We start from the raw sequence: 57,671 nt of genomic DNA on the forward strand, positions 1-57,671 counted from the left end.
GTGCCCCGCCAGACCATCCAGCGCCGGTCATATGTGATCGCGGGCGGAAGCGTCAGTTCGGCCACGCCGTCGGCGATGCTGATCCCGATGTCGGTTCGGCCCGAGAAGAGCTTGATGAGACCCTTGATCTGCTCTATCGGGTCCTCGACCTTCTCCAGGATCGAGTAGGAGTAGGTCAGGGTCTGGCCAGCAAGCGGATGGTTGAAGTCGACGACCGCGCGCTTTCCGATGACGTCGACGACGACGCCCTCGCGGCCCTCAACCTCGATCCGCGTCCCGCGCTTCGGCTTCTCCTGGAACTGCGAGGTCGGGACGGACTTCATGCCGTCCTCCTCGTGCTCCCCGAACGCCTTCTCGGGCGGGATGTCAACCTGGCCCTCGGCGCCGACTTCCTTCCCGATCAGCTCGTCCTCAAGGCCGATGATGACGTGGTGGCTCCCCAGGCGGACGGTGACAGGACCGTACTCCGCCCGCGGGTTGTAGATCCCCTCTTCCTTTGCGTTCTCCTCATCCGTGGTATCGAAGATATTCTCACCGGCGCGGCCGGTGTATCTGAGCCTGATAAAATCTCCTTCCTGAAGTGCCATTCCATTCACCTTGAATAGCAGCTGCGTTATCGGGCCGATACGGGACGCGTACAGGCCCGCCGCATACCTGCGTCTCGTTGTCCCACTTTATTTGGATGGAATGGTATTTATCTTGCGGGGGTGAGGAAGGGGAATGGGACCGGACAGGATCATAGACGAGGGAGAGCAGCAGGCGGAGAGTGTCTCGTACGCCCCCTCTCCCCCTGGAGAGTTCTGCGGCAGAGAGAAGGAGCGAGAGAGACTCTCGGCCATCCTCTCGCGGGCAACAGAGCACGGGCAGGCGGTGATGATCTCCGGCCCGCCCGGCATCGGGAAGAGTTCGCTCCTGAACCTGCTCGCATACGAGGTGCAGGAGAACCCCGCCGGGGGCGAGGAGCCTGTCCTCAGGGGTGAGGTCTTCGACCTCCCGGGGATGATCTTCTCGGTCTTCCGCGACCTGTTGAAAGACCTGCGAGGGCACGCCGCTTCCGCGAGATTCGGGGAGATCCTCGGTACCGAGGGGATGAAGGAGGCAGTCCGGTATGCCGACGACGTGCTGGAGAAGTATGCCGCCCCGGTGGAGCCGGTGGGCCTGCTCTCCAAGACCGGCGAGGAGATTATCGGCATCTTCGCCCGGTCGCCTGAGGTCGGGTACGACCGGGTGCGCCAGGCGTTCGAGGAGCTGCTCCGGGAACTCGGGGGACTGATGGCCGGGACCGGTCGGGCCGCGGCAGTCCTGCTCGACGACGTTCATCTCGCCTCGAGCCTCGACCGGCGCCTCCTCCTGGACACCGTCCGCGATCTTCCGCCCGGCATCCTCCTTGCCTTCACCTGCCGGACGGGGGATGCGGCCGGCCCGGGGAAGGAGGAGATCCAGGGTCTTGAGATCCCCGAAGTGCCGCTATCAGGGATGCAGCCCCACGAGATCCGGGAACTGGCGGAGAGGCGGTTTGACCTCTCCATCGATGACGCAGCAGCAGCCGCCCTCCTCGAGGAGACCGGGGGCGACCCGTTCAGCCTCATGGCCTGCTTCAACGCCCTGCGCCACCGCGGCATTACACCCTCTAAAGAAACGATCGCAGACGTGCTTGCCGGGGCAGAAGACCCGGCAGGGCTTGCCCTCGCCACGCTCCCCGGGCCAGAGGGGGCATGGGCGGAGGGGCTCTCTGTCTTAAACCCCCCGTTCCCGGTGCCGGTCATGGGCTGCATGCTCGACATCCCGGGGACGAGTGTGACGGACCGGCTGCAGGGGAGCAGCATATTCCGGAGGCTCCCCGGCGGCGAATACGCCTTCGCGCACCCCCTCCTCCAGGAGCACTGCAGGCGCGAACTCATCCCGGGTGCACGGGTAGCGCTCAATGCCCGTGCGGCAGACTGCTTCGAGCGTTCCATGCACCGCCTCTCCGGCAGGCTGCACGTCCTCCTCTCGCTTGCCTGCCACTACTTCCACGCGCGGGAGTACGGAAAGGCGGCGGACCTGAACCTGGAGCTGGGGCTCCGGTTCCATCACCGCGAGGATCACGACACGGCTCTGGTGATGACAGAGCGGGCGATCGTCTCTGCGGAGCATCTCGGGGACGGTGCTCTCCTTGCCGCCGCACGGAACCAGAGAGACCTTGTCCGGCAGGCGACCGCCGGCCCGGTCCGGCCCGTGCAGTGAGGGTTTATCACGCTTCCAAAAGAGACGATCTGACGCGATTGTCATGCTCGAAGTAGAAGCAAAGTTTGCGGTCCCTGACGTCTCCCGCATCAGGGCCCGGCTCAACCGGCAGGGAGTGCGGATGACGAGTAGGCAGCAGGAGCGCGACGTCTACTACAACGCCCCCAACCGCGATTTCGGAGAGACCGATGAGGCGTTACGGGTCAGGTACGACGATACCGGGGTCACCGTGACCTACAAAGCCCCCAAGATCCGGGTAGGGAGCGCAAAGGCCCGCGAGGAGTTCAACCTCGCGGTGGCCTCGGGAGAAACCCTTGAAGAGATCCTCTCCCGCCTCGGTTTCCGGCGGGCCGCCACGGTCTCAAAGACGCGGGAGTTCTACGAGATGGGGGAGGTGACAGTGACGCTCGACGACGTCGAGGGTCTCGGGACGTTCATCGAGATCGAGATCCTGACCGAGGATGATACAAAGGACGCTGCCGAACGGATAGGAGCGGTTGCAAAAGGGTTGGGTGTAGACGGTCCACCGATCTACACCTCGTATCTTGAGATGCTGTTATCTAGACAGCGATAAGGTCGATATGGATATCTTTTGGCTCCGTCCCAAAGTGGATGAGAGCGCCGTAGCCCTCTGATGCGGGCCCGGGGTTGACGACAGTGACGCCGTCGACCTCGGTGATCCCCCGTGCTTCGTGAATGTGAGCACAGCAGACCAGGTCGAACCGGGTCATGTGCTTTCGGATGCTCTGGCAGCCGACATGCTCCTCGCCGATGGAATCCAGGGCTCCGTAGGGCGGGGCGTGGCTGATCAGGACGTTGTGGATGTTCTTGTCCATGTGGTTGACGATCCGGGTGAGTTCACCATCAATCTCTTTCTCGGTAAGTTCAAACGGCGTGCCGAAAGGCGTCTGGTTCGAACCCCCAAGACCTGCGAGCGTTATCTTTCCGAGCGCTATCCAGGAGTTGTGCAGACAGACTGCATCTGAGCGTTCGAGCACGTCGACGATCTCACGGGGGTCACAGTTGCCGGGGATTGCAAAACACGGTACTTCGAAGTTGGAGAGTACCGAATCTACAGGCTCAAGTGGACCAAAGTTGGTGATGTCGCCTGCAATGATGACTGCATCGTAGTCGTAGCTGAGAAAAGCGTCAAGCTTTCCGTAGTTACCGTGCAGATCTGCTAAGAGTAGCACATCCGTCATGCTCTATAGATGAGGAGTGCGTCTAAAAAACCTTATCTCCTGATCCATCCAGGAGCCGGTTATCCTGCCGCCGAGCGCCAGTTTGCCAAGAACTTTCTGGGTTTCCGGAAGGAGCGGGCGAGGACGGCTGTTCCCGAGGGGGGTCCCGGGCAGCGGCATGAAGTAGTGGATGTGTGCCGTCCCCGCCCGGGTGACCTGGCGCACGAGGTCGAGCGTCGCGCGCTGGTCGTCGTCGCTCTCAAACGGCAGCCCCAGGATGAAATCGACGACCGGGACGAGCCCGTGCTCCCGGCAGATCTCGACGGCACGGATGACGTCCTCCACGGTATGCCCCCGGTGCAGGCGGCGGAGCACCCGGTCGCTCCCGGACTGGGCCCCGAAGTGCAGGCGGGTGTTGGCGCAGTGGTCGAGGATGAGTTCGACGGACTGCCGCGAGACGCACTCCGGGCGCACCTCGCCGGGGAAGGTGCCGAAGTAGATCCGCCCATCGAGGCTCTCGAGGAGCCGCTCCACGCGATCGAGCCGGAGGTGAACGCCGTCCGACCCGTAGGCGAACGCGTTCGGGGTGACGAACCGGATATCCCGGTGACGTGACGCATAGCGAGCGATCTCCTCGACGGAACGGTGGCGCATGCACCGCCCGAAGAGGCGGGGGGTCTGGCAGTATCCGCAGGAGAACGGGCACCCCCGGGTGATCTCGACGAACCCCTTGAGGTCCGAGAACGGCGGATAGCCGTCGAGGAGGACGGTATGCCGGGCAGGCGTGTAGCCGGCGGCGGTGGCGACCCCGGGCGGCGGGTCCCTCCCCTCTTCGATGGCAGAGAGAAGCGCCGGGAGGGTGTACTCGCCCTCCCCGACGACGACGTAGTCGGCGTACTCCGCCACCTCCCGGTAGCAGGCGGAGGGATGAGGACCTCCCGCGATCGTTATGCAGTCGGCTCCTGCGATCTCGTCACGATAGAAGCGTTCGTTGATGGAGTTCAGGCTGTAGACGGTGACGTCGCGCTGCGGCGCATCGGTTATCTCGAAGTGGTACCCGGAGCCTTCGCACGCCGCGGATAAGACGGCGAGGGTGTTGTTCGCCTGGGGTATGGCTCGCCAGTTGACGTTCATGGGTGTAGCGGACGACCGTCGAGCGATCGGCGTCGGCAGGAGCTGCCCCTTTCTCGATCGTTCAGCGGAAACGAGAGGGTTTTTCAGTATACCATCTCTTCAAGGATGAAGATTAATGTGACGCCGTTGGCGGTAGAGTCAACTACCCCGCCTTTGCGGAGGGGGCATTCTGCCGCAAAGAGGTGAAACGAACCAGCCTGATGGTTCCTGAGGAGATCCGGAGACACCGGGCGTCTTACGGCCCGGACCTCCCGATCTCGGGTTGCAGACTGCCCCGACAGAATTAAATCTGCCTGAAGTAAGGTTACAGCAAACCACCAACCCTGCTCTACCCATAAACCACAGAGAAACGAGGCATAACGTATGGATGATAGGAAGAAACTGACCACCGCTGCCGGCGCACCCGTGCCGGAGAACCAGAACGCCATGACCGCCGGTCCACGCGGCCCCATGCTGATGCAGGACGTCTGGTACCAGGAGAAACTCGCCCACTTCAACCGGGAGGTGATCCCGGAGCGGCGGATGCACGCCAAGGGGTCCGGGGCGTTCGGAACGTTCACCGTCACCCACGACATCACCCGGTTCACGAAAGCGAAGATCTTCTCGGAAGTGGGCAAGAAGACCGAGGTCTTCGTGCGATTCTCGACCGTCGCCGGCGAACGCGGTGCGGCCGACGCGGAGCGCGACATCCGCGGCTTCGCCATCAAGTTCTACACCGAGGAAGGGAACTGGGACCTGGTCGGGAACAACACGCCCGTCTTCTTCATACGCGACCCCCACAAGTTCCCGGACCTCAACCGCGCCGTCAAGCGCGACCCGAAGACGAACATGCGGTCGGCAAAGAACAACTGGGACTTCTGGACCTCCCTTCCCGAGTCGTTGCACCAGGTGACCATCACCATGAGCGACCGCGGGATCCCCCTCTCCTACCGCCACATGCACGGCTTTGGAAGCCACACGTTCAGCATGATCAACGCGGGAGACGAGCGCGTCTGGGTCAAGTTCCACCTCCGGACCCAGCAGGGCATCAAGAACCTGACCGACGAGGAGGCCGAGGCGATCGTCGCGAAAGACCGCGAGAGCCACCAGCGCGACCTCTTCGAGAGCATCGAGCGGGGCGACTTCCCCCGCTGGACGATGTACATCCAGGTGATGACCGAGGAGCAGGCGAAGAAGATGCCCTACAACCCCTTCGACCTCACCAAGGTCTGGTACCACGGGGAGTACCCGCTGATCGAGGTGGGCGTGCTCGAACTGAACCGGAACCCCGAGAACTACTTCCAGGACGTGGAGCAGGCCGCGTTCAACCCCGCCGCCGTGGTGCCGGGGATCGGGATCTCGCCGGACAAGATGCTGCAGGGGCGCCTCTTTGCCTACGGCGACGCGCAGCGCTACCGCCTGGGGGTCAACCACCACCAGATCCCGGTCAACCGGCCGAGATGTTACGCGAACCCCTCTCACCGTGACGGCCAGATGCGGGTGGACGGCAACGCCGGCTCCGCCGTCGGCTACGAGCCGAACAGTTTCGGCGAGTGGCAGGAGCAGCCCGAGTACCGGGAGCCGTATCTCGAGATATCCGGCGCCGCGGGTGCCTGGAACTTCCGCGAGGACGACGACGACTACTACACCCAGCCGGGCAAACTCTTCCGCCTGATGAGCCCGGGCGAGCAGCAGGTCCTCTTCGAGAACACCGCTCGCGCCATGGGGGATGCGCCCGACTTCATCAAGGTCCGGCACATTGGTAACTGTCTGAAGGCCGACCCGGCCTACGGGAAGGGTGTCGCGGACGCGCTCGGCATCCCGCTCGACGGAGTGCAGTAGCGGCGGAGCCGCCACCCCTCTTTTTTACTCCTCGACGAAACAGAACGGGTCGGGGGCGGCGTGGTCCCCGGCGGCGGCATACGCCCGCACCCGGCAGCCGCCGCCGCAGAGGTCCCGGTAGCCGCACCGCCCGCACTTCCCCGAGAGGTCCCGCGGTGTCGCCCGGAACCGGGAGAGGACGGGGTTCTCCGCGTCCTGCCAGATCCGGGAGAACGGCCGTTCCCGGACGTTGCCGACGCGGAACTCCGGCGACCGGGCGAACTGGCAGGGATAGACGTTCCCCCGGGGGTCGACGTTCGCCACCCGCGTACCCGCGCTGCACCCGCCGTTCAGGGACCGGACGAGCGCCTCGGCCTCGCGGACGTCGGGAGACCCGTCCCGCTCCATGGCCCGGAGGAGGTGGACGCAGTCCTGCGGGGCGTCGACGGTCAGGAACTCCATGGACCCGGGATCGATCTCCCTGGCCCTCCGGTAGAGGAGGGTGAGCGCCCCGTCTACCTCCTCCGGGCCTACCTGGAGCCGGTCGTAGACCTCGCCCCCCCGCCCGCTCGGGACAAGCCAGTAGAGGCAGAACCGGGAGGCGCCTTCGGCCGTCGCGAGGTCGATCAGGGCCGGGAGCTCTCGATAATTCTCCTCTGTCAGGGTGACCCGGAGGCCGGTCCGGATGCCAGCCTCCCGGCACCGGGCAAACCCCTCCATCGCCCGTTCGAACGCTCCCGCGGTCCCCCGGAACGCGTCGTGAGTCTCCGGGGACGCACCGTCGAGCGATATCCCGACGTAGCCGATCCCCGCGTCCCGGATCATCCGGGCGGCGCCGGGGGTGATCAGGGTGCCGTTCGTGCTGAGCGCGGTCCGGATCCCGCGCTCGCCCGCCGCACGGGCGAGTTCCGGCAGGTCCTCGCGGAGGAGGGGTTCGCCGCCGGAGAGAAGGATGAGCGGCACGCCCATCGCGGCGAAGTCATCGATGAGCGCGAGGGCCTCATCGGTCGAGAGCTCGCCCTCCGTCCCCGAGTCCGGCCCGGACCTGCCGTAACAGTGGGCGCAGGCGAGGTTGCACCGGTCGGTGAGGTTCCAGAAGACGACCGGCCGGTATTCCCGCACGAACGCGAGGTACTTCCCCGGCACTTCTGTAAGCAGCCTATCCCGGTGGCGGGCGACGCTGCTGACCGTTCCCCGCCCGTGCATGCATTGTGTAATCCTGTTCATTGCAGATCTCCTCCATTCTCGCCGATACGCACGTTCGGCACCCTCTTGTACTCCTTGGTGCTGAAGAGCACGATATACTCCCGGCACCCGACCGTCCGCGCAATCTCCTCGACCGCAGAGCGCACCTCCTCCCGGCTCCTGCCGTGGTGGACGGTGTAGAGGGTATACTCCCATCTCCCCGGCACCGGCCGGCGCAGGTAGCAGTGGGAGACCCCCGGCGAGGAGGCGAGGAGGGAGAGCGCCTCCTCGTCCCACTCCACCGGCGGCCGCCATGCGACGAGGGCGTTTGCCGTGATGCCGACGAGCCGCTGGTTGATCCGGGCCCGGATCTTCCGGATAACCCCATCGTCGCGGAGGCGTTGCGCCCGGCGGAGCACCTCTGCCTCAGGTATGCCGAGCCGCCTTCCGATCCCGGCAAACGGTTCGCTGACTGCCGGGACTCCTTTCTCCAGTTCTGCAAGAAGGCGGACGTCAATCGGGTCCACGGGTCACCTCCTCCCCGGAGAGGGGAAAGCGGACATCGATCTTGTATGCCCGGACGGTGGGCAGGTCGAGCGCGTCCTCTTCGGGGATGCCGGCCCGGCAGAGGATCTCCGCAAGCACCTCGCTGAGCCGCTCCTCTGTCGGGGCGGCAAGGGTGAACCAGAGGGTGTAGGGATGGTCCCGCCGGAAGTTGTGCGAGACCTCCGGGTAGCCGCTGACGATCTCCGCCACCTCCCGCACCCGGTCCTCCGGGACGCGGAGGGCGATCAGGGACGCGGCGGCAAGCCCGAACCTCCGTGACTCAAAGACCGGCGAGACGTTGCGGAGGATGCCTGAGGCCTGAAGCCGCAGCATCCTCGCGAGGAGGTCGTCTTCCGCGATCCCGACTCTCGCCGCGATAGCGGCCCACGGCCGGGGCACCAGGGGTAGGTCGTCCTGGAGGGCATCGAGGATTGCGAGATCGGTCCGGTCGATGCCGCCGGGCTCGTAGGGGCACCACGGGTCCTCGCGCGAGACCTCCCCGCAGGGGTTGTCGGGCCGCATGAGGCCGTCACACCACCGGGCAGGAACGGCATCGGCCCCGCGGTAGGCCCGTGCCCGGCACCCGCCGCAGACTGCCCTGTAGCCGCACCGGCCGCACTTCCCGGTGAGCCGTTGGGGGTCACGGAGGACGTCAAAGAGTACCGAATGGTTCCAGATCCCGGCAAACGTCGTGGTGCGGAGGTTGCCCGCGCTCACCGGCAGGTAGGGGCAGGGCGTCACCTCCCCGGTCGCGTAGATCCGGCAGTAACTGATGCCGGCCATGCAGCCCCGGCTCCAGCCTGATGGTTCCTCGATCCCGGCCTCCTCTGCGATGCGGCGGAACTGGGGTGCGCACGTCGGCCGGACTCGAAGATCGCTCTCCCGGTACCGGAGGAGGATGTCCCGGATCAGGTCCTCGTACTCGCGGGGACCGCCCTGGCCGGGTTCGCGTCCCCTCCCGGTCTCCACGGGGAAGAAGATCTGGTAGTCGCGCACGCCGAGGGATTCCCCCAGGGCGAGCACCCCTTCCACGTCGGCGAGGACGGGGCGCATGACCGTCATGTTGATCCGGACGGCGAGCCCCGCTTCAAGGCAGTGCCCGATCGCCGCGACCGCCCGCTCCCAGACGCCGGGAACCCCGCGGAACGCGTCGTGGGTATCCGGATCCGCCGAGTCGAGGCTGATTGCCACCGACCGGACGCCCGACGCAGCGAGCCGTCTCGCCGTCTCAGCGTCAAGGAGATACCCGCTCGTGCCCATCGCCATCACGAGTCCCCGTTCGGTCCCGTACCGGGCGATCTCGAAGATATCTTCCCTGAGGAGGGGTTCTCCCCCGGAGAGGACGACGACGGGCCTTCCGACCGCGGCGATCTGGTCGATGACCGAGAACGCCTCTTCTGTCGAGAGGACTCCTTCTGCTTCGCTTTCGCCTGCATCCGCGTAGCAGTGGGCGCACTTCAGCGGGCAGCGGAGGGTGATGTTCCATGAGATCAGGGCGGGACCCGCCGTAGCGTTCGGGGATGGGCTCGTCGTGCGCGGCATTGCGCCCCCTTCTTGGCCGCCGTCGGCATCAATCTTTGGACGACCGCGAGACCTATTACCCCCGGGCACTCAACCCCGGCCCATGGCAAGGATCCTCGCGTTCAGCGATCTCGCCTGGGGGACGAGGGAGCGGGGTGCGCCCGGCGGCCGAAAGGTCGATGCCACCTCGTTCCTCCGCCGTGTCGGGGAGACGGACCCGGCAATCGTCGTCTTTGCCGGCGACGGTGCCTACGACCGGTGCTCGCGGTCGGGGCTCGACGAGACGGAACTCTTCCTCGGCCTTCTGTGGGAGATCGCAGCGGTGGGGAGGCACTGCGTCATCGTCGAGGGGAACAACGACGACACGATGGGCACCTACGGCCGCGTCCGGGAAGCGGCGGAGGAGAGCCCCCGTATCCACGAGATCTCGGGGAAGGCGGAGACCGTCCAGGGCATCCGCTTCCTCGGCGTCCCCACCGGGAAGGAGAAGAGGATGGCCGGCCAGGCCGAAGAGACGGTCGATATCGTGGTGGCCCACGCCCCTCTCGCGAACCGGGTCTGGCTCTTTGACCTCCCGGCGGCGTGCATCGTCACCGGCCACTACGGGATGATGGCGGGCGTCGTCGCCGGGAAGGTGTATGTCGCCCTCGACTGCTCCCCGTCCTCGTATGCGGCGATCGAGTGGGAGCAGGGGTGGCGGCGGGTCGAGTATGTTGCCGGGGCGTGCCGGGTTGAGATGCGCCCGGAGGAGGGGATCACCGCGACCGGATGCGACCCGGCGCTCCTCCGGGACCTGACGGAGGGGCGGGGAACGCTCCCCTACCGCGAGGAGGTCGAGGCACTCCGGCGGACAAAGAAAGAGATCTCCATCCATGGCCGGGAGGAGGTCACCCGGCGCCTGCTCGCGATGGGGATCAGGAAGACGCACATCGAGCGGTACCTCGGAGGGCAGCGGAAGAGGGACCGCCCTGCGGGGATGCCGAGTTCCTCCTGGAGCGGCCCGTAGGATGCCGCGGCCATCGAGACGAACCCGGCCCAGCAGGTGCCGATGCCGAACGCCGGGGCAGTGACGTCGAAGTGCGTCATCGCGATGATCGCGTCCACGGACGCGACCGGGTTCCCTTCGGGGATATGGGCGACGAGGAGGTGCGGAGCGCCGCGGCAGATGACGTCGTTGCCCACCTCCCACGCACGGATGAGCCCCGGCACGTGGCCGCTCATCGGGTGGCGGCTCTCGACCAGGGTCTTCATCCAGTCGACTGTCAGGGCGGCAATCTTCCGGACCTTCGCCGGGTCGTGGACGACGATCCACTGCACCGGCTGCCCGTTCCCTCCCGACGGCGCATACCGGACGACGTCGAGGACCGCGAGGATCGTCTCCCGGGGGACGGGCTCGTCCGTGTAGCGGCGCACCGACCGGCGCTTCTGGAGGTAGACGCCAAGGTCGCCGGGCGAGAGCGTCCCCGCACCGGCCGGGACGTCCGCCTTCTCCTCCGGCCTGACGTTCAGGGTAAGCGCCTGCGTAGGGCAGAAGGCCTCGCAGTGGCCGCAGGCGATGCACATCCCGGCCTTCTCCTCCGGGACCCCGGGGAGGGGGTCTTCGTCCGCGGCACCGACGATTGCCGAAGGGCAGACGGTCGAGCAGGTCCCGCAGCGGGTGCAGAGGGCCTCGTCGACAAGCGTGGTCTCCATTCAGGCCCCCGGAGCCTGCCGCATCAGGCTTTTCCCGGCACTCCAGGCGTCGCCGGCGTGCTCCCCAAGCCGGTGGTAGCGGTTGTCGGGCATGGTCAGGAGGAGCGGGTCGATCGCCGCGTAGTCCGGCTTCCCGTCCCGGAGCACCCCTTCGTCCGCATATGCCCCCACGATCTCGCCGATGAAGACCGTGTGGGTCGGGAGCAGGACCGTCTCGACGAGCCGGCACTCGAGGTTGACCGGGCACTCCCGGATCATCGGTGCGGTCTTGAGCGTCCCGTAGAAGACGTCAAAGACGGTCGACTTGTCGACCGATTTCCCCGATACCAGCCCACAGTAATCGGTCTTCTCCAGCAGGGCCGAGGAGGGGAGGTTCACCGAGAAGGTCTCCGTCCCGGCGATGCCTCTGGGCGTGTGGTGGGCGTTCGCGATCCCGCAGAGGATCATCGGCGGGTTGCCGTTCGCCCGCGAGCACCAGCCCACGGCCATGAAGTTCGCCCTTCCGTTCACCTGCGTCCCGACGAGCACGACCGGCATCGGGATGAAGAAGTTCTTTCCAATCTCGCTCTTTTCCATCGTTACACCTCACTCCCGGCAGGATGCCGGGCGCGTCAGCAGAGATAGTCCTTTCGCCTCAGGCATTACGGACCACCAGGATAAATACTCCATAAGAGGAGATATAGGGAATACAGGCACTCCTGTAACTTACTTTCATTGGTGGAACCATGGCCTACACAAAGAACGGCAGGACCTTCCACTGCCCGGTCGAAGCGGCTCTCGACGTCATCGGCGGCAAGTGGAAAGCGCTCATCCTCTGGCACCTCTGCGACGGGGTCAAACGCTTCTCCGAACTGCAGCGGGAACTCCCCGGCGTCAACGCGAAGATGCTCACCCGGCAGCTCCGGGAACTGGAGGGGGACGGAGTCGTGCAGCGGACGGTCTACCCCGAGGTGCCGCCCCGGGTGGAGTACGCCGTCACCGAGTTCGGCAGGACCCTCCTCCCGATCCTGGAGGCGCTTTGCGCCTGGGGAACGCAGTATCTCGGCACCGACGATGCAGCACCGGCCCGGTGCCCGGCAAAAGCAGGGACGGAGAGAGTATGACCGCACCGGCGCCGTCCATCGAGTACCGCACCACGGACATCGCCGGCATCGACGTCATCCGCCCGCTCTGGAACCGGATCTGCGAGCACCACCGCGTCCGTGCGCGGACGTTCCGGGCCTTCTTCGAGCACACGACCTTCGACGAGCGGAAGGCGCACTTTGTCCGGTGTGCAGAGACCGGAGACCTGCGGGTCGACCAGGCCTGTGATCCGGCGGCGGACCGGTGCGTCGCCTACTGCGTAACCTCGCTCTCGGCAGAGCGCATCGGGGAGATCGAGTCGCTCTACGTCGACGAGACCTACCGCTCGCAGGGTATCGGCACGGCACTCGTCCGCCGGGCGCTTATGTGGCTGGACGAGAACGGCTCGGTCGAGAACCGGGTGGCGGTCGCCGACGGAAACGAGGAGGCCTTCCCGTTCTACCGGAGGTTCGGGTTCTATCCCCGCCGAACGGTGCTCGAACAGGTTCGGGAGAGTGCACCCTCCCGACCGGCCGGAGACGCGGGATCTCCCGGCCGGCAGCCATGATCTTCCGATAAACCCCGCTTTTTTATTCGCCCGCAGGGCCACTGGAGCAGAGTCCGACCCAGGGTTGCATGTCGCCATCGAGTATGCTCCGCGCACGGATTGAGCGGCAGAGGGATACGAGTGCCGTATTGTTTATCCCCCTTCCCCCCGTACACCTGCATATGGACACGGTCGTCGAAGCGATACGGGAGGAGTTCGCGGCGCACGCGGACCCAGAGATCCGGGAGAAAGGCCGGCGGTTCTTCAAGGAGGAGGTCCGGTGCTACGGGATGAAGACGGCAACCGGAATCGCGATCGCAAAGAAGTACTGGAAGGAGGTCAAAGCCCGCGAGAAGCGGGAGATCTTCTCCCTCTGCGAGGAACTCTACTCGTCGGGGATGATGGAGGAGGCGTTCGTCGTCTCCCAGTGGGCCCAGCAGCTCGCCGACCGTTACGAACCCGGTGATATCACCATCTTCCGCCACTGGATTGAGACCTATATCACCAACTGGGCCACCTGCGACGGCCTCTGCAACCATGCCGTCGGGGACTATGTCGTCCGGTACCCGGAAGCGATCGACGAGCTGAAGCGCTGGACGCAGTCAAAGAACCGCTGGATGCGGCGGGCGGCGGCGGTCTCGCTGATCGTGCCGGCAAAGCACGGGGAGTTCCTCGACGAGGCCATTGCGATCGCCGATCTCCTCCTCACCGATACGGACGACATGGTGCAGAAAGGCTACGGGTGGCTCCTCAAGGAGGCGAGCAGGAAGCACACGGACGAGGTATTCCGCTACGTGATGGCGAACAAGAGAGCCATGCCCCGGACGGCTCTGCGGTACGCGATCGAACTGATGCCGAAGGAGTTGAAGGCGGAAGCGATGAAAAAGGATTGGTGAGGGGATGGCGAGGCTCAGAACCTGACGCGGGGTGCCTCGGCCTCCCGCATGTTGTACTCCATCGTCCAGAAGTAAGCCTCGCCGTGTGCCACGCGGAAGACGGCAAGTTTCGGGTCGGCGGGGCCGGAGAGACCGATCTGGAGGAGCCAAGGCCGCTCGCGAACCAGCCGCTCTTTTAAGGCCGGATCCTCGACAACCTCGATCTCACCCGCGACCCGCATCATCTGCCCTGCGTCGCCGGGCTCGTAGAAACAGAGCTCGACCTTCGGGTTCTTTACGAGCTGCTGCCAGACGGCCTTCGGCGTCCCGGTGTGGTAGTAGAACCCGGTCTCATCGGCAAACCACATGGCAAACGCCCGGACCCGGGGCTGGTCGCCGTCCATTGTCGCGATGTAGGTCACGGGGTTGGCGTTTGCAAATTTCACGCAGTCAGAGAAGTCCATTCTTCTTCCTCATACATCCATACGGAGGGGGAGCAGAAAATGGTTCCGGGACTGTCGTTACCCCGGCAACTGTTGCGCAGTGCCGAATCGGTGGCAGTAGATTCTGTTTTTTGCATCAAATGCAACGTTTAACGGCGAAATACCAGAACGAACTCCGGGAAGGCAGCGGATGTTTAGAAACCTTTTAGTGGGCACCGTACCCAGTCTGAATCGGAGTTGTGTGTTTTGACGCAGCAAAACATTCCGACCAAGTTAGTGGTCGGTATCATTGCCCTGATCGTCGTTGTTGCAGGGCTTTTGATGGTACTCTCCCCCGGAGGGGAGAGTCCTGCCCCGGCAGAGACCATGCAGGACGAGTTGAAGGCTCTTGCGGTGGAGGCTGCGGGCATGATCGACGGCGACGCCCTCGCCGCGCTCAAGCCGGGCGACGAGACCACACCGGAGTTCACCGCCATCCGCGACCGGCTCGCGGCCTTCCGGGACGCAAATACCGGGGTCCTCTACGTCTACACGATGCGCAACGTCAATGATACCATCGAGTATGTCGTGGATGCGGACTACAGGCCCGGCGACACACCCGCGATAGGCAGCACCTACCGGCCTACGGACGATGACTCCAGGCTGCTCGCCGGGTTTGCCGGCCCCTCTGCAGAGAGCGAACTTTCCACTGAAGAGTGGGACAACACGACCGCCACCATCATCTCCGGGTATGCTCCCGTGAAGGACTCGACCGGCGCCATCGTCGGGATTGTGGGCGTCGATATGGGGAGTTCGGTCGCCAAGAAGGCGTAGGACCGGTACACGATCGAGGGGGTAACGGGCGCCGATATCTCGGCGTCGCCGTCCCCATCGCGGACGAGGTGACGTCGCCCGATCATCGGTGAAGCAAGCGAACAAACTCGCGGCGGGGATCGGGAGAGCCCCTCTCACGCGATCTTCCCCGCGACCGAGAACGAGTTCGATCCTGTTTGTGATGAATCGTGCAGCCCGGGCTGCACTCATTCGCTGTAGTCCCCGGAGGCATCTGCTCACCCGGGCGAGCACGGTGCACAACGGCCCGTCATACCGAGACGCCTGCCGCGGCTGCAGGTGTCAGCACCCATATGAATAGGTTTTAACATCTTTTGAGGAGAAGCTCGGTACAATGAAGAGCCCCTTTCACGTCATGATCATCCCCACGCTCGGTTGTCCGTCCAGATGCCACTACTGCTGGAGTTCTGATGAAGGGTCTCCGATCATGAGTATCGAGACGGTCCGGGAGATAGCGGCGTGGCTCAAGGACTACCGGTCCGACCAGGTCACCATCACCTTCCACGGGGGGGAACCGCTCCTCGCCGGCGCGGAGTTCTACCGGCAGGCGCTCCCCATCCTCTCCGGGGCCCTCGCCCGTCTTGCACCGACGTTCGCCCTGCAGAGCAACCTCTGGCTGCTCACCCCGGAGATGGCGAAGATCTTTGCAGAATACCATATCCCCATCGGTTCCAGCATCGACGGCCCCGAGGCGATCACCGACGCACAGAGAGGGAAGGGATACTATCAAAAAACCATGCGGGGGTATGAGATCGCGACGGCAAACGGGCTTGAGGTCCGGTTCATCTGCACGTTCACCAACAAGTCGGTCGAGCAGAAGGAGGAGATCGTCAACTTCTTCCTCAAGAGCGGGTTTCCCCTCAAACTCCACCCGGCGCTGCCGTCGCTCCGGAGCGAGAACCCAAAAGAGTGGGCGCTCGAGCCGGAGGAGTACGGGAAACTGCTGGTTTACCTCCTCGATACATACCTTGAGAACCTCGGCAAGATCGAGATCATGAACATCAACGACCTCTGCAAGTGCATCTTCACCCGGCACGGGACCGTCTGCACATTCGTCGACTGCATGGGAACCACCCTTGCCGTCGGGCCGGACGGGAGCATATACCCCTGCTACCGCTTCGTCGGGATGCCTGAGTACGTGATGGGGAACGTCCGCGACCGTCCCACGCAGGAAGACCTCGCCCGGTCGGATGCCTGGAAACTGATGCACGCGTTCAAGGACTACGTCGACCGCGAATGCGCCGGGTGCGCCCACATCAGGTACTGCCGGGGCGGGTGCCCCTACAACGCGATAGCCCCCACGAACGGCGAGGTCCGGGGAGTGGATCCCCATTGCACCGCCTACAAGCGGATATTCGACGAGATCACCGACCGGCTGAACAGCGAGATGTTCGGATCCGCCGATATGGGGATGGGCGGGTTCGGCCCGCGGTCCCGGAGGAAAGGGAAACCGGGGATCATGGCAATCCTGCAGACGATGGCGACAAAATGAGCGCCGTGGCTGCTCATTTCTCCTGACCGGCCCTCTGCCGGAGTAGGGCCGTTCACCCGAGTCCGGCCGCTCTGCAAACCCCCATCACGGTCCGGGCCAGTGCAGGAATTATTATGGGAGAGGCTCCACCTCCTTAAGCATGCGCAGGTTCGATCTCACGGAGAGCAGCCGGACGATTGCAGGCGTACTGCTCTTTCTGCTCCCGGTCCAGTTTATGATGGCTCTCATGGTCGGCGCGGCCATGGCACCCGGGTACAGCATCAACACGAACGCGATCAGCGACCTCGGCGTGATCGGCGCGACGGCATGGCTTTTCAACGGCTCCCTCTTCCTTGCAGGCCTCCTGAACATCATCAGCGGCTACCTCCTCTACCGCTTCTACGGCAGAGGCTGGATCTTTCCCCTTTTCGCCCTCGCGGGCATCGGTGCACTGGGTGCCGCCGTCTTTACGCTGGCTATCCCCGGGATCCACGGCCTCTTTGCGCTTATGGCCTTCATCTTCTTCAATATCCAGGCAATCGCCGGCGCCACCCTGGTCCGGGGACCTATAAGAGCGATCGCGATCATCGCAGGCGTCCTGGGTCTCGTCTTCCTGGTGACGCATGCGGCAAGCGATTTCGGTATCATGAACCTCTACGGCCCCATCGGTCACGGCGGGTCGGAGCGGATGATCGTCTACCCCGCGCTCTTCTGGCTTGCGGGGTTCGGGGGATACCTCATGGCACCGGTTACGGGGAAGCGGTGAGGGAGGCTACCTCCTTCCCGTCGCCTTGAAGAACGTGTAGCAGAAGACTCCGTCCGATCCTGCGGTCCGGTAGAGGTCGGTTACTCCCCGCTCCCAGTCCTCCCGGCTCATCATCCCCCGGCCCACCGCGTCATCGCCGACGCCCTCGACCATGGCGGTGAAGGTCAGCCGCGTGAACCCGCGGGCGAGGTCCGGCCGGGAAGCGTCCACGTAGACCATCCGCGGCGAGACGCGAACGTCGCGGTAGCCGGAGCCGGTGACAAGGGGATAGAGTTCCCGCCCGATCAGGGCGTTGCCGCCCATCTCCCGCTGGAGGTCGACGAGGCACCCGATCGCCCGGCGGGCGTAGTCGCTGTCCGGGTGGAAGAATGCCGAGCCGTGGTCTCCCTCGATCGCCGTGATCGTGCCGCCTTCGCGGAGGAGCGGGCGGAGGCGTTCGAGCGCACGGCGGGGGTCCGCCAGGTGTTCGAGGACGAAGCAGAGGAAGATGTGGTCGAAACTCCCCGGTTCGTAGGGGAGGGCGAAGATATCCCCGGCCTCGAACGTGACGTTCGTGATGCCTTCCGCCAGAACGCGCCTCTCTGCCTCGCCAAGCGATGCCTCGGAGATATCGACCGACGTGATCCGGGCCTCCGGGCTGTTTCTCGCCAGGATGACCGTCTGGGCGCCGGTGCCGCACCCGGCCTCGAGCACCCTCGAGCCTGCCGGGTACCGGGTGTCGCCGTGCAGGAGCCCGGTCAGGGTCTCCGCCTGGTCGCGCAGCCGTTCCGCTTCCCGCCCCGTGTAGCCGTGGACGTAGTTGCCGTTCATACCGTTTCCCTGCAGGAGTTATAACGTGAGCCCGCTATTAAGCGTCTGTGGTAAGCCGCACGGCGCGGGAAGACCGTGCCTGCACGGACCGGATCCACAAGAGCGTTTGCGGTGCCCCGGCAGGCTCATTTTTATTCACCTGAGATCTCTAGCACCGATCAAAAAGCAAAGCGTTTTCCCGGGAACAGGGTAATAATACCCACAGCAGTCCCCCGATGATCCCCCATGTTAATCTGGACCGGAGCAGGATGGCCCGGGAAAGACCGGGCGGTGCAGGGACGTGAGCGGCCGTGTCTGACATCTTCACGATCTTCTTTCTGATCCTGGTCGGGTTCTGCGCTGTCTCGGCATTCACCACCTACGGTCTCGGGATGTATGCTTTTGCGCAAAACCCCTCGTCGGCCGTCAACCGCCTCTTCCTTGCAGTAACGCTCTCGGCAACCTGCTGGGCCATCGGGGAGTTCCTCTTCTGGCATTCGGCCGGTTACGAAGGCAGCCTCTTCTGGCTGAGGGCCAGTTCCTTTTGGGTCTTTGTCGCCGTCTTCACCGCCCACTTTACACTCACCTTCACCAACCACCCCCTCGCCCGGAAGAATAAACGTGGTATTCTCCTCGTTTCTCTGTACCTGCCCGCCCTGCTCTTTACGCTGCTCGGTCTCTTCACCGACCAGATCTACACGGTGACGCTCCAGCCGGGAACGGGGTATGTCTACCTGTCCTCCGCAGGACCTATCTCCCTGGCCGCGAAGGCCTACGTCTCACTGGTGATGGTCTGGGCGGTATACGCCGGTATTTCGTCCTGGCGGAGAGTGCGTCCGGGGAGGATCCGGCGCCAGAACCGGCTCGTCGGTATCGGCACCGCAACCGTCGTCGTTTTCGGCGCTCTCTCTGGACTGATCCTCCCGACCTTCGGGATCTACACCGTCAATCTCGTCTTCATCGGTATCGTCGTCTTCTCCCTGCTCATCGCCCACGCCATCCACAGATATGGGATGTTCACCCTGAGTCCCCAGACGGCGGTCCCGGAGATCCTCAGGACGATGCCCGACGGCCTTGTCCTTACCGATATGGACGGCAGGATCATCGCGACGAATGCGGCGGCCGCGGAGGTCTTCGGCGTAGCCGAGGGGGATCTTTCCGAACAGCCGGTCGGGCGGTTCATTCCCGATACGGCGTACGCCGCGATCAGGACCGCCGTCACGCAGCAGGGGAGGTTTTCGGATCTGGAGGTGGTGACCGACGGCAAGAAGAACCGCGTTCTCAGCATCGCCGGGGCACCTGTCAGCGACCCGGATGGAGAACCTGCCGGTGTTGTCCTGATAATCAGGGATATCACCGGCCGGAGAGCAGCCGAAACCGCCCTCCGGACTGCCAACCAGAAACTGTCACTCTTATCCCAGCTGACCTGCCACGACATCGGCAACGACGTCACCGGGCTTTCCTGGTACCTGAGCCTCCTCTCAGAGGACCGGATGCATCACGACGGCGATGTGTATCTATCCCGATCCATCGAGGCCGCAGAGAGGATCAAGAAACATCTCCAGTTCTCCCGCGAATACCAGATGATCGGCGTGTACCAGCCGGTCTGGCAGCCGCTTGAGACGATGATCGAGCATGCCGTCAGCGCCATTCACCATCCCGGGATTGAGATCTCCGTCCGGACCGCCCCGGTGGAGATTTATGCCGATCCGCTCTCGCCCAAAGTCGTATACAACCTGCTCGAGAACGCGCTCCGGCACGGGGGGGAACTCACCAGGATCGAGATAACAGCCTGCGAGCAGGCCGACGGGACGCTCACCATAACGTTCGAGGACGATGGGCCCGGGGTTCCGGACGACGAGAAAGAGCAGATCTTCCGCTACGGTTACGGGAAGAACACCGGCTTCGGGCTGGCTTTTTCCCGGGACATCCTTTCCGTAACCGAGATCGGGATCCGGGAGACGGGGACGGCGAGCCGGGGGGCCCGGTTTGAGATTCTGGTTCCTCCCCGGGCATGGCGGGCGGTTGCGAGGAAAGAGGGCGGTCCGTGCACGGATGGATGATGCAAGCACGCAGGCATGGGGGCTGCCACAGAGAAGACCCTGCGGTCAAGGATCGCGACCGCAAAGCACTTTACGCCTCCGATGCCACCCCTGTCACGGAGGCCCGGTCATTTATGAGCCAACCCACTTCCCAATGCGGACAACAGCATCGCTATACGCTGAAAGAACTTGGCTGGACTGAGGAACACGATGCGGCATTCTCGAAATACGCCGGCCCCTATCTCGCCGGCCGCGTGGCCTGTCGGCAGAAGACCGTATGGGACGTGCTTGTCGACGGGGGATCGGTCACGGCCGGGATCTCCGGGGCACTCCGGAGACTTGGCCGGTTCCCCGCGGTGGGGGACTTCGTCGTCCTGCTCCGTCAGCCGGAGACCGGCACCTCGATGATCGTCGATATCCTCTCGCAGAAGACCCGGTTTACGCGGGGAAGCGCGGGGCGCGAGGGAACCGACCAGGTCATCGCGGCGAATATCGATACGGTCTTCATCGTCACGGCCGCCGGCCGTGACCTCAACCCCCGCCGGATCGAGCGCTTTCTCGCGATCGCCCACGCGTCAGGCGCCTTCCCGGTCATCGTCATTAACAAGTCCGATCTCGCAGACGACCCTACAACGCTCGCCGACGAGATTGCTTCGGCCTCTCCCGGCATACCGGTCATTCCCATCAGCGCCGTGAGCGGGGAGGGAGTCGACCGGCTCGACCCGTATCTCCCGCCGCGAAGAACGGTCGCCCTCATCGGCTCGTCGGGCGTCGGCAAGTCCACCCTGATCAACCGGCTCATGGGCCGGCCGGTGCAGGAGACCTCGGATACCCGGGACTATGACGGCAAAGGGCGGCACACCACGACCGTCCGCCAGCTCTTCGTCCTTGACGGCGGGGCGCTCATGATCGACAACCCCGGCCTGCGGGAGGTCGGGATCGGGACGGCTTTTGCCGGCATCGCCGACACATTCCCCGACATCCTCGAAGTCGCAGAGGGCTGCAGGTTCTCGGACTGCCGGCACGAGGGGGAGCCGGGCTGTGCGGTGCAGGCGGCCGTCGCGGCCGGGACCCTCCCCGCGGCACGGCTGGAGAGTTATCAGAGGCTCGTGCAGGAACTCGCGTTCGAGCAGGCGAAAGCGGAGATAGGGCTTGTAAGGCTTGAAAAGAAACGCTGGAAGGCGATCGGCAAGATTCAGAGGGATATCGGGAAGATGAAGGGAGAGTAACGGCCTCCCTATGCTCTCTTCCGCAGAATGAAGAACTCGTAGCCGTACTCGCTGCCGTGTTCCCGGTGGAGGGCGATCTCCCGCTCCTCGAACGCGATGAGGCCTTCCGCTTCAGGGTTGCCGGCGACTTTCGACCGCAGGTCCGCGAGCCGTTCGATCATCGGCGTGTAGTAATCGTCCCACCACGCTGATGCCGGGAGCGGGAAGGTCGCGACGACCTCGTAGCCGGCGTCTTCGGCGATCGCGCGGTTCGCCGGGACCGTTGTTATCGCCGGGTAGCACTCGTTCCAGAACGCCGCCGCCTCCGGCGAGGGTTCTTCAACGAACCAGGCGGCCTCGGTGAGGCAGAGGTAGCCGCCCGGCCGGAGGAGCCTCCTCCACGAGACGAGCCCTTCCCGGAACCCCATGATGAAGATCGAGCCCTCCGCCCAGAGGACGTCAAACGATCCGTCGGAGAACGGCAGGTCGTCCATCGAGGCGCGGACCGTGGTGATCCGGTCTCCCACCCCCGCCGATGCCGCGCTCCCGGCAAGTTGATCGAGGTAGGGCTGGTGGACGTCGGTGGCGGTGATGCGGCAGCCGGGACAGATCCGGGCGAGTTCGACGGTCTGCATCCCGGCCCCGCACCCGATATCCAGGATCGCCGGTTGGGCCGAAAGATCGGTAAGCATCGAGAAGGCCTTCCGTGTACAGGCATTGCTCCCCGGCCCCTGGCGGGGCAGGTTCTCGTGCATGGTAAAGATAAAGGGAGTATCCATGATAGGTATGCGTGCGCCGTGCGATCGCATAAACCCGCACGGAGCGGCATCCAGCCGCCCGGGCCCGTCCGGTCATAGTTAATAGCATCGCCGCAGAGATCATGGGTATGGAGCGAAAGACCCCTGCCTCCGAACTCCGGGACCGCATGGAGCGGTTCCGGCTCCGCATGGACACGGAAGACCCGTCGTGGGAGTTTTCTGCTATCTTTGGCAGGGTGAACCAGTTCTACCTCACCGGGACGATGCAGGACGGCGTTCTCCTCGTCCCCAAAAACGGCGAGGCCGTGCTCTGGGTGCGCAGGAGCCTTGAGAGGGCGCTCGACGAGTCGTTCTTCCCCGATATCCGGCCGATGAAGAGTTTCCGCGACGCCGCGGCCGGGATGGGGGCGTGCCCGGCGACGGTCCACGTGGAGACGGAGACGGTGCCCCTCGCGCTGCTCGAGCGGTTCCGGAAGTACTTCCCCTTCCGCGAGACGAGGTCGCTCGATGCGCAGGCAACGGTGGTCCGGGCGAAGAAGAGCGCTTACGAACTCTCTCTCATGGAGCGGGCGGGGAAGATCCACCGGCACGTCCTCGAGGACGTCGTCCCCGCAATGCTCCGCGAGGGGATGAGCGAGGCCGAGCTCGGCGGCGAGGTCTTTGCCCGCATGGTCCGGGAAGGGCATCATGGCATCGCCCGGTTCGGTAGGTTCGGGACGGAGATGATCCTCGGCCAGCTCGGTTTCGGGGAGAACTCCCTCTACCCGACCAGTTTCGACGGGCCGGGCGGGTGCCGGGGAGCGGCCCCCGGCGCCCCGGTCCTCGGCAGCCACGACCGGAAACTTCAGAGCGGAGATCTGGTCTTTGTCGACTGCGCCTGTGGGGTGCAGGGCTACCACACCGACAAGACCGTGACGTATATGTTCTGGGGATCGGTCCCCGAAGAGGCGGCAGAGGCCCATTACCGGTGCGTGGAGGTGCAGGATAGAACGGCCGCGATGCTCCGGCCAGGACTCCGGCCCTCCGAGATCTACGAGACGATACTCGGCGGCCTGGAGCCCGCGTTCCTCGAGAACTTCATGGGCTACGGAGGCCGGCGGGCGCAGTTCCTGGGCCACGGGATCGGCCTCGCCGTGGACGAGGCGCCTGCGATCGCGAGAGGGTTCGATGAGCCGCTCGAAGAAGGGATGGTCTTTGCCCTCGAGCCCAAGAAGGGGGTCCGGGGCGTCGGGATGGTCGGGATCGAGAACACCTTCGTGGTCACCCGCGGCGGGGGCCGGTGCATCACCGGCAAGAACGCCGGGCTGGTCCCGGTTGGGTGAGGGGGAGGAACCCCTCCCGCCCGTTCAGGAGAGCCCGGCAACCGGTTCCATCGGCTGGGCCTTCTCCCCGAGGAAGTCCAGCAGCTCCCGGTTGACCCTGTCGGCATGGGTCCAGGTGATCCCGTGCGGCCCGCCCTCGACCACCACGAGACGGCTCCCCCTGACCAGTTCGTGGGTGCGCTTCCCCGAGGCGGCGAGGGGGACGATCCGGTCTGCATCGCCGTGGATGACGAGGACCGGCACGTCGATGCTCGCAAGGTCGCCCCGGAAGTCGGTCAGCCACGCAGAGACGCTGTCGAGTGTGCCCACAGGAGAGGCGGCGGCCGCTACATTCCAGCTGAGGCGGACAACCTCGTCGCTCACCCGGTCGCCCCCATAGACGTCGACGTTGTAGAAGTCCGAGAGGAACCCGGAGAGGAACGCCGGGCGGTCGGCGGCGATGCTCTCCATGATCCCGTCGAAGGTGCTGCCCTCGACGCCTTCGGGGTTGTCGGCCGTCTTTAAGAGGAACGGCGGGATCGCGGATATGAAGACCGCCCGCTCCACGCGATCGCTCCCGTAGGTGCCGAGATAACGGGCGACCTCGCCCCCGCCCATCGAGAACCCGACGAGCGTGGCGTCGGCGAGGTCGAGTTCCGTCATGATCTTGTGCAGGTCTTCTGCCAGGGTATCGTAGTCGTAGCCGGTGGCCGGCCGGCTTGAGTTCCCAAACCCCCTCCGGTCGTAGGCGACGACGCGGTAGCCCGCATCAAGCAATACCGGCACCTGCTTCTCCCAGGACTTGCTCGAGAGCGGCCAGCCGTGAACCAGGACGACCGGCTCGCCCCTGCCGTGGTCCTCGTAGTAGAGGTCGATGGTGCCCGAATTCTCCTTACCAACGGTGATGTAGGACATGAAAACCTCCTCTTCTGCGGGCTCCCGACACCGGCCATGGCATATATAGTTGTGGGGCGGAGACGGGCCCGGAGAGAATCGAAGGGCATAATACCAGCAACTCCCTAACACCCTGATAGGCGATGGTAAATCTATCAAAGGCGCTGAAGGTGGTGCTCGTCGTGGCAGTCGTCCTCGCCGCACTCCTGTTCGGCTTCATAGCGCTGGTCATGGGGTCTCTGGACCGGTCCGCGGAAGAGAGTTTTCAGTCCTCCTACAGTTATGAACTGAAGATCTCCACGTCGGGCCCCATTGAGAATGCGGTCCTCCTGCTCCCCCTCCCGTCCCGCTACGATCCGGACTCCGGGACAAACGTGACTCCCGTCAACCTCTCTCGCGCCTATTTCCGCAACTTCGACAGGAGCGATATCTCGGTACGGATCGAGGATGTCGACGGGATTCCCATGCTGAACATCTCGGCCGACCGGCTCGCTCCCATCTACAAAAACCGCATCGAGCCGATAGCGATCATGCCGGGGCAGAACGAGTCCGAACTCCCGGAGCCGACCCATATCTACTCCGACAGGTATTCGGCAGAGACGCCGGTGCTCGTCGATATGGAACTCTCCATGCTCGATACCGACCCCGGCCACGAGATCGAGACCAGAACCCCGGTAGGGGCCGAACCCCTCTTTATGCCGTACCGGGTCGTCGGCACCGTCAGCAGGTCCGACGACGAGTATTACTATCTGGGCCCCGGGGCGTCCGGGTATATCATCGAGGTGCCGGTAATCCTCTCGTTCGATGCGGCCGAAGGGAATGTTCTCACCATCACATCGGAGTTTCACGGGAGAAACGAGTGGTGGGTTCTCGGCTGGCAGTATAACACCTATTTCGAGAGGATATCCCACGAGTTCAGGGGGCCGTGCAACGGCACTTACCCGGTGAGGGGCGTTCTCGTGACGGGCGAGGGTGTATACTGAGCCCCCTCACAGAGCCGCACCCCATAACGAAAACACTAAATACTCGCCTGAGATTCAAGAGTGAGTCAAGCGGGGTGAGTTCACGCACGATTCGGACTATCAACGCGACGCCTGGGACGAGGTGAATGCACGGCACCACCGCCATCCGCTCAGGGCGGTGATCAGCGTCGACGACCTGAACAACGCCTACATCGACGGCAGCCAGAAGCGCCTCGTCTCAAGGGCGGTGAGGCTCGAGCCGCACTACTCCGTGCTCGACTACGGGTGCGGCGTCGGCCGGTGGACGCTCTGGTTCGCCCCGCAGGTGCACCGCGTCGTCGGGGTGGACCTCTCGCCGAAGATGGTGGAAGCGGCACGGCAGGCGGCGGACGAGGCGGGCATCCAGAACGCCGAGCACCATGCCCTCGACGGCATGCCGCTGGCCTTCGAGGACGGCGTGTTCGACCTCGTCAATGCCGTCTGGGTCCTGCGGTATATCGTCGACGACGACGAACTCGCACGCACCGTAGAGGAGATCTGCCGTGTTGTCCGGCCGGGGGGGTATGTCACGCTCATCGAGATGATCGCGAAGAATGAGCCGGAGTTCAAGGAGCACGAGGGCGATTTCAGCGGGGCGGCAGTGTACCGGAGGCTGGAGCAGTACCGGTCGCTCTTTGAGGGATGCGGCATGGCGATGAAGGTGAGCGCGGTCTCGAGCGCATCGCCCCTCTACTGGCCGTTCGTCGCCGTCCGCGACGCCGCAAGACGCCGGGGCCTGCCGGACCCGTTCTCGTCCCTGGCTTCCTCGATCGTTTCTCTGAGCCTCGCGGGCGAGAGCCTGACGGCCGGGCTGATGCAGCTCCTGGCCGACCGCGACCTTGTCCGATGCCGGCACCGCTTCCTCTGCTTCAAGAAGCCTGAGGATGATGACACCGGCGGATAGCGGGGCACGGCGGGAACGCCCTCCTTGTAGGTCCCGATCATCCGCAGTTCTGCCGGTGAAGCGCCTCAACTACGCAGCATCGGGGAGTAGAACCAGAGCCCGGAGAGCTGGTGCGACTCGTCGCCCTTCCGGAAGACGAGCCGGAGACTCACCCCATCCTCCCGCTCGAAGTTCGCCCTGTAGGTTACGGTGATATACTCGCCCCTCTCCGTAACGACGGGGTTATCTCTGGAGACATAGAACCCTAACCTGGATGTGACGAATTCGCGGTACACCGTATACTTGCCTTCATCGAAGCCTAAAAGGACGTTGTCGGCGATCGGGTCCGCATATTCAAGCACCCGCGCCTTCTCCTCATCGGATACCACGGTCTCCTGGCTCATGCAGCCGCATGCAGAGACCCCGACAAGGATGACCAGAACGGCAAGCGACGATACCCGAGGGAGGTTCATCATACAGAGTCGAACCGGGGGGTGATTAATTTGCGGGTCGGAACGCCGAGGGGTCGTGTTCGGCGGGGACGGCGCCACACTGATGGCAGGAGATCTCCTGGCCCCCTTCAAACCGCGTTGAAAACCCTTAGCGAACAACCATCCCTTCGACATAAAACACCTCTTTTTAATCCCATACTGTGGAAGATCTATCATGAGCGAAGACCCGAGTGGGCCGACCCCTGCCCCCGGAGGAGAAGCGGCCATGACGGACCGGAATACCGCCTCTTCCGGTGCGCCGGCCGTACCGCCTCGCGCCTCACGGACCGAATGGTACATGAACATCGCGATCGAGACCGCCCGGCGGTCGACCTGCATCCGGCGGTGCTACGGGGCGGTCGTGGTCAATTCCGCAGGAGAGATCGTCTCTACCGGGCACAACGGTGCGCCGCGGGGGGAGGCGCACTGCGATGAGCTGAACACCTGCATACGCAGGCAGTACAACATCCCCTCCGGCGAACGCTACGAGTTCTGCCGCTCGGTGCACGCGGAGATGAACGCGCTCCTGCAGGCGGGACGGGCCGCGGCAGGCTGTACGATGTACCTGGCCGGGTTCGAGCGCCTGACGGGAGCGCCCTCGTACGACCCGCCCTGCCTGATGTGCTCGAAGATGCTGGTGAATGCCGGCATCGGCAGGGTGGTCGTCAGGACACCGGAAGGGCTCGCGGAACTCGACCCGCAGGCGCTCTACCGGCAGCACCTGGATGGCGTGATCGCAAAAGTCTCGGGGAAGCAGTAGGCACGTCCGGGACGGCCGCGGGCGGCGAGTCCAAAAAGGGAGATGATTCGAAGAACTACTGCTTCACGATGACGACCGATTTGATCAGGTCCCCCGGCTCTTATCCTTCATCAGGAGAAGAGCCTCCTCCGGGTTATCAACGCCCTTAAAGACATGCGTCGCCATGAGCGACGGGCCCATGCGCCCGTGCATCACCACCTCGGCCAGCCGCTCCATCCGCACCCTCCCGGGAGCGCATCCATCATAGTCTCGGCGTCGACGCCGGCTCCGCCGATCTGATCGCGGACCTGTTTTGGCAGTAGAGGGAGAGGCTCTCCCGAATCAACCGGGAGCGAGAGAATCCGCCGGTCATTCGTCGGTCTGCTCCATCATCTCGCGTGACACGTTCCCGGTTAACGATACTTCATAACCCCCGGCCCAGTGTTGGTATAAAGGCGTTTTTCCACCATACCCCAGAAGATCCTGCGTAGTTCCCGAGCGCTACCGTTATTACTGCCTATGGAAAACTCATTGTTAGTGCTCGATATAGGAGCCCCCGGGTCAGATGCCAGCGCCCCCAGAAGCCTCACGGACAAGGTCTGATCCCGTCGGACAGGATGAGGTTCGACAGGACAGCCCTGCAAAGACCGAACGACTCGTCGAAGAGCGGATCAGCGAACTCCAGGCAGAGATCGATGCTCTTCGACGGGAGAATGCAGAGCTCAGGCTGGCCGAGACCGAACGCAGGAGAGGCGAGGAGGCGCTGCGCAGGGAGAAGGAAGAGGTAGGTGCCATCCTGTCCGCGCTCGATACGGGGCAGTCCCTTGTCGAACCGGACATGACGATCGTGTGGCTCAACCAGAAGACCCGGGAATTTTTCCCTGAATATGAGCCCGTCGGGCAGAAATGCTACCGTCTATTCGAGGGCATGAGCGAACCGTGCGAGGTCTGTGCAGCCCGGACCGCCTTTGCGACGGGCGAGGTCACGAGGATAGAGAAGTATATCCCGCACCGTGGGCGCTGGTTCGGCATTGTGGCCCAGCCGGTGAAAGATGCATCCGGCCGGGTAACGCATGCGCTCGAGAGTTTCACCGACATCACCGAGCAGAAGCAGGCCGAGGCGAAACTCCGTGCCGTCATGGAACGAGAGCATTTGAGAGCCACCGAACTGGATGCGACGCTTGCATCGATCGCATCGGGCGTCATCATCTACAATACCACCGGGACTATCGTTCGGATGAACGAAGCGGTGCGTAAGATGATCGACAGAGCGTCGGTATCTCTGGATCCAGTTCATTTCGAGGAGCGGCAGGCCGTCTTTGGGGTCCTGCGGGAGGATGGGACGCCGCTTCCTCTCGAAGCGACCCCCTACTACCGGGCGTTGCACGGCGAGACCGTGCAGGGAGAAGAGGTGATGGTTACCCGCCTGAACCGGGAACCGCTCTGGGTGGACACGTCAGCAGCTCCTATCCGCGATGCCGCCGGTGCCGTCGTCGGAGCCATTGCCATCCTCACGGATGTCACTGAGCGCAAACGTGTACAGGAAGCGCTCAGACATCATACTGAAGAACTCACCCGGCTTCACCGCGAACTGGAGACCGCGAATCGGGAGGCGAACCTCTACCTGGACATCCTGACGCATGATATCGGCAACACCGAGAACGTCTCGAACCTCTATGCCGACCTCTTGATCGAATCCCTGGAGGGAGAAGCAGCCGGATACGTTAAGAAACTGCAGCGCAGCGTCCGCAAAAGCATCGAGATCCTGGGCACCGTCTCCACGATCCGCCGGATATATGAGGCTTCACCGGATCTCAAAGAGACCGATCTAGACGTGGCAATCCGGGGAGCGATCGAGGGGTTCCCCACCGGCGCCATCTACCATAACGGGGCCTGTCATCAGGTCCTGGCAGACGACCTGCTCCCCGAGGTCTTCAACAACCTCATCGGCAATGCCATCAAGCACGGCGGCCCTGATGTCAGGATCGCGATCCGGGTTGAAGAGTGCGACGACGAAGTCCGGATCTCGGTGGAGGATACCGGTCGGGGCGTGCCGGATGAGGACAAAAAAGCAATCTTCCACCGATACGAACAGCAAAAACGCGGGGTCGGGGAAGGGCTCGGACTCTACCTCGTGCAGATCCTGGTGGAGCGCTACGGAGGACGGGTCTGGGCCGACGACCGGGTGCCGGGCACCCCCGGGGAAGGAGCAGCGTTCCGGTTTACCCTGAAGAAGGCATGAGAGAAGCACGGAGCGGAGCGCAGCCGCCACAGCCGTGAGGCCGGCAACGGGGGGGGGCGAGTCTCCTACCGGTCGTTCCGTGCAGCGATAACGGAGAACCCGGCCATCGAGTCGATCGCTATGACGCGAAGTCCGGTGTGCCTGAGAAACCCTTGAACCTCACCCGACGAATACAACCGGGCGCGGGAGAGGAACCGGTGCTTTCCCTTCTCGTGCAGGTATTTTTGTGCAACCTCCCCCTCGCGCTCGAGAAACCCGATCACGAGGGTCCCCTGCGGGACGAGGATCCGGCGGATCTCCTGGAATGCCGGAACCGGGTCGTCAAGGAAACAGATAACCGTCACCATCAAGACTGACGAGCATGACCCGCCCCGGAGCGGGATCGATTCCGCCCGCCCGCGGATGACCTCAACCCCCCGTCCCCGCGCCATCCGGCCGAGGGCTCGCGAGGGCTCAAGCCCGAGCGGGACACCGAGGGGTGCGGCAAACCGCCCGGACCCGACGCCCACCTCGAGGGCACGAGAGTCCGGGCGAGGGAAGAGGCGCCGGATCCGGGCGAGTTCCGCGCGGTACCCGGCCTGATGCTCCTCAAACCAGCGATCGTATTCTTCGGCGAATCGTTCGAATACGTCTTCGGGCATTTTTCCCCCGTTAATGTCCATACAGGTGTTCTTTCACCCGTTTCCCGACCCCCTGCTCCCTCCGCCTCAGCACCCGGAGATCCGTTCCTTCCTCGCGGTAGGAGGAGAAAAGGAGATGGAGGAAGTCCACCGTCAGGTGCATGACCTCCTTTTTGAACCTGACCTCAACGGTAGTATCCCCGGCAAGGCCCCTGATGGAGAACCAATCGGGCTTCTCGAACCTGTAGAAGCCCTCGCCGAGGTTGGGGAGCGCTTCAACCTCCCCGAAGTTCCCGAGGTAGGCAAAGAACCCCGCCGGGACCGGGTCACTGAGGAGGAACTCCTTCATGAACGAGCCGTCGGCACAGGATTTATGGCGAACCGAACGAAGAATTCGCATGTTGTGCAATCTCCTTTACTGCTCGTGCGGCAATCCGGCACTCTTCGTCCGTGGTGAACCAGGAGAGACTGAGCCGTACAGAGCCAGTCCCCCCGTCAATCGCCCGATGAACGAGGGGCGCACAGTGCAGCCTCGTGCGGGCGACGATCCCGTAGGCCCGGGCCAGGATAAATCCCACGTCGTCGTTCTCCATCCCATGGATGTTGAACGAGACGATTGGAAGGAGGGGGGACTCGTTGTAGATCGTGATGTTTGGTTCTTCCTTCAACTCCCCGACGAGAAACGCCATCTGGCGCTCTGCCTTCTCTGCGATGGCGTTCACCCCTACCGACGCGACATAGTTCACCCCGGCCGCGAGAGCCGCAAGGCCGGGGTAGTTGTGGGTCCCGGACTCGAACCGCTCCGGCATCTCGTGGGGCTGGTAGAGCAAGAAGGAGTCCGTCCCGGTCCCCCCGTAGCGGACGGGGGCGATCGAGTCCGGGTCTCGCAGGTAGAATCCGCCGGTACCGGGGATGCCGAAGAAGCCTTTATGGCCGGTGAAGACGTAGGCATCGACCGGGAGGTCCCGGAGGTTGATAGGGATGTGGCCGGCAGTCTGGGCCCCGTCGACGATGAAGAAGATGCCGTGGTCGTACAGGACTTCGCCGATGCGGGAGACGTCCTGCACCGACCCGAGCACGTTGCTCCCGTGGGCCGTGACCATGAGCCGGGTCTCGGGCGTGATGGCCGGTTCAACCGTATCGGGGCGGACGGCGCCGTCCTCGAAGGGGAGGACCGTCAGCTGGATACGGCCCTGCCGCTCGAGCTCGTGAAGCGGCCGGAGAACCGAGTTGTGGTCGAGTTCGGTCGTGATAACATGGCAGCCATCCCCATTGGCGGCAAGAAAACCCTGGATGAGGACATTTAAGGAGTCGGTCGCGTTCTGGGTGAAGATTACGTGCTCCGGCGGACCTGCGGCAAGGAGACCTGAGAGCGCCTCCCGTGCCAGTGAGATGTAGTCCTCACCCTGGCTGCCGGTGGTCCTTCCCGACCCGAAAACAGGGAGGACAAGCGATTGCCTGACGGCCTCCAGCACCTCCGGGGGCTTCGGCCAGGTTGTGGCGGCGTTGTTTAAGTAGATGATCGTCGGTCTATCTGCCATAAGACTTGTTTTTTAGTGGATCTCTGCGACCAAAAAGAGATCGCTCCGAGCACTTCGCAATACGTACCCTGCTGATGCCGTACACGCATCTTCGTCGCAATAACTGCCGGGGGGGTGAGGGAGGCGGTAGAACTTGCCCGGCATCCAGGACCAGGCCGGTCTCAACGAGGTTCGCGTCCGCTACCCGGATCAAAGGGTGGCATCCCGACGTACGACCCGAACCAGGATTGACGGTCGGGTCTCTGTCACGGGCTGCGCCGCCTCCGGATGAGATAAACCAGTATGCCTGCCAGCATGACGGCACTCCCGATGCCGACGGCTGTTGCCGGCAGCGTAAACGCAAGCACGAGACAGCCCAGAAGGCCAGGTACCGCGAGGGATCGCCCATACAACCTCTCCTGCTCAGTTAGGGTGTATGCAGAGAGGTTCGTGACCGCATAGTACAGCAGCACGGTGAAGGAACTGAACCCAACTGCCGCACGGAGATCGACGAGCATCACCACCACAACCAGGATTACGCCGACCGTCGCTTCAGAGAGGTGCGGAACCCTGTGTATCGGGTGAACCCGGGCGAGGTATGAAGGCATGTCATGGTCAGCCGCCATGGCAAAGAGCATCCGGCTGATGCCCGCCATCAGAGAGAGCAGCACCCCGAGCGTCGCAAAGGTCGAACCGATTCTGACGATCCACTGCCACTGGCCAAAACCTGCCCCGGCGAGCGCCGTCACCAGGGGTGCATCGGAGCGGGAGAGCAGATCGGGCCCGACAAGGAGCAACGCCGAGATGGCGACGGCGGCATAAACGACCAGGGTGACGCTCAGGCCCAGTATGATTGCCCATGGGATAGACGTCTTCGGGTCTTTGACTTCTTCGCCCAGGGTAGCGATTCTCGAGTATCCGGCAAACGCAAAGAACCAGATTCCGGCAGACTGTAAGATCCCATATACGCCGTTCGGGCCCAGGACCGGGCGCAGGTTGCTGAGCGCCGGCTCGCCGACAAGCAGGAGGAGAACGATCACGGCCAGGGAGAGCAGAACTACCGAGACGATGATCTTCGTGGCGCCGGCGGTCTTTTGAATCCCGAAGAAATTCAGCACCGTGAATGCGATCACCGCCCCTGCGGCAAGATACCGCGCATACTCCGGGATCAGGTAGTAGCCGAAGGTGAGCGCGACCGCAGAGCAGCTCGCGAACTTGCCGACGACGAAACCCCAGCCCGCGACCCAGGCCCAGAACTCGTTCAACCGTTCTCCGGCATACACATAGGTGCCACCCGAAGCGGGATACAGACGGGCGAGCTGTGCCGAAGAACTGGCATTGAAGTACGCCACAGTGGCCGCAATCGCGAGGCCAAGAACCAGCCCTGCCCCGGCTGCAGCCGCCGCCGGTGCAAGAGCCGTGAAGATCCCGGCCCCGATCATGGAGCCGAGTCCGATGAAGATGGCATCTCCCGTATTCAGCGTTCGCGAGAGCCTGCTCGCCTGAATTCCGCCGTGCGGCACCATTTCTGCCATATTATTCTCCACACTCGCGACAGAGACGGGGATCGGCGACTGCTTGATACCCGCGAGACATCCATGGGTCCCACTGTCACCAGGGCGCAATGTAGGGAGGTACGATACGTTAACCGTTCTGTCGCGCAAGAGAGGTCTCCTCCAGGAGCACCGATACCGTGAGCGAGCGGGGGAGAGCGCCCGGCTGGACGTGCAGACACCTCTCTCCCGCTGCCCACCACGGCCGTGCCGGGAGGAGGGTCCGGGCCGGCCGTGGTCGGGAATACCCGGGGAAGACGGCAGTCTTACCGGAGAAACCGGTTTTTCAGGGAAATTCGGGTAAAGCAACCGCTCTGCACGCCTGCCTCCGGCGTGCAGTTACTTTTATGATGACCCACCGGGATGTGGGGGCACGCCGGGGGATCAGCGGTACGATCGGCCGGGGCACGAGGGTTGCAGGTGAGAGAGTATGGATGAGAAAAGGACGGTGGATGAAAAGAGCAAACAGGAGCAGCTCGATAAGGTCCGCGAGGACCCGGAGCGCGAGTACCTGACGACGAACCAGGGGGTGCGGGTGAGCCATACCGACGACTCGCTCAAGGCGGGGGAGCGGGGGCCGACGCTTCTGGAGGACTTTCACTTCCGCGAGAAGCTGACGCACTTCGACCACGAGCGGATCCCCGAGCGGGTCGTCCACGCCCGGGGATCGGGCGCTCACGGGTATTTCCAGGTCTACGAACCGATGACCGAGTATACGCGAGCGGCGTTCCTGCAGGACCCGGAGAAGAAGACGCCGGTCTTCGTCCGGTTCTCGACCGTCGTCGGCTTTCGGGGCTCTGCCGATACGGTCAGGGATGTCAGGGGGTTCGCGACGAAGTTCTACACGGAAGAAGGGAACTACGACATCGTCGGCAACAACATGCCGGTCTTCTTCATCGTGGACGCGATCAAGTTCCCCGACCTCGTCCACTCCATCAAGCCGGAGCAGCACCACCAGATGCCGCAGGCCTCCGCCGCACACGACACCTTCTGGGACTTTGTCGGGAACCTCCCTGAGATCACGCATATGATCATGTGGGTCCTCTCGGACCGTGCGCTCCCGCGGAGTTACCGGATGATGGAGGGCTTCGGAGTCAACACCTTCCGGTTCGTCAACGCCGGGGGGAAGGCACGGTTCGTCAAGTTCCACTGGCGGCCGCTGCTCGGCGTCCACTCGCTCGTCTGGGACGAGACGCAGAAGATCGCCGGCAAAGACCCGGACTTCAACCGCCGCGACCTCTGGGAGGCGATCGAGATGGGCGACTACCCGGAGTTCGAGTTCGGGGTGCAGATGATCGAGGAGGCGGACGAGCAGAACTTCGACTTCGACATCCTGGACGCGACGAAACTCTGGCCCGAGGAGGAGGTGCCGATCCGGTGGATCGGGAAGATGACCCTGAACAAAAACCCGGACAACTTCTTCGCGGAGACCGAGCAGGTCGCCTTCTGCCCGGCGAACATCGTGCCGGGCATTGACTTCTCCAACGACCCGCTCCTCCAGGGCCGGCTCTTCTCCTATCTCGACACCCAGTTGATACGCCTGGGGGGCCCGAACTTCCAGGAGATCCCGATCAACCGGCCGCTCGCGCCCGTCGCGAACAACCAGCGCGAGGGCTACCACCGGATGACGATCAACAGGGGCGAGGCGAGTTACTTCCCGAACGCGCTCGGCGAGAACAAGCCCCGCCCGGCATCGGTGAAGGAGGGGGGCTTTGCCCACTACCAGGAGAAGATCGAGGGAAAGAAGATCCGGGCCCGGAGCGAGAAGTTCAACGACTTCTTCAGCCAGGCGAAACTCTTCTGGAACAGCATGTCGGATCCGGAGAAGGAGCATATCGTCAAGGCCTTCCACTTCGAGCTCGGGAAGGTCTCGGACTTCGGGGTCCGCAAAAGGGTGGTGGACCTCATCAACAACGTCGACGGCGACCTTGCGATACGGATCGCCGAAGGGATCGGGGTGCCGCCCCCCGCGGAGAAGGGCGCGTCCTCCGGGACGAAGAAATCCCCGAACCTCAGCCAGGAGAGGACCGTCAAGGACACCGTCAAGAGCAGGAAGGTTGCGATCCTCGCCATGGAGGGGTATAACCACGACGAGGTGATGCAGGTCAAGCAGGCACTGAAAGAAGGTGGGGCTCACCCGCAGATCATCTCGCAGTTCCTCGGCACGGTCAAATCCGCCGACGGCAGGGAGATGGAGGTCGACAAGAGTTACGTCACCACCACCTCCGTCGTCTACGACGCCGTCTACATCCCGGGCGGGAAGCACGTGGAGACCCTGAAGAACCAGGGTTATGCTATCCACTTCGTCAACGAGGCCTTCAAACACTGCAAGCCGATCGGTGCGATAGGAGAAGGCATCGACCTTCTGAAGGCGTCGGGGATCAAGGGGGTCGCCTTTGTCGATGCCGGCTCCGGGGGAGAGGCCGTCGCCGAGATGGGGGTCGTGACCTGCGGGAGCCGGGGGAACGTGACCTCGTTTGCCGACCAGTTCAAGACGGCCATTGCGCAGCACCGCCACTGGGACCGGGAGAAGAAGGAGCAGGTGCCGGCCTGATACGGGCCGTTGCAAGAAGAGCCCAGGACCTCCCCGGAGGTTCATTTTTCTGATGGAACGCTTTAACTGCGCAGCATCGGCGAGTTGAACCAGAGGCCGTAGAGCTGGTGCGACTCATCGCCCTGCTTGAAGACGAACCGGAGAGCCACCCCGTCCTCCCGCTCGAATGCCGCCTTGTAGGTCACGGCGATGAACTCACCGGTCTCCGTGACGGCGGGCTCCCTTCGGGATTCATAGAGCCCGATCCGGGACGTGACCGACTCACGGTTCCGCTCAAACGCGGCCTCGTCCAGGGCCTGCTTCATCTCCGGGCCGAAGTCGCGGGAATACATCGTGTAGTTGCCCTCGTTGAAGCCCTGCATGACGTTATCGGCGACCGGGTCGGCGTAGGCAAGCACCTCTGCCGCCTCCTCGCCGGAGAGCACGGTCTCCTGGCTCGTGCAGCCGCAGGCGAAGACCGCGGCGAGGACCACGAGGACGGCGGGGAGTGGAATGTGAGAACGACTCATGATAGAGTCTCGAACCGGCAGGTAATGAATGTAGGGATCGGATTGCCGGGAGGGAGAACCGCAACGGCAATCGGAGCGGTGCAGAGGCCGTCGACAGGGGAGCTATGTTCCGGATCTTCCACCGGTTCGAGCGGTGCAGGGCGAAAGTCTCGGCCGCTTCACCGTCCGGACTGGTGGAGAGATACGGCGGTGTTCCGGTTTACGCTGAGGAAAGCAACATAACCCTTCACCGATCCCGCCGCCGTCGGGACCCGATGGTCGAGCAGGGAGAGGACGAGACATCCTGCCACGGGGGATGCCGTTGCGCGAAGGAGTTACTTTTATAGTAATAGGAATATCCTTCCGAGCAGATAGAAATCGGCGGTCCGCAATGGCACAACCTGCACCGCTCCTCGACGGGTCACTCTTCATCGCGTTCTTCACAGCAGTCACCATCACGGGAGTGCTCTTTGGCCGGTATATGGCGCACGTGTTCTCCGGGGACTACTCCCGCGGCATCCCCGGAGCGCTGGAGGCCCGGCTCTTTCGCTTCATCGGCACGTCCGCCGGCGAGGAGGATGACTGGAAGGGATACGCACGGGAGATGCTCATCTTCAACGGCATCGGGTTTATCGCTCTCCTCGCGCTTCTCCTGCTGCAGGGTTACCTGCCGCTGAACCCGGAAGGCTGCGGTGCATTCGACCCCGGCACGGCAGTCCATACGGCGGCAAGCTTCGTCACCAACACCAACTACCAGATCTACGCAGGGGAGGTCTCCGCGAGTTACCTGACCCAGATGGCCGGCTTCACGGTCCAGAACTTCCTCTCGGCCGCCACCGGGATCTGCATCGCCGTCGCGGTGATGCGGGGAGTCACCCGCCGGTCGACCGACCGGATCGGCAACTTCCGGGTGGACGTGACCCGGTGCGTCCTCTACATCCTTCTCCCGGTTGCATTCGCCGCCGCCCTCCTGCTCGTCTCGCAGGGGGTCATCCAGAACGTCGACCCCTACGTGCATGCCGCGGGGTACGGCCCGGCCGGACCGCAGACGATCGCCATGGGGCCTGTCGCCTCCCAGGAGGCCGTCAAGGAGTTCGGCACGAACGGGGGCGGGTTCTTCAATGCCAACTCCGCCCACCCCTACGAGAACCCGACACCGTTCGCCAACCTCGTAGAGATCTTCCTGATCCTCCTGATCCCGGTCTCGCTGCCCTTTGCCTTCGGGCGGATGGCGGGGTCGATGCGGCAGGGATGGGCCATCTACATCGTCATGCTCGCGATCTACCTCCCCGCCCTCGGCACGCTCTATGTTGCGGAACTGGGCGGCAACCCGCTCATGGAGCAGTTCGACGTGACCGGGGTCTCGATGGAGGGAAAAGAGGCCCGTTTCGGGCTCGGCGGCACCGCCCTCTTTGCCGCCTCCACCACCGCGACGCCCTGCGGGGCGGTCAACGCCATGTTCGACTCCTTCATGCCGATTGCAGGCATGGTACCGATGCTCCTGATCCTGCTCGGCGAAGTCGTCTTCGGCGGAGTGGGATCGGGGTTCTATACCTTTATCGGTTTTATCGTGCTCGCCGTCTTCATCGCCGGGCTGATGATCGGGAGATCCCCCGAGTATCTCGGAAAGAAGATCGAGGTCCGGGAGATGCGCATGGCCGTTCTCACGGTCCTGGTGCCGGGCGTCCTCGTCCTCATCCTCACGGGGATCGCGCTGCTCCTCCCCGGCACGGCCGAAGCGATGCACAACCCGGGTCCGCACGGCCTCTCCGAACTCGTCTACACGTTTGCCTCCATGTCCAACAACAACGGGAGCGCGTTTGCCGGGTTCGACGCTTCAGGGATTTTTTATGCGCTCACCGGCGCCGCGGCGATGGCCATCGGGCGGTTTGTCCCGGCGGTCGCGATGCTCGCCCTCGCCGGGTCGATAGCGCAGAAGAAGACCGTCCCACCGGGACCCGGGACCCTGGCAACCGCGTCGGCAACGTTCACCGTCTGGACGATCCTGGTGATCCTGATCGTCGGGGCGCTCACGTTCTTCCCTCTCTTCGCCATGGGGCCGATCGCCGACCACCTGCTGCTCTTCGGAGGCGGGTAGCCCGATGGCCAGGAAGCGGTACCCCCGGTTCGGGGCCTTCGAACCGGGTCTCATCCGCAAAGCACTAGTCGGGAGCGTGCTCAAGCTGGACCCGCGCAGGCAGATCGAGAACCCCGTGATGCTGGCGGTGGAGGTAGGGGGGATCGTCACGACGGCAGGGTTCTTCGTCGGCCTCTCGGCCGCCACCGGAGAACAGTCGTTATTCACCGGCCTCGTCTCCCTCTGGCTCTGGCTGACGGTGCTCTTCTCTAACTTCGCTGAATCCCTCTCCGAGGGGAGGGGAAAGGCGCGGGCGGCGTCGCTCCGGCAGTCCCGCACCAGCGTGCCCGCACGCCGCCTCGAGAGAGAGACGTTCGATGCCCCGGCAAACGAGGTCGCCTCCTCCGACCTCCGGCCGGGCGACCTCGTCCTGGTGAGGGAAAGCGAGATTATCCCCGGCGACGGGGAGGTGGTCAGGGGAGCCGCCCTCGTCAACGAAGCGGCCATCACCGGAGAGTCCGCGCCGGTGGTGCGCGAGGCGGGAGGGGACCGCAGCGCGGTGACGGGGGGGACAACGGTGCTTGCAAACGAGATCATCGTCCGGGTAACCACGGAGCCCGGCCGGACCTTCCTCGACCGCATGATCGCCATGGTCGAGGGGGCCGAACGGCGCAAGACGCCCAACGAGGTCGCGCTCGAGATCCTGCTCCTGGCGCTGACCGCCGTCTTCCTGGCAGTCGTCGGCAACATTCACCCGGTATCCGCCTACAGCGCCTCGTTCACCGGTTCAGGCGCTCCTGCGAGCCTCACGGTGCTGGTCGCACTCTTCGTCTGCCTGGCCCCGACGACCATCGCGGCACTCCTCCCGGCGATCGGGATCGCCGGCATGGACCGGCTCTTCCAGCGCAACATCGTCGCACTCTCCGGCCGGGCGATCGAGGCGGCAGGCGACGTCAACGTCCTGCTCCTCGACAAGACCGGGACGATCACCCTTGGAAACCGCCAGGCGACGGAGTTCGTCCCGGTGGAAGGGCAGTCCCGGGACGAACTGATGCAGGCCTCCCTTCTCTCCTCGTACGCCGATGAGACGCCGGAAGGGAGGAGCATCCTTGCCCTTGTCCGGGAGAAGACCGGCACCGCACCGGCCTGCCCCCCGGGTGCACGGTTCATCCCGTTCTCGGCCGCCACCCGGGTGAGCGGCGCCGAGTGCGGCGAGACGTTGTACCTGAAGGGAGCCGCCGACGCGATCACGAGGCTCGTCCCCGAACGCGGAGGAACGGTGCCCCCGGACCTGGCGACGAAAGTGAATGGGATTGCATCGGCAGGAGGCACGCCGCTCGTGGTGGCCGAGAACGAGACGGTCCTCGGCGTGATCTTCCTCAAGGATATCTTAAAGACCGGCATCCGGGAACGGTTTGCCGACCTTCGCCGGATCGGGATACGGACGGTCATGATCACGGGCGACAACCCGCTCACCGCGGCTGCAATCGCAGCGGAAGCGGGTGTGGACGACTACCTTGCCGAGGCGAAGCCGGACGACAAGTTGAGGCTGATCCGCGAGACGCAGGACGAGGGCTACATGGTCGCCATGACCGGCGACGGGACCAACGATGCGCCCGCCCTCGCCCAGGCCGATGTGGCGGTGGCCATGAACAACGGGACCCAGCCGGCGCGGGAAGCGGCCAATATCATCGATCTGGACAGCGATCCCACCAAACTGCTGGATATCGTCGAGATTGGCAAAGAGATCCTGATGACCCGCGGAGCCCTCACCACGTTCTCCATAGCAAACGACATCGCCAAGTACTTCGCCATCATCCCGGCTGCACTGGTCGGGATCTACCCGCAGCTCGCCGTCCTGAACATCATGGACCTCGCCACCCCGCAGTCGGCCATCCTCTCCGCGGTCATCTTCAACGCCCTGGTCATCCCGCTCCTGATACCGGTCGCGCTTGCCGGAGTGCGGTTCAAACCGATGCCGGCATCGAGGCTCTTTGCCTACAACCTGATCATCTTCGGGATCGGGGGCCTCGCCGCCCCGTTCATCGGCATCAAAGCGCTCGACCTCCTGATCGCCGGAGTTCTGTAGAGAGTATACCCATGACGGCGATACGACAGGCAGTAACAAGCGGTCTGCTCCTCTTCCTCGTCCTCTTCGCCATCACGGGATTCGCCTACCCCCTGGCAGTGACGCTCATCGCCGGTGCGGCATTTCCGTACCAGGCCCACGGGAGCCTGGTCGTCGACGGCCAGGGCCGGGTGATCGGCTCGGACCTGATCGGCCAGAACTTCAGCGCACCGTTCTACTTCCAGGGCCGCCCCTCGGAGACACCGATCACCGCTTACAACGCCTCCGCCTCCGGAGGGTCGAACCTTGCGCCCGGAAATCCCCTGCTCCTCGAACATATCGCGGACCGGGTGAGGGCTCTCCGGAACGCCGGCGTGCAGGGCCCGATCCCGTCCGATCTCGTCATGGCTTCGGGGAGCGGTCTTGACCCCGCGATCAGTCTGGATGCCGCGCTGGTGCAGGTCCCCGCCGTCGCAGAGGCGCGCGGTCTCCCGGAGAACGAAGTCCACGCGCTCGTTCTCGCCTGGGCAGAGAGCCTGCCGGCCCCGTTCGTAGAACCCTGCATCAATGTCCTCTCGCTCAACCGTGAGCTGGACCGCCTGGACGGGAGGGACTGAACACGGCAGAAAGGATCGCTGAGGAAGGCCGCCCTCTGCCGGAGGACCTGCTCGCCGTTGCAGAGCGGGCGGAGCAGAGAGCCGGGAAGGGGCAGCTGACGATCTACCTGGGTTACGCCGCCGGTGTCGGGAAGACCTACGCGATGCTGGAGGACGCACTCAGCCACCGGGGCGACGGGCTCGACGTCGTGATCGGGTATGTGGAGACGCACGGCAGGGCAGAGACGAACGCGCTCGCCGCAAGGCTCGAAGCAATCCCCCCGGTTCGCAGCGATTACCGGGGACTCACGCTGCGGGAGCCGGATATCGACGCGATTCTCAGGCGGCGCCCGCAGATCGTCCTCATCGACGAGCTTGCGCACACCGATGCTCCGGGGAGCCGCCACATAAAACGTTACCAGGACATCGAGGAGATCCTTCACGCGGGGATATCGGTCTATACCACCGTCAACATCCAGCACATCGAGAGCCAGAACGACATCGTCGCCCAGATCACGGGCATCCGTGTCGCGGAGACGGTCCCGGACACGTTCTTCTACGATGCCGACGAGATTCGCCTGATAGATATCCCGCCGGAGGAACTCCGGATCCGCCTCCGCGCCGGGAAGGTCTATGTCCGGGATATGGCCGAACAGGCCGTCCGGCGATTCTTCAGCGTCGAGAATCTCCTGGCGCTCCGGCAGATCGCTCTCCGGTTTATGGCGCAGGTCACCGACCGCCAGATGCTCACCTGCATGCGGGCAAGGGCCATCCCGGGCCCGTGGCCTGCCGGGGAACGGCTTCTCGTGGGGATACGCCCCGGCCCGACGGCGGACCAGATGGTTCGTGCGGCATACCGCCTTGCGGACAGGTTCCGTGCGGACTGGATCGTGATCTCCATCGGGACCGAGAGCGAGCAGAACCTCACGGACCGGGAACGGCGGTGGCTCAACGACGCGATGGAGACGGCAAGGAACCTCGGGGGGCGGATCGTCCGTTACCGCGGAGGGGACGTTCCGGGGGAGCTGATCCGGTATGCCCGGCAGCACAACGTCACCATGATCATGCTCGGTAAACCCCGCGGACTGGACATCTTCTACTCTCCCGTATACCGCATCATGGTCCGGTCAAAGGGGATCGATATCTTCCTCTACGAACCGAAAGCAGCGGTAAGCATCCCAATCCACAGGCAACTGCCGCAGTTTGTGAACTTAAACCTCATCATCAGCGCAATACTCATCGCGCTTGTGACGATTATGAACTACTTCCTGCGAAATGTCATCAGTTCGTCAAACATGCTCATCATCCAGTTGATTCCGGTGGTGGCGGCAGCGCTCTTGTTCCGCCGGGGCACAGCGATCATCACCGCTATCGTAAGCATCCTGATCTTCGACTTCGTTTTTGTGGTTCCCTACTACACGCTTACAATCACCGACTGGGAGTATTTCATCTCATTTGTGGGATACGTGGTCATTGCGTTCATCATCAGCGGTCTCGCAACAAGGCTCCGCTACCTGCTCCCGCAGATACGGAGGAGCGAGGCAACGGTTGAGGCCGTCACCGTCCTCTCCCGCGATCTGGTGAACGTCGCACACCGCCAGGAGATCTTCGATACGCTCTATCGACACATGAAGCAGTTCGGCGAGGGAGCATTTGCCGTTCTCACGCCGGATACGGGGGGGCTCTTCGTGAACGTCGGGGACCCCGGTTATCCGCTCACCCCAAAAGAGCGGACGATTGCCCGGTGGGCCTTCGAGAACGGCCGGACAGCGGGGAGAGGCACCGATACCCTCCCGATGGGCATAGGACACTACGTTCCGATGAAGGCATCCGGGGTTACGTTCGGCGTCCTGGCGTTCGCGTTCAGGGACCCGGAGGAGGTGCTTACGCCGGAGAATAAGGACATCCTCCAGACCATGGCATACCTGGGGGCTCTGGCCCTGGAACGGGTAGAGTGAGCGAACCGTCCCTGCCGCCGACGCCGGCAAGCGAGGGGCGCTCCAGGCTAAATCCCGGTACGGCAGGCGATACCCGGGAAGAAGGCCCGGCTCCGGGGAGGTGCGGACGATCTGAGACGCAACCTCTTTACTCCAGGATTCTGTATCCCCCGCGGGGCACGCGCATCTCAAACCGCGCTCCCTTCCCGGACTCTCCGGTCTCGGTGATGCCGATCCCGGTGATCTCGAGGATCTCCCGGATCAAAAAGAGTCCAAGCCCCGTGTTCTTCCCGAACCCACGGTAAAAGATCCGCTCCTTCTCCTCAGCAGGAATCCCGGTGCCGTCATCCTCCCAGACAAGGGTGAGGTCCCCGTTCTCCTCCGGCCGATACCGGACGCGGACCCGGGTCGCCGACTCCCCGTGCCGGATCGTGTTGTCCATCAGGTTGGCAAAGACCGTAGAGAGCATTGGATCCGTGTAGACCACGAGATCCCCGGCTTCGTCGTCGATGGGTAACCCATGAAGTGCCGCCGTCTGGATTGCATCGGATATTCGCTGCCACTCCGGCGATCTGACGCCGAGATCCGTGTAGTCCCGGGTGAACTCGATCTGGCGGTGTATCCGGTCGGCGGCACTCTGCACCCGGGCAAGGTACTCCGAGACCTCGGGCTCCTGGACGGCCTCCTCTGCAAACGAGAGATTCCCGAGGAGGATCGTCAGCTGGTTCAGGATATCATGCCGGGTGATGCTGCTCATCAGGTTGAGCTTTTTGTTCGCGACCGCGAGGCTGTTCGTCTGCCGGGCAAGTTCCCCGGCATGATACTCGATCTCCCGCTCCATTGCTCTACGCACGGTGATATCCTGGGCGGTGAACGTCACGCCCCGGGAGAAGTCCGCCGGATCGAGTGGTGTTATGGAGAGCAGAACATAGATGATCCCGCCGTCCTTGCGGAGGGACCGGGTCTCAAGGGTGCACGTCCCGGCCTTCGTGATCTCTGCATACACCACCTGCATGGCAGACTCGTACTCCCCTTCATCCGGGTAGAGCAATTCTACGGGCTGGCCGATGAGTTCGCCGCGGGTGTAGCCGACGATCTCGCAGAGCCGTCCGTTGACTTCCGTAATGAGCCCGTCAACCACCATCCCGATGCCGGTGGGGGCGGCGCGGAAGATGCTCTCCATCTTCTCCGCAGTCTCCCGCAGCGCCTCCTCCACCCGTCTCTGCTCGGTAACGTCCAGGCAGTGCCCGATATAGCCGAGGAAGTTGCCGTGGGTGTCATACCGGGGGGAGCCGTCGTCCTGGATCCAGCGGTACTCACCGTCGTGTCGCCGCAGGCGGTAGGTCATGCTGAACCGCTCGCGGCGGGCAAAGGCACCCATGTAGGTCTCGACGCATCGCGTGAGATCGTCCGGGTGCACCCCCTCGACCCAGCCGTCGCCGGTCTCCTGCTCGAGCGTCCGGCCGGTGAAGGCAAGCCACGGCTCGTTGAAGTAGTCGCATTTTGCGTCCAGCCCGGACGTCCAGATCAGGGCCTGGCCGCTGTCTGCAAGGGTGCGGAAATGCAGCTCGCTCTCCCGCAACGCCTCTTCGGCCTCCTTCTGGTCCGTGATGTCCTGCCACCCGCCATACAACCTTATCTCGCCGTTCGTGGTGTCGGTACAGTTGGCCGAGACACGGAGCCACCGGACCGGACCATCCCGGCGGACGATCCGGATCTCAAAGAACGACGATGTCCCCGGGGAGAGCCAGAAGATCTCGCGCTCAAAGACGGGCATGTCGTCCGGGAGGATGATAGCCTTCCAGCACCGCATCGCGAGGATCTCGCCGTTTGTATACCCGGTGATCTCATGCACTGCTCCGGCAATCCAGTCGATGGTGTACTCGCCCGAATGCTCGAGGGCACACGAGTAGACGACGTCGGAGATGCTCTCGGAGATCTGGCGGTAGTGTTCCTTGCTCTCCAGAAGCCGGTGCTGGCTCCCGGCAAGGTCGTCAAAACTCGACCGGAGCTCCTCCTCGACGGCGGCCAGCTGCTCGTAGGCCGCCTGCAGTTCCTCGTGCTGCGAGAGCAGTTCGAGTTCGGTGAGTTTGCGGTCCGTGATGTCATGCACCATCCCGATGGAGCGGAAGACCCTGCCGGATTCGTCCCGCTGGTGCTCGCACCGCTCGACGACGTACCGGACCTCTCCGGTATCGCCGCGAAGGAGACGGTGCTCGACCTCGAATGCGTCCCTCCCGTCCGCGATCGAGGCGGAGTACGCGGTATTGACCCGGGTTCGATCATCCGGGTGGACCATCGAGAGGAACGCCTCATAGGTCGGCGCAGGTTCTGCGGGGTCAAGGCCGGAGATGCGGTAGGTCTCGTCCGACCAGGTCAGCCGCCCGGTCCTGTGGTCGAACTCCCAGCTGCCGAGGTGAGCAATGCTTTCGGCATTATGCAACAGCTCTTTACCCCTGCGGACCGCCACCTCTGCTCTTCGCCTCCCGGCAACCTGTCGCACCGCGTTTGCAAGCTCGGCAAACTGTGTCTTCGGGTTCCCGCCCTTCTGGAGGTAGAAGTCGGCACCGTTGTTCAGCGCCTCGATTGCGACCTCCTCACGTCCCCGGCCGGTGAAGATGATGAAAGGTACCCGGGATCCTGCTTCCCGGACCTGTTTTAAGAGCTCGATCCCATCCATCTCCGGCATCTGGTAGTCCGAGATGACCGCGTCGTAGCGGCCGGTCCGGATCATGCGAAGCGCCTCGTGTGGGCTTGCGGTGACATCGACGGCGATGCCGTCCTCCCGCTCAAGGAACATACGGCCGAGATCGAGCAGTGCCTCCTCGTCGTCTACATAGAGGATGCGATCAGGGGCGGCTTGGACGTGCATGATGGTACCTATATTGAGGAGGAGTGGGATGTATAAAATACATTTCGAATTAACAGTGCCGTATTCGAGCACTATATAGGTTTATACGGCATTTTACGAGATATTTCATCGATACAGGCCCGATGAGAGGGCAAAATCCAGGAAGCGATCCACCCCTGCGCAAGCACCGTCACGACCCAGCCGACCGCATCTCCAGGTTCGCATGGCTTATGAAGCCCCGGTTCCGGGACGATCACCGACGGCATCGCCGTGTTGCACCGGGAATCCCGGTCCCGGGAGAGCGGGGATCTGCGGCCGAAAGAAGGCGGCACTCCTGCAATCCGGAAGAGTTACTGCTGTCTCTGCGCCAATGCTGTCACATAGGAGCCCGGTGGCCTCCGGCCGGCTTACCGCGCCTTTGCGACCATCTCGATCTCGACCCTCGCCCGTGCGGGGTAGGGCTCGACGAAGTACTCAGCATAGACAGCGTTGACCGTCTCAAAGTCCGCGAGGTCCGTGAGGTAGATCCGGGTCTGGACGACGTCTGAGATGTCGAGGCCGGCTTTGAGGAGGACAGCCCGCGGCAGGGCGGTTGACAGGCCAGTCGGTCTGCCGGGGGGGACGGGCAGGGGCTGAGCCGGGAACCGGTAGAACAGAAGCTTACCCCGATCCGACCCGGAACTGCCCCTTCGGCACCGTGATCTCGAACCGGGCACCCCGGCCCGCTTCACCGGTCTCCCGGATCGTGATCCCGGTGATATCAAGGACCTCCCGGGAGAGGGAGAGCCCGAAACCGGTGTTCTTCCCAAACCCCCGGTGAAAGATCCTCTCCTTGAGATCGGCTGCAACACCGTCGCCGTCATCCTCGCAGACGACGATGCAGTTCCCGTTGTGGATCTCGGACGCAAACCGGATCGTCGTGGTCTTCCCTCCGTGGCGCAGGGCGTTGTCGATCAGGTTGAAGAAGACCTTGGTTATGAGCGGATCGGCAAACACCTCCGTTTTTTCAGGGATCTCATTCTTCAGCACGACCCCGCCAAGGCTGGCGCTCCTGCCCGCACCGTTCACGAGGGGCCGGAGGTCCTGCCAGACGGGAAGGTTCATCCCGACCTCCTCATACTCCTTCGTAAACTGTATCATGGACGAGATCCGGCTGCTTGCCGTGGCGATGCGGGACAGCTGATCCGCCAACGAGGGATCGGGATTCTTCTCGCACAGGAGCGCAACATAGCCGCTCAGTATCTGGAGCTGGTTGTTGATGTCGTGCCGGGTGATACCCGAGAGGAGGTTGAGTTTCTTGTTTGCCTGATGCAGCGCGTCTTCCGCCCGCTGCCGCTCGGTGACGTCCCGAAGCGAGATCAGGATCGACGGAGCGCCGTTAAAGACGATGGCCTTCCCGAGACTCTCGACCCACCGCTCTTCTCCGTCCACCGTGGCGATCCGATAGCGTGCGACGTACCCGTCCATCCCTCGTGTCACATTCTCAAAATCCCTGATAGCATCCTCCTGCGACGCGGGGGCGACGAACTCCATCACGCTCCTCTTCCCGATTAACCCGGCAGGATCACCTGCATGTACAAACCGGCTTGCAACAGGGTTCGCAAAGAGGATCGTTCCCGCCGGATCAAGGATGAGAATGCCGTCGAGGGAGTGTTCCACAAGGGCCCGGAACTTCTCCTCGCTCTCGGAGAGGGCCCCAAGAGCATTCATGCGCCCGATCTCGGCGGCCGCTTTTGCGGCAACGATCTCCAGGATCTCCCGGGCGGACGGCGGCAGGTTGAGCGGGGCCCTGCTCAGGATACAGAGGATCCCGATGACCTGCCCGCCGGCATTCCGCAGCGCGGTCCCGGCATAGCCGCGGATGTTGAGTTCCCGAAGGTCCCGGCTTTCGGGGAAAAGCCGGGCGACATCATCAGGGTAGACGCAGAACCCGGCTTCCGCGGTATCCTCGCAGGGCGTGCCCTTCAGGACATACGAGTGATCGAGGATCTTCTCACCGTCAAGGAACATCGAGAGCAGCCGGACGCGTTCATGGTCCGGCGTGATCTCGCCGATCATGACGCAGTCGGCGCGAAGCCAGGCACTGAGGCTCTCCGTTAGCCGGTCCAGAGACTCCATGCCGGTCGTTCCCACCATACCGGAGACCAGTGCACGGAGCGCCGACTCTGCGGCCCTGAGTTCCGTGGTGTCGCGGATGACCGAGAGTATGGTCGGCGTTTCGTTGAGATCGAAGAGGCTGACGCTGATCTCGAGGATCTTCTCCTGATAGTCTCCCATCCGGTAGCGGATCTGGAAGGTCGCGTGCCTGTCCCGTAGAAGGTCCTCGACAATGCCAGGAGCCCGTTCTTGCATCTCAGGAGTATCGAGATCGACGAGGCTTATGCCCTCGAGGTCCTCGCGGGTCATGCCGAGGATCCGGCAGGCCGATTCATTGAGATCGATGAATCTTCCCGGCCCCCGCGGCGTGAGTTCGTTGACCAGAATGCCGTCGTGCGCATTCTTCAGGATCAGGCGGTAGCGCTCTCCGCTCTCCCGTATCGCCTCTTGCGCCCGTTTCTGTTCCGTTATATCCTCGACCGTCGTGAGAGCGTGAGGTACGCCGTCGATCGGCACGATGCTTGAAGAGAACCGGCAGGTCCGGAGTTCCCCGGCCTTGCTCCGGCACCGGAGTTCTATGCCGTGCACTGAGTGCTTCTCCCGGAGCGCCGAGACAAACCGGGCAAATTCGCCGTCATCGGCAAACAGCCCCAGTCCCCCTGGTGTTTTCCCGATCACTTCCGTCCGGTCATACCCGGTGCTGCGTAAAAACGCATCATTGACATCGGTAAACACACCGCCGGATACCGACGTCAGGGTCAGCGGGACCGGATTACTCTTGAAAACCGTGGCGAATTTATATTCGGAGTCGCGCAATTCTTTCTCCGCCTGTATCCGTTCGGTAGTATCCCTGAACGAGACGAGCAGGGCAGGCGAACCCTTCAGGGTGATCGTTCTCCCGATGCATTCGAGCCACTTCTCCCGGCCTCTCAAGGTGACGATCCTGCAGTTCACCAGGAATCGGTCATCCCCATCCGCAACCCTGCCAAAATTGACGATTGCACGCTCTCTAAACTCCGGGGCGACAAAATCGAGCACGTTGATCCCGTCTTCCGGCTTCAGGTCATCTGCGCTCTCGACGATCCCGGCTGCCCTGTGATTGGCATACAGGAGCCTCCCGGTGAAATCGACGATGGCAATACCCTCGTTTGACTGCTCCACGACCGCCCGGAACATCTCGGTGCTCTCGCGCAGTGCCTGCTCCTTCTGGCTGAGCGTATCGAAACTCTCGCGGAGTTCCTCTTCGGCAACGGTAACCTTCGCGTAGGCAGAACGGAGTTCGTCGACCGCAATTTTGCGCTCCGTGTTGTCAAGAAACGTCTCCAGCAGACATTCCCGTCCATTGAAACTGACCGGAACGACAGACTTTATGATATCCACCAGGCCTCCGTCTGCGGCCAGCAGCGTGCACTCGGCGTTGCCGACATCCCGGTGCAGGTCCGTGATCGGGCACTTTCCCTCTTCCGCCGGACAGATGCAACGGTGGCAGACCCTGTTGACGATCCGGTCCCGGGTTGTCCCGATCATCTCTGCCGCGGCGGGGTTGAGATCGACGATCTCGTGCGTCTTCGCATCGATGACGACGATCCCGCTCTGGACCGACGCATAGATCTGGTGAAGGTAATCGCGGTTTTCGGCAAGTTCCGCCTCCACCTGCCGCTCGCTGGTGACGTCTTTGAGCTCGCTGGTGACGTCTTTGAAGATCCCCCGGGTGTACCGGCATTCTCCGTCCACGATCTTGCTCTCCGCCATACCCTCGACGTAGATCTTCCTCCCGTCGCGGGTTGTAAAGACCGCATCGATGATCCCCACGTTCTCGCCGGAGACCACCCGCCGGAACGTCTCCATGCAGTGGTCGATGCTCTCCTCATGAATCACATCGAATATCGTAAGGTCCGGGAGTTCTTCTGCCGTATACCCGAGCGTATCGAGCCATTGCGTATTGACGAAGAGGAAGTGCCCGTCCGGTCCAACGCTCTGGATAAGGTCGTTCGCGTTCTGGAGGTCATGGTAGCGCTGCTCCCGTTCTGCAAGGGTCGTCTCCGCCCGCTTCCTTCTCACCGCCTGCCGGATCTTGTGCGCGAGCTCGGCGAACTGGGCCACCGGGTTCCCGCCTTTCTGCACGTAGAAGTCGGCACCGTTGTTGATGGCCTCGATCACGACCTCCTCGCGCCCCCGGCCGGTGAAGAGGATGAAAGGAAGGTCGCCGAACTGCTCCCGGACAGCCTTTAAAAACGCGATCCCGTCCATACCCGGCATCTGGTAATCGGAGATGATGACGTCGTAGGAGCGGAGTGCAGGGTTGGCCAGAGCGTCCCGTGCCGATGCCGAGGTCGCGACCTGGAACTCTCCCGATCGCTCCAGGAAGAGCCGGACAAGTTCAAGGAGATCGGGTTCATCGTCGACGTAGATGACCGATATCACATTACCATCCCTCTGAAACCTCTCTGTCGAGATGCAGGGTACCGCCGGGAGAAGGATTACCAGTATTCGTCCTCTGTACTCTCCCAGAGAGATCAATGGTGTTCGTAATGTATAACAGGTTACATCACAATATATGTGTTTCATTTTTTTTTCCGTGAATGACATCGCCCAATTCAGAAAAATTTATCAGAAATATTTCATTTCGCTGTCCTCGCTATCCAGGAGTTCCTTAAACGATCAGAAAGGGATAACCAGACGCAGTCATTGCCATGACATCGAGGGGCTCTCTCCTGCCCGGGTACCCCCCCGGAGACGGAGGGAGTCACGTATATATACTCTCCCTTCTATCACGCCGCGGCATGGGATCACCGATACCGCGGATGCTTCACCCTACACCACCTGCAGGCAGATTGTCTCTCTTGAGAACGGTCAACGAAAGATGCGTATACGCGGCGCGGCGAACTTCTTCGGGAACAGTACGTTCACCACTCACCTGTCGCTGAACGGTCACGCGCGGGACCTTGGTCGCCATGCACATGGCCCTCCCCCGGAAGAGAGACGGAGAGCCGATCAACAGTTGAGGAAGGTGAAACGTATGAGCAGTATCGTTTTCAGGGCGATGACCGTCGCTATCATCGTCATCGCCGTCATCTGTGCGACGGGACTCGCGTCGGCACAGGTCATCTCCCCCGTGCAGCCCGATCAGCCGACATTGGTAGCACCGCCGGAACCACCAACGCCGACACCGTCGCCGACGCGACTGCCGGTAGTCGGCATTACGGAGCGGCCTCCAGCCCAACTTCCGACGGATCCAACGGTCGGACCTACGCAACTGCCGATGGAACCGACGGTTACCCCAACTCCCCCAGCTCCCCCAACGGCCCCGACGACCGGGCCCACGCAATCGCCGACGACCGGGCCTCCGCAATCGCCGACGACCGGGCCTCCCCGGCCGCCGGCGGTGCAGCCCACCCGGACCCCGGAGAGCGCCCCGGCAGGTGACGAGATACAGGTTACAAGCGGACCCGGAGATAAGCTGTTTCCGGTGGTATCCGGGAACAGCATCGTCTGGTACGACGACAGGTCTGCCTCGGTGCAACTCTACGACATCCCATCGGGAAACACTTCAACCCTGTCCGGTTCGACGTCGACTCCTATCGGCCTGTCGTATGAACTTGCCATCGCCGGGAACAACGTCGTCTGGACAGGAGTAGACCCGCAGGCGGAATCAGATATCGTCTTCCTCTATGACATCGCCTCAGGCAGACTGCAGCAGGTGACAGACGGCTCAGGAGCGCCCGGATACCCGGGTGTTTCGGAAGAGTTCGTTGTCTGGATAGATGGAGACGAACTGGGCGATGTCTACCTCTACGAGATTACAAGCGGGAACATCACGCAGGTGACGGACGATCCGTATGAGCAACTCCTGGCCGATGCCGGGGGGAACACGATGGTCTGGGCGGATAATGAGACCGAGGGAGGAGACCTTGACATCGCCGTGGCGTCCCCGGATCTGCCGATGATAAGACTTCTGGGGGATGACGGTGACGATAGTTATCCTGATGTGTCGAGCGACGGCACCCGCATCGCCTGGATCAACGCCCGCGGCAACCAGACGGCCGTATACCTCTACGACCTGTCGACGGAGAACATCACGCAGGTGACCGATGAATCCGCAAGCCCCGATGCGGTCGCGGTCGACGGGAACTACGTGGTCTACTCGGACTGGCGGAACGGAAACCTTGACATCTACCTCTACGATATCAGCACCGGGATGGAGACGCCGATCACACAGGACCCGTATTACCAGTCTCTCCCGGAGATCTCCGGTGGCGTGGTCGTCTGGATGGGCAACAACACCGGGTGGTGGGACATCTATACCCGGGAGGTGCCCGGGGGGTCGCCGCCTGCTCCGGGACAGACCACGCCCGTACAACCCACCCCGATACAGACTCCTCCACCGCAGCCGGATCAGATACAGCCCGGTCCGATACAGACATCGTCACCGGGTTCGGGCAACGCTCCCACCATGACCGCCGTCCTCCAGTGGCAGGGAGACCCGTCGCTGCCGGGGTGGACGGTAGCCGGGAACCCCGCTCGCGGGTTGACAGCCTGCGTGAATCCCGACGAACCTGACGCTATCGCGGTAAAGACCGCTGACGGCAGGTGATACGGGCACATCATAAGCACCGGCTGCCCCACAGCGGTGCAGGTCCGATCCCGGTGCCGGGACGGACCCGCATCCCCTCCCCGGCCCGGATTGCGTCATCGGGAACGCCGTATCCCCCTGGCGGAGAGGCTGACCCCCGGGCCCGGCATCGCTGCCCGGGGCCGTCCGGAGAAGTAGAGGGGTCGGGCGGTTCACCCCGCACCGGGATCGATCATGGCGTTGATCGCGGCACCCGGGGGAACCATGGGAAAGACGTTCTCCTCCCGCTCGATCCTGAAATCGACGAGGTAGGGGCCGGCATGCTCGAGTGCGTGTGAAAGCGCACTCTTCACCTCCTCACCGGCCAGAACGGTCTCGCCCTCGATGCCGTAGGCCCGGGCAACCTTCGCGAAATCCACCGGCGGAAGATCGGTACAGGCATATCGGCGGTCGTAGAAGAGTTCCTGCCACTGCCGGACCATGCCGAGGTAGCAGTTGTTCAGGACCAGGATCTTGAGGGGGATGGCGTACTGGGCGATCGTGCCGAGCTCCTGGATGTTCATCTGGAGGCTGCCGTCGCCGGCGACAAGACAGACCGTCTCGTCCGGGCGGGCGAAGTGCGCTCCCATCGCCGCGGGAAGGCCGTAGCCCATCGTCCCCAGGCCGCCCGACGATATCCACGACCGGGGCCGCCGGAAACAGTAGTGCTGCGCCGTCCACATCTGGTTCTGGCCGACCTCGGTCGCGATGATCCCGGCGCCGGCAAGAAGCGAGCAGAGATCCCTGATGATCTGCTGCGGGTGGAGGCCGTCGCCGGCAGGAGAGCGGAGGGGGCGTTCCCTCTTTTCCCCCGCAATCCGGCGAAGCCAGGCATCGTGTCCCCCGCGTTTCCGCAGGCTCCCGACAATCTCCGCGAGGACGGCCTTCGCGTCGCCGACGATGGGGATATCGACAGGCTTGTTCTTCCCGATCTCGGCCGGGTCGATGTCGATCTGCACGACCGTTGCACCGGGCGCGAAGGTCTCGATCCGCCCGGTGACCCGGTCGTCGAACCGTGCGCCGACGGCGAAGAGGAGGTCGCACTCCGTGAGCGCGGTGTTCGCGTATCTCGTCCCGTGCATCCCGGGCATGCCGAGGTTGAGCGGGTGGTCGCCGGGAATGAGCCCGAGCCCCATCATGGTCGTCGTGACCGGGATGAGCAGGGTCTCCGCGAGCGCGACGACCTCCGCTGCGGCCCCCGAGGCCACGACCCCGCCCCCGGCGTAGATAACCGGCCGCTCGGCCGCTGTGAGCGCCGCGACGGCCTTCTCGATCTGGACCCGGTGTCCCCGGAGGACCGGGCGGCAGGCCCTCTTCGTGACCGTTCCCCGGTCTTCGCCGTCATGCTCGATCCGGGTTTCGAGAACGTCCCGCGGCAGGTCGATGAGGACCGGGCCGCATCTCCCCGTCCGGCTGATCGAGAAGGCCTCGCGGACGATACCGGCAAGGTCCTCCGTCCGTTTGACGAGGTAGTTCTGCTTGGTGATCGGAGCGGTGATCCCGGTGATGTCCGCCTCCTGGAAGGCGTCGAGCCCCAGCGACGTCGTCGGGACCTGCCCGGTCAGCGCGACCATCGGCACCGAGTCCATGTAAGCGGTCGCGATCCCCGTGACGAGGTTGCAGGCGCCGGGGCCGGACGTCGCGAGGCAGACCCCGGTCTTCCCGCTCGCACGGGCGTAGCCGTCGGCCGCGTGCGCCGCGGCCTGCTCGTGCCGGACGAGGACGTGCCGGATGGCCGAGTCGCAGAGTTCGTCGTAGATCGAGAGGACCGCGGCGCCGGGGTAGCCGAAGATGGTCGTCACCCCCTGTTCGGTAAGTCCGTCGAGCAGGATGCCCGCGCCGGACCGGATCATGCGATCACCCGGGGCGAGCCGGCGAAAGGGTCCCGGATCGGGCGATCCCCGCGATAGAAAAGCGGGGCAGTGCAGAGTGCAGTAAAATCGTCGTAAAAGCGTTCACGTTTCAGCGGAACAGGGTCCGGCCGATCACAAATTCTTTCCGCTGCAATACAGCGGCTGTACAAAACGATCCGTCATGGTTGTCCACCACGCCGGAGTATTTGCTCTCGGGGGATATGAATCCATGTCAACTGCCCCCGACACCCACAACCCGATGACCGGGACTGATTGTGCTCGCGTCCAGGGTTAGTAGTCGGACATCTCACCCGGTGAGTTCAACCTCGCCCGCCGCAAGGGGCCGGCAGCAGAGCCTGCCGCTGTGGACGTCCCTCATCACGGCATCGATCTTCCGGGAGACCTCTACGGTGTAATACGCCTCGTCGCAACGGTCGCAGATGAGTGCCGGGACATCCCTGATGACAATGTTCTCGTCCCCGACCTGTGCGATGAATTCGGTCTTTCCCTCGTGCAGTGTTCCTTTACAAAACGTGCACCTTTCCGGAGTCACTTTTTCTTCCTCCAAGTTCCGCGTATCGCTCCAGTGTTCATCGCCCGGTATGTTGGCGGTTATGACCCGAAGATGGTCGTCACAGATCCCGGGTACTGCATGATATGCGTGGTCACATATAATCCCTTTGGCAAAAAAGGCCTCTCCGAAGGGAGATACGGATTGAGCGAGCAAAACATCGGGATCGCTTCGGGACTATCTCTTATCCTCCCTCACGGAAAACTGTTCCCGTGACAGATACACTGCAGCCTTCAATTTCTGCTCCAGCAGCTCGCGGGGCGGAAGCTCGGTAAGATATTCGGCAACGTGGATGCCCGATCGATCGAGTTCGAGGAGGCTCACCTGCTCCTGATTCGCACCCGCACAGAGGATCAGCCCGAGCGGTCGTTCTTCTCCTTTTTCTCTCTCATATTTCTCAAGCCATCGCAGGTACAGCTCCATCTGCCCTTTATACTCGGCCTTGAAATGCCCGATCTTGAGTTCTATAGCGATGAGGCGGCGAAGTTTCCGATGGAAGAAGAGCAGATCGAGATAGAAGTCCTCATTTCCGATCACCATACGTTTCTGTCGTGCAACGAAGGTAAATCCGGCGCCAAGTTCGAGCAGGAACTGCTCAATCTGCCGGAGAATGGCCGCTTCGAGATCGTTCTCACTGTATGTATCCTCAAGCTGCAGGAAATCGAGGATGTAAGGGTCGCGGAAGACCAGATCCGGTGTCATCCGATCTTCCTCACGTAGAGCCGAGAGTTCCTGTTGTGCAAGGACCTCGGGCTTCCGGGACAGGGCAGTCCGCTCAAAGAGCATCGAGTCGATCTTCTTCTGCAGAGTCCGGGTGCTCCATCGCTCGACCCGGCACATTTCCGCGTAGAAATCACGTTTCAGGGGATCGTCGATGTAGATAATCTGCCGCAGGTGCGTCCAGCTCAGGTAGGGTGCGAAGGATCTCACGATCTGTTCATCGGGGAACACTTCGGCAAATCGAATCATATTAAAGAGGTTGCGTCTGCCGAAACCCTCCCCGAACTCACTTTTCAATTGTGCACTCAGTGCGTGCACAATCTTCTCGCCGTATTCTGCCCTCTCGTTACCGAGCACCTCCCCGCGGATCCGTCTTCCGACACGCCAGTATAGCAGTGTCAGCCCTGCATTGATGGTGGCGGCAACTGCGGATCGGGCTTCGGTGACGAGGTGCCTGATGTCGGTGATCAGTTCATCCGGAACAGGTTCAAGCCCGGATTTGGTACTCTCGCCTTTGCCGGACGGATCTCTTTTGTGGCGCATATTCCCCATAGGTCTCCTCAAACGGCTTATTCTCTCCCTGAACGACAATATCCGCACCGATACAACAGCCTGGTGCGGAATGTCCGGGCAATCCGAAAACTTTACCCACCGGTCGGCGCCGGTTATAGCCATCGAGTCTCCGCAGTTACGAATAGTACCATTTGAGGGTGCATACAAAAGGGTTGTCAATTTGATCTCCGGGCCGTAATGCGATGTGATCCGGCACTTTTTTCCCATGAAAATCCCCTCGGAATCGGAAACGGAGTTCAGATTGCCGTGATCCCAAACACGACATACCTGCGGTTGTCACCCTTCGGGATTTCCATCGGTTGCGCCTGTGGCCGAACGCGGCCTCATGAGCGTTTCCCACCGGTTCCGGGTGCCGGCCGTCGCGCTCGATCCGGTTCGCGAGGACGTCGCGGGGAAGATCGACGAGAATCGGCCCGCACCTCCCCGTCCGGCTGACGGAAAACGCTTCCCGGACGACCCCGGCGATATCCTCCGTCCGTTTGACGAGGTAGTTCTGCCTGGTGATCGGAGCGGTGATCCCGGTGATGTCCGCCTCCTGGAAGGCGTCGAGCCCCAGCGACGTCGTCGGGACCTGGCCGGTCAGCGCGACCATCGGCACCGAGTCCATGTAAGCGGTCGCGATCCCCGTGACGAGGTTGCAGGCGCCGGGGCCGGACGTCGCGAGGCAGACCCCGGTCCTGCCGCTCGCCCGTGCGTAACCGTCGGCCGCGTGCGCTGCCGCCTGCTCGTGCCGGACGAGGACGTGCCGGATGGCCGAGTCGCAGAGTTCGTCGTAGATCGAGAGGACCGCGGCGCCGGGATACCCGAAGATGGTCGTCACCCCCTGTTCGGTAAGTCCGTCGAGCAGGATGCCTGCGCCGGTCTTCAGCATGCGACCACCTCGGCCGGGAGACGTCCGTCTCCGGGAGGCAGGAATGTTAAAGAATAGTCGTTTGAGCGCGTCCGCTTCAGGTGAGCAGGCTGCTCACAAACCCTCTCCGCTGTGTGCCCATCGGCACGGATGCAGCGGCTGTACAAAACGATCCGTCATGGTTGTCCACCACGCCGGAGTATATGCCCTCCGGGGATATGAATGAATCGGGAGCGGCTTCGGGGGGCTGGAACCCCACGCGCCTTCGCCAGATACCCTGTGACACCCGGTCCTCCAGGATGCGTGCAGGCCGGAGCGGCCATTCTCCGGCCGGCACAGGAGAGGACGTGCTCTGTCCGCGGAGCGGGTGTCCGCACCCGCTCTCCTACCCCATCTGCAGCCGGGGTTGCGGCCCCCGGTGAGCCCGGGAGTAGTTAAATGTGTTGGGGTCGGGGGTGTGGGATCGGGAAGGGCATGCGGGCTGCCGGGATGGGCTGGGTGGA

The 57,671-nt window shown here is 63.3% G+C and carries 47 protein-coding genes and 1 pseudogene; 22 read left to right on the forward strand and 26 right to left on the reverse strand.

The genetic code is table 11. The features are described 5' to 3' along the window. Nucleotides 1-587: FKBP-type peptidyl-prolyl cis-trans isomerase (locus BRA49_RS09165; protein WP_292385419.1), on the reverse strand; the 587-nt coding region annotated here is incomplete at its 3' end. Between the two features lie 133 nt (nucleotides 588-720). On the opposite strand from BRA49_RS09165, the gene BRA49_RS09170 reads away from it, so the two are divergent. Then, nucleotides 721-2,226: an AAA family ATPase gene (locus tag BRA49_RS09170; protein WP_292385420.1), complete on the forward strand. Its 1,506-nt coding sequence runs from the start codon at nucleotides 721-723 to the stop codon at nucleotides 2,224-2,226. 43 nt (nucleotides 2,227-2,269) lie between these two features. Next, nucleotides 2,270-2,800, forward strand: a complete 531-nt coding sequence (cyaB, locus tag BRA49_RS09175) for a class IV adenylate cyclase (protein ID WP_292385421.1) — start codon at nucleotides 2,270-2,272, stop codon at nucleotides 2,798-2,800. On the opposite strand, the gene BRA49_RS09180 is transcribed toward cyaB, so the two are convergent. Then, nucleotides 2,787-3,428, reverse strand: a complete 642-nt coding sequence (locus BRA49_RS09180) for a metallophosphoesterase family protein (protein ID WP_292385422.1) — start codon at nucleotides 3,426-3,428, stop codon at nucleotides 2,787-2,789. The genes cyaB and BRA49_RS09180 overlap by 14 nt on opposite strands. 3 nt (nucleotides 3,429-3,431) lie before the next feature. After that, nucleotides 3,432-4,541 (reverse strand): TIGR04013 family B12-binding domain/radical SAM domain-containing protein, encoded by a 1,110-nt coding sequence (locus tag BRA49_RS09185; protein ID WP_292385423.1) that lies wholly within the window; start codon nucleotides 4,539-4,541, stop codon nucleotides 3,432-3,434. A 363-nt stretch (nucleotides 4,542-4,904) separates the two neighbouring features. On the opposite strand from BRA49_RS09185, the gene BRA49_RS09190 reads away from it, so the two are divergent. Continuing rightward, the gene (locus BRA49_RS09190; protein ID WP_292385424.1) at nucleotides 4,905-6,362 is read left to right on the forward strand and encodes a catalase; all 1,458 of its coding nucleotides are present in this window, start codon (nucleotides 4,905-4,907) and stop codon (nucleotides 6,360-6,362) included. Nucleotides 6,363-6,386: 24 nt separating this feature from the next. On the opposite strand, the gene BRA49_RS09195 is transcribed toward BRA49_RS09190, so the two are convergent. The 5 genes from BRA49_RS09195 to BRA49_RS09215 form a co-directional block, all read right to left on the reverse strand. Next, nucleotides 6,387-7,568, reverse strand: a complete 1,182-nt coding sequence (locus tag BRA49_RS09195) for a radical SAM/SPASM domain-containing protein (protein ID WP_292385425.1) — start codon at nucleotides 7,566-7,568, stop codon at nucleotides 6,387-6,389. Then, entirely contained in the window at nucleotides 7,565-8,053 is a 489-nt protein-coding gene (locus tag BRA49_RS09200; protein WP_292385426.1) for an AsnC family transcriptional regulator, read from the reverse strand. The genes BRA49_RS09195 and BRA49_RS09200 overlap by 4 nt, the downstream gene beginning before the upstream one ends. Then, nucleotides 8,040-9,614, reverse strand: coding sequence for a radical SAM/SPASM domain-containing protein (locus tag BRA49_RS09205; RefSeq protein ID WP_292385427.1), 1,575 nt, complete (start codon nucleotides 9,612-9,614; stop codon nucleotides 8,040-8,042). Before BRA49_RS09205 ends, BRA49_RS09200 begins: the two co-directional genes overlap by 14 nt. 798 nt (nucleotides 9,615-10,412) lie before the next feature. Then, entirely contained in the window at nucleotides 10,413-11,285 is an 873-nt protein-coding gene (locus tag BRA49_RS09210) for a nitroreductase family protein (protein WP_292385428.1), read from the reverse strand. Further along, nucleotides 11,286-11,861, reverse strand: coding sequence for a flavin reductase family protein (locus BRA49_RS09215; RefSeq protein WP_292385429.1), 576 nt, complete (start codon nucleotides 11,859-11,861; stop codon nucleotides 11,286-11,288). It abuts the gene before it with no gap. 149 nt (nucleotides 11,862-12,010) lie between these two features. On the opposite strand from BRA49_RS09215, the gene BRA49_RS09220 reads away from it, so the two are divergent. The 3 genes from BRA49_RS09220 to BRA49_RS09230 all read left to right on the forward strand — a co-directional run bounded on the left by BRA49_RS09220 (nucleotide 12,011) and on the right by BRA49_RS09230 (nucleotide 13,790). Further along, nucleotides 12,011-12,388, forward strand: coding sequence for a winged helix-turn-helix transcriptional regulator (locus BRA49_RS09220; RefSeq protein WP_292385430.1), 378 nt, complete (start codon nucleotides 12,011-12,013; stop codon nucleotides 12,386-12,388). Continuing rightward, a complete protein-coding gene (locus tag BRA49_RS09225) occupies nucleotides 12,385-12,915 on the forward strand; it encodes a GNAT family N-acetyltransferase (protein ID WP_292385431.1) in 531 nt (176 codons plus the stop codon). Before BRA49_RS09220 ends, BRA49_RS09225 begins: the two co-directional genes overlap by 4 nt. Nucleotides 12,916-13,076: 161 nt before the next feature. Continuing rightward, on the forward strand, nucleotides 13,077-13,790 hold the full coding sequence (locus BRA49_RS09230; protein ID WP_292385432.1) for a DNA alkylation repair protein: 714 nt from the start codon (nucleotides 13,077-13,079) through the stop codon (nucleotides 13,788-13,790). Nucleotides 13,791-13,804: 14 nt separating this feature from the next. Here the strand turns inward: BRA49_RS09230 and BRA49_RS09235 are convergent, their stop codons facing one another. Continuing rightward, a complete protein-coding gene (locus tag BRA49_RS09235; RefSeq protein WP_292385433.1) occupies nucleotides 13,805-14,233 on the reverse strand; it encodes a pyridoxamine 5'-phosphate oxidase family protein in 429 nt (142 codons plus the stop codon). Nucleotides 14,234-14,488: 255 nt separating this feature from the next. Here BRA49_RS09235 and BRA49_RS09240 point away from each other — a divergent pair, with 255 nt between their 5' ends. From BRA49_RS09240 to BRA49_RS09250, 3 genes are all read left to right on the forward strand, one after another. Continuing rightward, nucleotides 14,489-15,025: a hypothetical protein gene (locus BRA49_RS09240; RefSeq protein ID WP_292385434.1), complete on the forward strand. Its 537-nt coding sequence runs from the start codon at nucleotides 14,489-14,491 to the stop codon at nucleotides 15,023-15,025. 352 nt (nucleotides 15,026-15,377) lie between these two features. Next, complete coding sequence (locus tag BRA49_RS09245; protein WP_292385435.1) at nucleotides 15,378-16,535, forward strand: TIGR04083 family peptide-modifying radical SAM enzyme; 1,158 nt, start codon at nucleotides 15,378-15,380, stop codon at nucleotides 16,533-16,535. A gap of 139 nt (nucleotides 16,536-16,674) precedes the next feature. After that, nucleotides 16,675-17,280 carry a DUF998 domain-containing protein gene (locus BRA49_RS09250; protein WP_292385436.1) on the forward strand — a complete coding sequence of 202 codons (606 nt, stop codon included), beginning with the start codon at nucleotides 16,675-16,677 and terminating at the stop codon, nucleotides 17,278-17,280. Nucleotides 17,281-17,286: 6 nt separating this feature from the next. Here the strand turns inward: BRA49_RS09250 and BRA49_RS09255 are convergent, their stop codons facing one another. Further along, nucleotides 17,287-18,090: a class I SAM-dependent methyltransferase gene (locus BRA49_RS09255; RefSeq protein ID WP_292385438.1), complete on the reverse strand. Its 804-nt coding sequence runs from the start codon at nucleotides 18,088-18,090 to the stop codon at nucleotides 17,287-17,289. A 290-nt stretch (nucleotides 18,091-18,380) separates the two neighbouring features. On the opposite strand from BRA49_RS09255, the gene BRA49_RS09260 reads away from it, so the two are divergent. Then, nucleotides 18,381-20,132, forward strand: coding sequence for a histidine kinase N-terminal 7TM domain-containing protein (locus BRA49_RS09260; protein WP_292385440.1), 1,752 nt, complete (start codon nucleotides 18,381-18,383; stop codon nucleotides 20,130-20,132). Nucleotides 20,133-20,245: 113 nt separating this feature from the next. Continuing rightward, entirely contained in the window at nucleotides 20,246-21,340 is a 1,095-nt protein-coding gene (gene rsgA, locus BRA49_RS09265; protein WP_292385442.1) for a ribosome small subunit-dependent GTPase A, read from the forward strand. Between the two features lie 8 nt (nucleotides 21,341-21,348). Here rsgA and BRA49_RS09270 read toward each other — a convergent pair whose 3' ends face one another. Continuing rightward, the gene (locus tag BRA49_RS09270; RefSeq protein ID WP_292385444.1) at nucleotides 21,349-22,098 is read right to left on the reverse strand and encodes a class I SAM-dependent methyltransferase; all 750 of its coding nucleotides are present in this window, start codon (nucleotides 22,096-22,098) and stop codon (nucleotides 21,349-21,351) included. 107 nt (nucleotides 22,099-22,205) lie between these two features. Between BRA49_RS09270 and BRA49_RS09275 the strand changes: the two genes are divergently transcribed. After that, a complete protein-coding gene (locus tag BRA49_RS09275; RefSeq protein ID WP_292385446.1) occupies nucleotides 22,206-23,399 on the forward strand; it encodes a M24 family metallopeptidase in 1,194 nt (397 codons plus the stop codon). A gap of 24 nt (nucleotides 23,400-23,423) precedes the next feature. Here BRA49_RS09275 and BRA49_RS09280 read toward each other — a convergent pair whose 3' ends face one another. Beyond that, nucleotides 23,424-24,293: an alpha/beta fold hydrolase gene (locus tag BRA49_RS09280; protein WP_292385447.1), complete on the reverse strand. Its 870-nt coding sequence runs from the start codon at nucleotides 24,291-24,293 to the stop codon at nucleotides 23,424-23,426. A gap of 122 nt (nucleotides 24,294-24,415) precedes the next feature. Between BRA49_RS09280 and BRA49_RS09285 the strand changes: the two genes are divergently transcribed. Further along, nucleotides 24,416-25,255: a hypothetical protein gene (locus BRA49_RS09285; protein ID WP_292385448.1), complete on the forward strand. Its 840-nt coding sequence runs from the start codon at nucleotides 24,416-24,418 to the stop codon at nucleotides 25,253-25,255. Nucleotides 25,256-25,376: 121 nt separating this feature from the next. Next, nucleotides 25,377-26,177: a class I SAM-dependent methyltransferase gene (locus BRA49_RS09290; RefSeq protein WP_292385449.1), complete on the forward strand. Its 801-nt coding sequence runs from the start codon at nucleotides 25,377-25,379 to the stop codon at nucleotides 26,175-26,177. Between the two features lie 65 nt (nucleotides 26,178-26,242). Here the strand turns inward: BRA49_RS09290 and BRA49_RS09295 are convergent, their stop codons facing one another. Further along, a complete protein-coding gene (locus BRA49_RS09295) occupies nucleotides 26,243-26,632 on the reverse strand; it encodes a DUF3887 domain-containing protein (RefSeq protein WP_292385450.1) in 390 nt (129 codons plus the stop codon). 241 nt (nucleotides 26,633-26,873) lie between these two features. On the opposite strand from BRA49_RS09295, the gene BRA49_RS09300 reads away from it, so the two are divergent. Continuing rightward, entirely contained in the window at nucleotides 26,874-27,407 is a 534-nt protein-coding gene (locus tag BRA49_RS09300; RefSeq protein ID WP_292385452.1) for a deoxycytidylate deaminase, read from the forward strand. An 84-nt stretch (nucleotides 27,408-27,491) separates the two neighbouring features. On the opposite strand, the gene BRA49_RS09305 is transcribed toward BRA49_RS09300, so the two are convergent. Further along, nucleotides 27,492-27,623 carry a hypothetical protein gene (locus BRA49_RS09305; RefSeq protein WP_292385454.1) on the reverse strand — a complete coding sequence of 44 codons (132 nt, stop codon included), beginning with the start codon at nucleotides 27,621-27,623 and terminating at the stop codon, nucleotides 27,492-27,494. A 328-nt stretch (nucleotides 27,624-27,951) separates the two neighbouring features. On the opposite strand from BRA49_RS09305, the gene BRA49_RS09310 reads away from it, so the two are divergent. Beyond that, nucleotides 27,952-29,628, forward strand: a complete 1,677-nt coding sequence (locus BRA49_RS09310) for a PAS domain-containing sensor histidine kinase (protein ID WP_292385456.1) — start codon at nucleotides 27,952-27,954, stop codon at nucleotides 29,626-29,628. Nucleotides 29,629-29,693: 65 nt separating this feature from the next. Here the strand turns inward: BRA49_RS09310 and BRA49_RS09315 are convergent, their stop codons facing one another. The 4 genes from BRA49_RS09315 to BRA49_RS09330 all read right to left on the reverse strand — a co-directional run bounded on the left by BRA49_RS09315 (nucleotide 29,694) and on the right by BRA49_RS09330 (nucleotide 33,303). Then, nucleotides 29,694-30,269 (reverse strand): class I SAM-dependent methyltransferase, encoded by a 576-nt coding sequence (locus tag BRA49_RS09315; protein WP_292385458.1) that lies wholly within the window; start codon nucleotides 30,267-30,269, stop codon nucleotides 29,694-29,696. A gap of 10 nt (nucleotides 30,270-30,279) precedes the next feature. Beyond that, nucleotides 30,280-30,648, reverse strand: coding sequence for a hypothetical protein (locus tag BRA49_RS09320; RefSeq protein ID WP_292385460.1), 369 nt, complete (start codon nucleotides 30,646-30,648; stop codon nucleotides 30,280-30,282). Next, nucleotides 30,620-31,789 (reverse strand): aminotransferase class V-fold PLP-dependent enzyme, encoded by a 1,170-nt coding sequence (locus BRA49_RS09325; protein ID WP_292385462.1) that lies wholly within the window; start codon nucleotides 31,787-31,789, stop codon nucleotides 30,620-30,622. Before BRA49_RS09325 ends, BRA49_RS09320 begins: the two co-directional genes overlap by 29 nt. 245 nt (nucleotides 31,790-32,034) lie before the next feature. Next, nucleotides 32,035-33,303, reverse strand: a complete 1,269-nt coding sequence (locus tag BRA49_RS09330; RefSeq protein ID WP_292385465.1) for an APC family permease — start codon at nucleotides 33,301-33,303, stop codon at nucleotides 32,035-32,037. 448 nt (nucleotides 33,304-33,751) lie between these two features. On the opposite strand from BRA49_RS09330, the gene BRA49_RS09335 reads away from it, so the two are divergent. Then, entirely contained in the window at nucleotides 33,752-35,875 is a 2,124-nt protein-coding gene (locus BRA49_RS09335; RefSeq protein WP_292385468.1) for a catalase, read from the forward strand. A gap of 62 nt (nucleotides 35,876-35,937) precedes the next feature. Here the strand turns inward: BRA49_RS09335 and BRA49_RS09340 are convergent, their stop codons facing one another. Beyond that, on the reverse strand, nucleotides 35,938-36,384 hold the full coding sequence (locus tag BRA49_RS09340) for a DUF3887 domain-containing protein (protein WP_292385470.1): 447 nt from the start codon (nucleotides 36,382-36,384) through the stop codon (nucleotides 35,938-35,940). A gap of 370 nt (nucleotides 36,385-36,754) precedes the next feature. On the opposite strand from BRA49_RS09340, the gene kdpA reads away from it, so the two are divergent. The 4 genes from kdpA to BRA49_RS09360 are packed head-to-tail and all read left to right on the forward strand — an operon-like array spanning nucleotide 36,755 to nucleotide 43,062. Then, nucleotides 36,755-38,461, forward strand: a complete 1,707-nt coding sequence (gene kdpA / locus BRA49_RS09345) for a potassium-transporting ATPase subunit KdpA (protein WP_292385472.1) — start codon at nucleotides 36,755-36,757, stop codon at nucleotides 38,459-38,461. A gap of 4 nt (nucleotides 38,462-38,465) precedes the next feature. Further along, complete coding sequence (gene kdpB, locus BRA49_RS09350) at nucleotides 38,466-40,529, forward strand: potassium-transporting ATPase subunit KdpB (RefSeq protein WP_292385474.1); 2,064 nt, start codon at nucleotides 38,466-38,468, stop codon at nucleotides 40,527-40,529. A gap of 11 nt (nucleotides 40,530-40,540) precedes the next feature. Continuing rightward, nucleotides 40,541-41,125 carry a potassium-transporting ATPase subunit KdpC gene (kdpC, locus tag BRA49_RS09355; RefSeq protein ID WP_292385476.1) on the forward strand — a complete coding sequence of 195 codons (585 nt, stop codon included), beginning with the start codon at nucleotides 40,541-40,543 and terminating at the stop codon, nucleotides 41,123-41,125. A 47-nt stretch (nucleotides 41,126-41,172) separates the two neighbouring features. Beyond that, nucleotides 41,173-43,062: a DUF4118 domain-containing protein gene (locus tag BRA49_RS09360; RefSeq protein WP_292385512.1), complete on the forward strand. Its 1,890-nt coding sequence runs from the start codon at nucleotides 41,173-41,175 to the stop codon at nucleotides 43,060-43,062. 127 nt (nucleotides 43,063-43,189) lie between these two features. Here BRA49_RS09360 and BRA49_RS09365 read toward each other — a convergent pair whose 3' ends face one another. From BRA49_RS09365 to BRA49_RS09375, 3 genes are all read right to left on the reverse strand, one after another. Next, nucleotides 43,190-45,913, reverse strand: coding sequence for a PAS domain S-box protein (locus tag BRA49_RS09365; protein ID WP_292385478.1), 2,724 nt, complete (start codon nucleotides 45,911-45,913; stop codon nucleotides 43,190-43,192). A gap of 386 nt (nucleotides 45,914-46,299) precedes the next feature. Then, nucleotides 46,300-46,608 (reverse strand): RidA family protein, encoded by a 309-nt coding sequence (locus BRA49_RS09370; RefSeq protein WP_292385480.1) that lies wholly within the window; start codon nucleotides 46,606-46,608, stop codon nucleotides 46,300-46,302. Further along, the gene (locus tag BRA49_RS09375; protein WP_292385483.1) at nucleotides 46,553-50,413 is read right to left on the reverse strand and encodes a PAS domain S-box protein; all 3,861 of its coding nucleotides are present in this window, start codon (nucleotides 50,411-50,413) and stop codon (nucleotides 46,553-46,555) included. The genes BRA49_RS09370 and BRA49_RS09375 overlap by 56 nt, the downstream gene beginning before the upstream one ends. Before the next feature lie 595 nt (nucleotides 50,414-51,008). On the opposite strand from BRA49_RS09375, the gene BRA49_RS09380 reads away from it, so the two are divergent. After that, nucleotides 51,009-52,583 carry a hypothetical protein gene (locus tag BRA49_RS09380; protein ID WP_292385485.1) on the forward strand — a complete coding sequence of 525 codons (1,575 nt, stop codon included), beginning with the start codon at nucleotides 51,009-51,011 and terminating at the stop codon, nucleotides 52,581-52,583. 191 nt (nucleotides 52,584-52,774) lie between these two features. Here BRA49_RS09380 and ilvB read toward each other — a convergent pair whose 3' ends face one another. The 4 genes and pseudogenes from ilvB to BRA49_RS09400 all read right to left on the reverse strand — a co-directional run. Next, nucleotides 52,775-54,451 (reverse strand): biosynthetic-type acetolactate synthase large subunit, encoded by a 1,677-nt coding sequence (gene ilvB, locus BRA49_RS09385; protein ID WP_292385513.1) that lies wholly within the window; start codon nucleotides 54,449-54,451, stop codon nucleotides 52,775-52,777. A gap of 310 nt (nucleotides 54,452-54,761) precedes the next feature. Then, a complete protein-coding gene (locus tag BRA49_RS09390) occupies nucleotides 54,762-55,007 on the reverse strand; it encodes a type II toxin-antitoxin system MqsA family antitoxin (RefSeq protein ID WP_292385487.1) in 246 nt (81 codons plus the stop codon). A 195-nt stretch (nucleotides 55,008-55,202) separates the two neighbouring features. Beyond that, the gene (locus tag BRA49_RS09395; protein WP_292385489.1) at nucleotides 55,203-56,420 is read right to left on the reverse strand and encodes a PDDEXK nuclease domain-containing protein; all 1,218 of its coding nucleotides are present in this window, start codon (nucleotides 56,418-56,420) and stop codon (nucleotides 55,203-55,205) included. A gap of 241 nt (nucleotides 56,421-56,661) precedes the next feature. Then, nucleotides 56,662-57,186 (reverse strand): annotated as a pseudogene (locus BRA49_RS09400) (thiamine pyrophosphate-binding protein); the annotation flags it as partial. Nucleotides 57,187-57,671: the final 485 nt, after the last annotated feature.

The sequence above is a fragment of the Methanoculleus sp. UBA430 genome (assembly GCF_002506585.1).
Classification (GTDB): domain Archaea; phylum Halobacteriota; class Methanomicrobia; order Methanomicrobiales; family Methanoculleaceae; genus Methanoculleus.

Bases quoted from the DNA above. Each gene is read 5' to 3' on its own strand.
- BRA49_RS09170 (WP_292385420.1), top strand. From the start codon at position 721: ATGGGACCGGACAGGATCATAGACGAGGGAGAGCAGCAGGCGGAGAGT.
- cyaB (WP_292385421.1), top strand. From the start codon at position 2,270: ATGCTCGAAGTAGAAGCAAAGTTTGCGGTCCCTGACGTCTCCCGCATC.
- BRA49_RS09180 (WP_292385422.1), bottom strand. From the start codon at position 3,428: ATGACGGATGTGCTACTCTTAGCAGATCTGCACGGTAACTACGGAAAG.
- BRA49_RS09185 (WP_292385423.1), bottom strand. From the start codon at position 4,541: ATGAACGTCAACTGGCGAGCCATACCCCAGGCGAACAACACCCTCGCC.
- BRA49_RS09190 (WP_292385424.1), top strand. From the start codon at position 4,905: ATGGATGATAGGAAGAAACTGACCACCGCTGCCGGCGCACCCGTGCCG.
- BRA49_RS09195 (WP_292385425.1), bottom strand. From the start codon at position 7,568: ATGAACAGGATTACACAATGCATGCACGGGCGGGGAACGGTCAGCAGC.
- BRA49_RS09205 (WP_292385427.1), bottom strand. From the start codon at position 9,614: ATGCCGCGCACGACGAGCCCATCCCCGAACGCTACGGCGGGTCCCGCC.
- BRA49_RS09210 (WP_292385428.1), bottom strand. From the start codon at position 11,285: ATGGAGACCACGCTTGTCGACGAGGCCCTCTGCACCCGCTGCGGGACC.
- BRA49_RS09215 (WP_292385429.1), bottom strand. From the start codon at position 11,861: ATGGAAAAGAGCGAGATTGGAAAGAACTTCTTCATCCCGATGCCGGTC.
- BRA49_RS09220 (WP_292385430.1), top strand. From the start codon at position 12,011: ATGGCCTACACAAAGAACGGCAGGACCTTCCACTGCCCGGTCGAAGCG.
- BRA49_RS09225 (WP_292385431.1), top strand. From the start codon at position 12,385: ATGACCGCACCGGCGCCGTCCATCGAGTACCGCACCACGGACATCGCC.
- BRA49_RS09230 (WP_292385432.1), top strand. From the start codon at position 13,077: ATGGACACGGTCGTCGAAGCGATACGGGAGGAGTTCGCGGCGCACGCG.
- BRA49_RS09235 (WP_292385433.1), bottom strand. From the start codon at position 14,233: ATGGACTTCTCTGACTGCGTGAAATTTGCAAACGCCAACCCCGTGACC.
- BRA49_RS09245 (WP_292385435.1), top strand. From the start codon at position 15,378: ATGAAGAGCCCCTTTCACGTCATGATCATCCCCACGCTCGGTTGTCCG.
- BRA49_RS09250 (WP_292385436.1), top strand. From the start codon at position 16,675: ATGCGCAGGTTCGATCTCACGGAGAGCAGCCGGACGATTGCAGGCGTA.
- BRA49_RS09255 (WP_292385438.1), bottom strand. From the start codon at position 18,090: ATGAACGGCAACTACGTCCACGGCTACACGGGGCGGGAAGCGGAACGG.
- rsgA (WP_292385442.1), top strand. From the start codon at position 20,246: ATGAGCCAACCCACTTCCCAATGCGGACAACAGCATCGCTATACGCTG.
- BRA49_RS09270 (WP_292385444.1), bottom strand. From the start codon at position 22,098: ATGGATACTCCCTTTATCTTTACCATGCACGAGAACCTGCCCCGCCAG.
- BRA49_RS09275 (WP_292385446.1), top strand. From the start codon at position 22,206: ATGGAGCGAAAGACCCCTGCCTCCGAACTCCGGGACCGCATGGAGCGG.
- BRA49_RS09280 (WP_292385447.1), bottom strand. From the start codon at position 24,293: ATGTCCTACATCACCGTTGGTAAGGAGAATTCGGGCACCATCGACCTC.
- BRA49_RS09285 (WP_292385448.1), top strand. From the start codon at position 24,416: ATGGTAAATCTATCAAAGGCGCTGAAGGTGGTGCTCGTCGTGGCAGTC.
- BRA49_RS09295 (WP_292385450.1), bottom strand. From the start codon at position 26,632: ATGATGAACCTCCCTCGGGTATCGTCGCTTGCCGTTCTGGTCATCCTT.
- BRA49_RS09300 (WP_292385452.1), top strand. From the start codon at position 26,874: ATGACGGACCGGAATACCGCCTCTTCCGGTGCGCCGGCCGTACCGCCT.
- BRA49_RS09305 (WP_292385454.1), bottom strand. From the start codon at position 27,623: ATGGAGCGGCTGGCCGAGGTGGTGATGCACGGGCGCATGGGCCCGTCG.
- BRA49_RS09310 (WP_292385456.1), top strand. From the start codon at position 27,952: ATGCCAGCGCCCCCAGAAGCCTCACGGACAAGGTCTGATCCCGTCGGA.
- BRA49_RS09315 (WP_292385458.1), bottom strand. From the start codon at position 30,269: ATGCCCGAAGACGTATTCGAACGATTCGCCGAAGAATACGATCGCTGG.
- BRA49_RS09320 (WP_292385460.1), bottom strand. From the start codon at position 30,648: ATGCGAATTCTTCGTTCGGTTCGCCATAAATCCTGTGCCGACGGCTCG.
- BRA49_RS09325 (WP_292385462.1), bottom strand. From the start codon at position 31,789: ATGGCAGATAGACCGACGATCATCTACTTAAACAACGCCGCCACAACC.
- BRA49_RS09330 (WP_292385465.1), bottom strand. From the start codon at position 33,303: ATGGCAGAAATGGTGCCGCACGGCGGAATTCAGGCGAGCAGGCTCTCG.
- BRA49_RS09335 (WP_292385468.1), top strand. From the start codon at position 33,752: ATGGATGAGAAAAGGACGGTGGATGAAAAGAGCAAACAGGAGCAGCTC.
- BRA49_RS09340 (WP_292385470.1), bottom strand. From the start codon at position 36,384: ATGAGTCGTTCTCACATTCCACTCCCCGCCGTCCTCGTGGTCCTCGCC.
- kdpA (WP_292385472.1), top strand. From the start codon at position 36,755: ATGGCACAACCTGCACCGCTCCTCGACGGGTCACTCTTCATCGCGTTC.
- kdpB (WP_292385474.1), top strand. From the start codon at position 38,466: ATGGCCAGGAAGCGGTACCCCCGGTTCGGGGCCTTCGAACCGGGTCTC.
- kdpC (WP_292385476.1), top strand. From the start codon at position 40,541: ATGACGGCGATACGACAGGCAGTAACAAGCGGTCTGCTCCTCTTCCTC.
- BRA49_RS09365 (WP_292385478.1), bottom strand. From the start codon at position 45,913: ATGCACGTCCAAGCCGCCCCTGATCGCATCCTCTATGTAGACGACGAG.
- BRA49_RS09380 (WP_292385485.1), top strand. From the start codon at position 51,009: ATGAGCAGTATCGTTTTCAGGGCGATGACCGTCGCTATCATCGTCATC.
- BRA49_RS09395 (WP_292385489.1), bottom strand. From the start codon at position 56,420: ATGGCTATAACCGGCGCCGACCGGTGGGTAAAGTTTTCGGATTGCCCG.